Source organism: Leifsonia stereocauli (assembly GCF_038432415.1).
In the GTDB taxonomy this organism is placed as follows: domain Bacteria; phylum Actinomycetota; class Actinomycetes; order Actinomycetales; family Microbacteriaceae; genus Orlajensenia; species Orlajensenia stereocauli.
In genome coordinates this window covers 1,362,781-1,419,313 of the sequence record NZ_JBCAUN010000001.1, presented here as the reverse complement: position 1 = coordinate 1,419,313, position 56,533 = coordinate 1,362,781, and the positions used below count along the sequence as shown (strand labels likewise).

The 56,533-nt window shown below is 67.7% G+C and carries 56 protein-coding genes (1 of these 56 cut by a window edge); 36 read left to right on the top strand and 20 right to left on the bottom strand.

Annotated elements, in window-relative coordinates; translation table 11 throughout:
• The first annotated feature begins 66 nt into the window (after positions 1-66).
• Positions 67-1,293: a serine/threonine-protein kinase gene (locus tag AADV74_RS16910; protein ID WP_425287260.1), complete on the top strand. Its 1,227-nt coding sequence runs from the start codon at positions 67-69 to the stop codon at positions 1,291-1,293.
• Positions 1,294-1,435: 142 nt separating this feature from the next.
• Here AADV74_RS16910 and AADV74_RS06905 read toward each other — a convergent pair whose 3' ends face one another.
• From AADV74_RS06905 to AADV74_RS06895, 3 genes are all read right to left on the bottom strand, one after another.
• Complete coding sequence (locus AADV74_RS06905; protein ID WP_342112725.1) at positions 1,436-2,395, bottom strand: hypothetical protein; 960 nt, start codon at positions 2,393-2,395, stop codon at positions 1,436-1,438.
• Between the two features lie 291 nt (positions 2,396-2,686).
• Positions 2,687-4,093: a hypothetical protein gene (locus AADV74_RS06900; protein ID WP_342112724.1), complete on the bottom strand. Its 1,407-nt coding sequence runs from the start codon at positions 4,091-4,093 to the stop codon at positions 2,687-2,689.
• 86 nt (positions 4,094-4,179) lie between these two features.
• Positions 4,180-4,446, bottom strand: coding sequence for a hypothetical protein (locus AADV74_RS06895; protein WP_342112723.1), 267 nt, complete (start codon positions 4,444-4,446; stop codon positions 4,180-4,182).
• A gap of 11 nt (positions 4,447-4,457) precedes the next feature.
• Between AADV74_RS06895 and AADV74_RS06890 the strand changes: the two genes are divergently transcribed.
• The 3 genes from AADV74_RS06890 to AADV74_RS06880 all read left to right on the top strand — a co-directional run bounded on the left by AADV74_RS06890 (position 4,458) and on the right by AADV74_RS06880 (position 8,656).
• Positions 4,458-5,147, top strand: a complete 690-nt coding sequence (locus tag AADV74_RS06890; protein WP_342112722.1) for a hypothetical protein — start codon at positions 4,458-4,460, stop codon at positions 5,145-5,147.
• Between the two features lie 590 nt (positions 5,148-5,737).
• Positions 5,738-6,547, top strand: coding sequence for a class I SAM-dependent methyltransferase (locus tag AADV74_RS06885; RefSeq protein ID WP_342112721.1), 810 nt, complete (start codon positions 5,738-5,740; stop codon positions 6,545-6,547).
• A gap of 201 nt (positions 6,548-6,748) precedes the next feature.
• Positions 6,749-8,656: a potassium transporter Kup gene (locus AADV74_RS06880; RefSeq protein WP_342112720.1), complete on the top strand. Its 1,908-nt coding sequence runs from the start codon at positions 6,749-6,751 to the stop codon at positions 8,654-8,656.
• A gap of 66 nt (positions 8,657-8,722) precedes the next feature.
• Here AADV74_RS06880 and AADV74_RS06875 read toward each other — a convergent pair whose 3' ends face one another.
• Positions 8,723-9,124: a hypothetical protein gene (locus AADV74_RS06875; protein ID WP_342112719.1), complete on the bottom strand. Its 402-nt coding sequence runs from the start codon at positions 9,122-9,124 to the stop codon at positions 8,723-8,725.
• A gap of 157 nt (positions 9,125-9,281) precedes the next feature.
• Here AADV74_RS06875 and AADV74_RS06870 point away from each other — a divergent pair, with 157 nt between their 5' ends.
• The gene (locus AADV74_RS06870) at positions 9,282-9,497 is read left to right on the top strand and encodes a hypothetical protein (RefSeq protein ID WP_342112718.1); all 216 of its coding nucleotides are present in this window, start codon (positions 9,282-9,284) and stop codon (positions 9,495-9,497) included.
• 15 nt (positions 9,498-9,512) lie between these two features.
• Here AADV74_RS06870 and AADV74_RS06865 read toward each other — a convergent pair whose 3' ends face one another.
• Positions 9,513-10,073: a histidine phosphatase family protein gene (locus AADV74_RS06865; RefSeq protein ID WP_342112717.1), complete on the bottom strand. Its 561-nt coding sequence runs from the start codon at positions 10,071-10,073 to the stop codon at positions 9,513-9,515.
• A gap of 169 nt (positions 10,074-10,242) precedes the next feature.
• Between AADV74_RS06865 and AADV74_RS06860 the strand changes: the two genes are divergently transcribed.
• From AADV74_RS06860 to AADV74_RS06835, 6 genes are all read left to right on the top strand, one after another.
• Complete coding sequence (locus AADV74_RS06860) at positions 10,243-12,870, top strand: DUF4062 domain-containing protein (protein ID WP_342112716.1); 2,628 nt, start codon at positions 10,243-10,245, stop codon at positions 12,868-12,870.
• A gap of 153 nt (positions 12,871-13,023) precedes the next feature.
• Positions 13,024-13,917 carry a DUF808 domain-containing protein gene (locus tag AADV74_RS06855; RefSeq protein ID WP_342112715.1) on the top strand — a complete coding sequence of 298 codons (894 nt, stop codon included), beginning with the start codon at positions 13,024-13,026 and terminating at the stop codon, positions 13,915-13,917.
• A gap of 101 nt (positions 13,918-14,018) precedes the next feature.
• A complete protein-coding gene (locus AADV74_RS06850; protein ID WP_342112714.1) occupies positions 14,019-14,183 on the top strand; it encodes a hypothetical protein in 165 nt (54 codons plus the stop codon).
• Between the two features lie 126 nt (positions 14,184-14,309).
• Positions 14,310-15,761, top strand: coding sequence for an APC family permease (locus AADV74_RS06845; protein WP_342112713.1), 1,452 nt, complete (start codon positions 14,310-14,312; stop codon positions 15,759-15,761).
• A 127-nt stretch (positions 15,762-15,888) separates the two neighbouring features.
• A complete protein-coding gene (locus AADV74_RS06840; protein WP_342112712.1) occupies positions 15,889-16,224 on the top strand; it encodes a hypothetical protein in 336 nt (111 codons plus the stop codon).
• A gap of 111 nt (positions 16,225-16,335) precedes the next feature.
• Positions 16,336-16,470, top strand: coding sequence for a hypothetical protein (locus tag AADV74_RS06835; protein WP_342112711.1), 135 nt, complete (start codon positions 16,336-16,338; stop codon positions 16,468-16,470).
• A 22-nt stretch (positions 16,471-16,492) separates the two neighbouring features.
• Here the strand turns inward: AADV74_RS06835 and AADV74_RS06830 are convergent, their stop codons facing one another.
• From AADV74_RS06830 to fdhD, 3 genes are all read right to left on the bottom strand, one after another.
• The gene (locus AADV74_RS06830; RefSeq protein ID WP_342112710.1) at positions 16,493-17,209 is read right to left on the bottom strand and encodes a collagen-like triple helix repeat-containing protein; all 717 of its coding nucleotides are present in this window, start codon (positions 17,207-17,209) and stop codon (positions 16,493-16,495) included.
• A 333-nt stretch (positions 17,210-17,542) separates the two neighbouring features.
• Positions 17,543-19,843, bottom strand: coding sequence for an FdhF/YdeP family oxidoreductase (locus AADV74_RS06825; RefSeq protein ID WP_342112709.1), 2,301 nt, complete (start codon positions 19,841-19,843; stop codon positions 17,543-17,545).
• Positions 19,840-20,760, bottom strand: a complete 921-nt coding sequence (gene fdhD / locus AADV74_RS06820; RefSeq protein WP_342112708.1) for a formate dehydrogenase accessory sulfurtransferase FdhD — start codon at positions 20,758-20,760, stop codon at positions 19,840-19,842. The genes AADV74_RS06825 and fdhD overlap by 4 nt, the downstream gene beginning before the upstream one ends.
• Positions 20,761-20,955: 195 nt before the next feature.
• Between fdhD and AADV74_RS06815 the strand changes: the two genes are divergently transcribed.
• Positions 20,956-21,186: a PLDc N-terminal domain-containing protein gene (locus AADV74_RS06815; RefSeq protein ID WP_342112707.1), complete on the top strand. Its 231-nt coding sequence runs from the start codon at positions 20,956-20,958 to the stop codon at positions 21,184-21,186.
• Positions 21,187-21,199: 13 nt separating this feature from the next.
• On the opposite strand, the gene AADV74_RS06810 is transcribed toward AADV74_RS06815, so the two are convergent.
• Positions 21,200-23,188, bottom strand: a complete 1,989-nt coding sequence (locus AADV74_RS06810) for an ABC1 kinase family protein (protein WP_342112706.1) — start codon at positions 23,186-23,188, stop codon at positions 21,200-21,202.
• Between the two features lie 315 nt (positions 23,189-23,503).
• Here AADV74_RS06810 and AADV74_RS06805 point away from each other — a divergent pair, with 315 nt between their 5' ends.
• Genes AADV74_RS06805 through AADV74_RS06795 form a run of 3 tightly spaced genes read left to right on the top strand, consistent with a single transcriptional unit; the run spans position 23,504 to position 28,220 of the window.
• A complete protein-coding gene (locus AADV74_RS06805; protein WP_342112705.1) occupies positions 23,504-24,466 on the top strand; it encodes a 3-oxoacyl-ACP synthase III in 963 nt (320 codons plus the stop codon).
• A complete protein-coding gene (locus tag AADV74_RS06800) occupies positions 24,463-27,234 on the top strand; it encodes an alpha/beta fold hydrolase (RefSeq protein WP_342112704.1) in 2,772 nt (923 codons plus the stop codon). The genes AADV74_RS06805 and AADV74_RS06800 overlap by 4 nt, the downstream gene beginning before the upstream one ends.
• A complete protein-coding gene (locus AADV74_RS06795) occupies positions 27,231-28,220 on the top strand; it encodes an NAD-dependent epimerase/dehydratase family protein (protein WP_342112703.1) in 990 nt (329 codons plus the stop codon). The genes AADV74_RS06800 and AADV74_RS06795 overlap by 4 nt, the downstream gene beginning before the upstream one ends.
• 210 nt (positions 28,221-28,430) lie before the next feature.
• On the opposite strand, the gene AADV74_RS06790 is transcribed toward AADV74_RS06795, so the two are convergent.
• Positions 28,431-29,435 (bottom strand): aldo/keto reductase family protein, encoded by a 1,005-nt coding sequence (locus AADV74_RS06790; RefSeq protein WP_342112702.1) that lies wholly within the window; start codon positions 29,433-29,435, stop codon positions 28,431-28,433.
• Between the two features lie 144 nt (positions 29,436-29,579).
• On the opposite strand from AADV74_RS06790, the gene AADV74_RS06785 reads away from it, so the two are divergent.
• Positions 29,580-30,983 (top strand): FAD-binding oxidoreductase, encoded by a 1,404-nt coding sequence (locus AADV74_RS06785; RefSeq protein ID WP_342112701.1) that lies wholly within the window; start codon positions 29,580-29,582, stop codon positions 30,981-30,983.
• A 143-nt stretch (positions 30,984-31,126) separates the two neighbouring features.
• On the opposite strand, the gene AADV74_RS06780 is transcribed toward AADV74_RS06785, so the two are convergent.
• Positions 31,127-31,948 (bottom strand): alpha/beta fold hydrolase, encoded by an 822-nt coding sequence (locus AADV74_RS06780; protein WP_342112700.1) that lies wholly within the window; start codon positions 31,946-31,948, stop codon positions 31,127-31,129.
• A 217-nt stretch (positions 31,949-32,165) separates the two neighbouring features.
• Between AADV74_RS06780 and AADV74_RS06775 the strand changes: the two genes are divergently transcribed.
• Complete coding sequence (locus tag AADV74_RS06775; RefSeq protein WP_342112699.1) at positions 32,166-33,233, top strand: hypothetical protein; 1,068 nt, start codon at positions 32,166-32,168, stop codon at positions 33,231-33,233.
• Between the two features lie 31 nt (positions 33,234-33,264).
• Here AADV74_RS06775 and AADV74_RS06770 read toward each other — a convergent pair whose 3' ends face one another.
• Positions 33,265-34,287 (bottom strand): NADP-dependent oxidoreductase, encoded by a 1,023-nt coding sequence (locus tag AADV74_RS06770; protein ID WP_342112698.1) that lies wholly within the window; start codon positions 34,285-34,287, stop codon positions 33,265-33,267.
• Positions 34,288-34,473: 186 nt separating this feature from the next.
• On the opposite strand from AADV74_RS06770, the gene AADV74_RS06765 reads away from it, so the two are divergent.
• The 4 genes from AADV74_RS06765 (at position 34,474) to ligD (ending at position 38,221) form a co-directional block, all read left to right on the top strand.
• The gene (locus AADV74_RS06765) at positions 34,474-34,614 is read left to right on the top strand and encodes a hypothetical protein (RefSeq protein ID WP_167756826.1); all 141 of its coding nucleotides are present in this window, start codon (positions 34,474-34,476) and stop codon (positions 34,612-34,614) included.
• A 108-nt stretch (positions 34,615-34,722) separates the two neighbouring features.
• Positions 34,723-35,274: an MOSC domain-containing protein gene (locus AADV74_RS06760; RefSeq protein WP_342112697.1), complete on the top strand. Its 552-nt coding sequence runs from the start codon at positions 34,723-34,725 to the stop codon at positions 35,272-35,274.
• Positions 35,275-35,542: 268 nt separating this feature from the next.
• Complete coding sequence (locus AADV74_RS06755) at positions 35,543-37,189, top strand: Na+/H+ antiporter (RefSeq protein WP_342112696.1); 1,647 nt, start codon at positions 35,543-35,545, stop codon at positions 37,187-37,189.
• A 9-nt stretch (positions 37,190-37,198) separates the two neighbouring features.
• Positions 37,199-38,221, top strand: coding sequence for a non-homologous end-joining DNA ligase (gene ligD / locus AADV74_RS06750; RefSeq protein ID WP_342112695.1), 1,023 nt, complete (start codon positions 37,199-37,201; stop codon positions 38,219-38,221).
• A gap of 4 nt (positions 38,222-38,225) precedes the next feature.
• Here ligD and AADV74_RS06745 read toward each other — a convergent pair whose 3' ends face one another.
• Complete coding sequence (locus AADV74_RS06745) at positions 38,226-39,287, bottom strand: ATP-dependent DNA ligase (protein ID WP_342112694.1); 1,062 nt, start codon at positions 39,285-39,287, stop codon at positions 38,226-38,228.
• Positions 39,288-39,332: 45 nt separating this feature from the next.
• Between AADV74_RS06745 and AADV74_RS06740 the strand changes: the two genes are divergently transcribed.
• From AADV74_RS06740 to AADV74_RS06730, 3 genes are read left to right on the top strand one after another with little or no spacing between them, the layout of a single operon-like run.
• The gene (locus AADV74_RS06740; RefSeq protein ID WP_342112693.1) at positions 39,333-40,457 is read left to right on the top strand and encodes an epoxide hydrolase family protein; all 1,125 of its coding nucleotides are present in this window, start codon (positions 39,333-39,335) and stop codon (positions 40,455-40,457) included.
• The gene (locus AADV74_RS06735) at positions 40,454-41,296 is read left to right on the top strand and encodes a hypothetical protein (protein ID WP_342112692.1); all 843 of its coding nucleotides are present in this window, start codon (positions 40,454-40,456) and stop codon (positions 41,294-41,296) included. Before AADV74_RS06740 ends, AADV74_RS06735 begins: the two co-directional genes overlap by 4 nt.
• Before the next feature lie 42 nt (positions 41,297-41,338).
• Positions 41,339-42,133: a ferritin-like domain-containing protein gene (locus AADV74_RS06730; protein ID WP_342112691.1), complete on the top strand. Its 795-nt coding sequence runs from the start codon at positions 41,339-41,341 to the stop codon at positions 42,131-42,133.
• Between the two features lie 33 nt (positions 42,134-42,166).
• Here AADV74_RS06730 and AADV74_RS06725 read toward each other — a convergent pair whose 3' ends face one another.
• The gene (locus tag AADV74_RS06725) at positions 42,167-42,571 is read right to left on the bottom strand and encodes a YchJ family protein (RefSeq protein ID WP_342112690.1); all 405 of its coding nucleotides are present in this window, start codon (positions 42,569-42,571) and stop codon (positions 42,167-42,169) included.
• A gap of 176 nt (positions 42,572-42,747) precedes the next feature.
• Positions 42,748-43,764, bottom strand: a complete 1,017-nt coding sequence (locus AADV74_RS06720; protein WP_342112689.1) for an LLM class flavin-dependent oxidoreductase — start codon at positions 43,762-43,764, stop codon at positions 42,748-42,750.
• 72 nt (positions 43,765-43,836) lie between these two features.
• On the opposite strand from AADV74_RS06720, the gene AADV74_RS06715 reads away from it, so the two are divergent.
• Entirely contained in the window at positions 43,837-44,352 is a 516-nt protein-coding gene (locus tag AADV74_RS06715) for a PaaI family thioesterase (RefSeq protein WP_342112688.1), read from the top strand.
• A gap of 42 nt (positions 44,353-44,394) precedes the next feature.
• Here AADV74_RS06715 and AADV74_RS06710 read toward each other — a convergent pair whose 3' ends face one another.
• Positions 44,395-45,369: an SDR family oxidoreductase gene (locus AADV74_RS06710; protein ID WP_342112687.1), complete on the bottom strand. Its 975-nt coding sequence runs from the start codon at positions 45,367-45,369 to the stop codon at positions 44,395-44,397.
• 141 nt (positions 45,370-45,510) lie between these two features.
• On the opposite strand from AADV74_RS06710, the gene AADV74_RS06705 reads away from it, so the two are divergent.
• Together AADV74_RS06705 and AADV74_RS06700 are read left to right on the top strand one after the other, a co-directional pair.
• Positions 45,511-46,500 (top strand): LLM class F420-dependent oxidoreductase, encoded by a 990-nt coding sequence (locus AADV74_RS06705; RefSeq protein ID WP_342112686.1) that lies wholly within the window; start codon positions 45,511-45,513, stop codon positions 46,498-46,500.
• Between the two features lie 92 nt (positions 46,501-46,592).
• Positions 46,593-47,642: an LLM class flavin-dependent oxidoreductase gene (locus tag AADV74_RS06700; RefSeq protein WP_342112685.1), complete on the top strand. Its 1,050-nt coding sequence runs from the start codon at positions 46,593-46,595 to the stop codon at positions 47,640-47,642.
• 12 nt (positions 47,643-47,654) lie between these two features.
• Here the strand turns inward: AADV74_RS06700 and fliW are convergent, their stop codons facing one another.
• Genes fliW through flgN form a run of 4 tightly spaced genes read right to left on the bottom strand, consistent with a single transcriptional unit; the run spans position 47,655 to position 50,834 of the window.
• Positions 47,655-48,035 carry a flagellar assembly protein FliW gene (gene fliW, locus AADV74_RS06695; protein WP_342112684.1) on the bottom strand — a complete coding sequence of 127 codons (381 nt, stop codon included), beginning with the start codon at positions 48,033-48,035 and terminating at the stop codon, positions 47,655-47,657.
• Positions 48,032-48,916, bottom strand: a complete 885-nt coding sequence (gene flgL, locus AADV74_RS06690) for a flagellar hook-associated protein FlgL (RefSeq protein WP_342112683.1) — start codon at positions 48,914-48,916, stop codon at positions 48,032-48,034. Before flgL ends, fliW begins: the two co-directional genes overlap by 4 nt.
• Before the next feature lie 3 nt (positions 48,917-48,919).
• Complete coding sequence (gene flgK, locus AADV74_RS06685; protein ID WP_342112682.1) at positions 48,920-50,341, bottom strand: flagellar hook-associated protein FlgK; 1,422 nt, start codon at positions 50,339-50,341, stop codon at positions 48,920-48,922.
• 7 nt (positions 50,342-50,348) lie between these two features.
• Positions 50,349-50,834, bottom strand: coding sequence for a flagellar export chaperone FlgN (gene flgN / locus AADV74_RS06680; protein ID WP_342112681.1), 486 nt, complete (start codon positions 50,832-50,834; stop codon positions 50,349-50,351).
• Between the two features lie 384 nt (positions 50,835-51,218).
• Here flgN and AADV74_RS06675 point away from each other — a divergent pair, with 384 nt between their 5' ends.
• From AADV74_RS06675 to fliF, 9 genes are all read left to right on the top strand, one after another.
• Entirely contained in the window at positions 51,219-52,031 is an 813-nt protein-coding gene (locus tag AADV74_RS06675) for a sigma-70 family RNA polymerase sigma factor (RefSeq protein ID WP_342112680.1), read from the top strand.
• A gap of 117 nt (positions 52,032-52,148) precedes the next feature.
• On the top strand, positions 52,149-52,997 hold the full coding sequence (locus AADV74_RS06670) for a flagellin N-terminal helical domain-containing protein (RefSeq protein WP_342112679.1): 849 nt from the start codon (positions 52,149-52,151) through the stop codon (positions 52,995-52,997).
• Between the two features lie 116 nt (positions 52,998-53,113).
• Positions 53,114-54,481 carry a flagellar filament capping protein FliD gene (fliD, locus tag AADV74_RS06665; RefSeq protein ID WP_342112678.1) on the top strand — a complete coding sequence of 456 codons (1,368 nt, stop codon included), beginning with the start codon at positions 53,114-53,116 and terminating at the stop codon, positions 54,479-54,481.
• A complete protein-coding gene (gene fliS / locus AADV74_RS06660) occupies positions 54,478-54,924 on the top strand; it encodes a flagellar export chaperone FliS (RefSeq protein WP_342112677.1) in 447 nt (148 codons plus the stop codon). The genes fliD and fliS overlap by 4 nt, the downstream gene beginning before the upstream one ends.
• Positions 54,911-55,252 carry a hypothetical protein gene (locus tag AADV74_RS06655; protein WP_342112676.1) on the top strand — a complete coding sequence of 114 codons (342 nt, stop codon included), beginning with the start codon at positions 54,911-54,913 and terminating at the stop codon, positions 55,250-55,252. Before fliS ends, AADV74_RS06655 begins: the two co-directional genes overlap by 14 nt.
• A gap of 144 nt (positions 55,253-55,396) precedes the next feature.
• Positions 55,397-55,738 (top strand): flagellar basal body rod protein FlgB, encoded by a 342-nt coding sequence (locus AADV74_RS06650; protein WP_056163724.1) that lies wholly within the window; start codon positions 55,397-55,399, stop codon positions 55,736-55,738.
• The gene (locus tag AADV74_RS06645) at positions 55,738-56,130 is read left to right on the top strand and encodes a flagellar basal body rod protein FlgC (RefSeq protein ID WP_342112675.1); all 393 of its coding nucleotides are present in this window, start codon (positions 55,738-55,740) and stop codon (positions 56,128-56,130) included. Before AADV74_RS06650 ends, AADV74_RS06645 begins: the two co-directional genes overlap by 1 nt.
• Positions 56,130-56,444 carry a flagellar hook-basal body complex protein FliE gene (gene fliE / locus AADV74_RS06640; RefSeq protein WP_342112674.1) on the top strand — a complete coding sequence of 105 codons (315 nt, stop codon included), beginning with the start codon at positions 56,130-56,132 and terminating at the stop codon, positions 56,442-56,444. Before AADV74_RS06645 ends, fliE begins: the two co-directional genes overlap by 1 nt.
• Positions 56,444-56,533, top strand: the 5' end (the start) of a protein-coding gene (gene fliF, locus AADV74_RS06635) for a flagellar basal-body MS-ring/collar protein FliF (protein WP_342112673.1). The gene runs 1,509 nt beyond the window's last position; the window shows 90 of its 1,599 coding nt (coding positions 1-90); its start codon is at positions 56,444-56,446; the stop codon falls past the right edge of the window. Before fliE ends, fliF begins: the two co-directional genes overlap by 1 nt.

Below are 56,533 nucleotides of genomic sequence, written 5' to 3'. Positions count from 1 at the left end.
ACAGGAGATGCTCCAGCGACTCTAAGAGCGACGCCGTCGAAACCTCCGCCCGCGACCTTGGGCTCCATGTGTCGGGCAAGGTCAACTGCTTGCTCTGAGTGGTTTGTCGACGCGGTGCGCAGTTCAAAGGTGTCGGCGACCCGGGGCGCTTCCAGATTTCCTTCAAGCACGACAGTCTGCACACGCGGACTTTTCCCAGTGACGACGACTACACCGAGAACACTCATGTTCGCCAGTATGGTTGCTCGCGTGAGCAAACCAGCTGTGCCACCCGGGACGTCGGTGAATGACCGATACGTGCTGAACAATAAGCTCGGTTCTGACGGCGAGGTGTACGAGGCGCATGAAAAGCACCTCAACCGGACAGTGGCCCTGAAGGTGCTCCGCCCCGACGGTGGCTCGCCTCAGTCATGGGACGAAGCGAGGCACCTCGAACAACTCCGCAGCAATTTCATTGTCCCGATCTTGGACGCTGACGTAGTTCTCACGAGCGATGTCCGCTACATTGCCACCGGCCTCCTCCCGGATGGCGACCTTGAAGCAGATGCGCGGCCGCACGGGCTTTCCGTTGCTCTCGCAGTGCGGTTTGGTCATCAGATCGCCGCTGGAGTCGACACTATTCATGCTGCCGGGATGATCCATCGCGACGTCAAGCCTGCCAATGCTCTGCGGCGCGGCGATAGCGTTCTGCTTTCTGACGTGGCCAAGTGCATTCTGCTCGACGCTGATGGGTACGCCCCGCGGGATGGGAGCTGGTGCACACTCGCACCCGAGGCGGCGCCCGATGATGGGGCCTGCTCCGTCTCGTCAGATGTCTACTCCCTCGCAGCAACAGTGTTCTATCTTCTCTGCGGCGAGTACCCCGTCGATCATCGGCTGTCCCCAGCCCGTCAACAGGTGCACCTTTCGAATGGAGTACTTCGGGACATTTCTGACCTCGCGCCGCACGTTCCGCGCGCCGTCGCCACAGTAGTCCGACGCGGAATGAGCGTAGACCCAAGTGTGCGCCAGGCGGGCGCGAATGCCTTCGGCAACGCTTTGGTCACGGCAATGGGGCAACGTCGCGACTGGCGTCGCGTTGTTCACTCAGGGCATGCTTACTGTGCCGAGAGCCCGGCGTCTGGTGGACGGACGGCGGTCGGTATGTGCGCGGTGAGTTCGGCCACTGGAAGTATCAAGATGCGGGCGTTCCACCTCGAATCCGGCCGAGCGTTGGCTGGTGTCCCGGAGAACAGCGTTAGCTCTTCAAGAGGCGCAGGCGCGTTGCGCGCATACTTCGCGAAACTCGGGTAGCCCAGTGTCCGTAGGCTGATCCGATTGCGGGACGGGAGTTGTCACGGTCGACGACCGGATACCTGAGGCCCCTCAACCCGTGCGCTCTCGACTGCAAGGACACCAGTGAGAACGTCGAGCGGTAACGGTCCACCCCATCCGGTTATTTGGACACATTCGCGTCGATTTCGGACGCAAGCGCCGCGAGAGCCGCGTCACAACTGGCCAACGCCTCCGCCTCATCGGCGAGAGCCATGATCGGAACTCCAAAAGTCCAGAAGGCTTCTGCTACGTCGAACTCAGAAATCGAATCCTTCTGCTCGATAACCGCATCTTGGAGTAGCCTCACACCCGCCGCGAATGCCCGCAATGGATCGATGAAGAGCGCCTCGTCAATTGAGTCGAGTATCGACTTAATGGTTGCCGCTTCAGCTTTGTGCGCAACCCGTCGGCTGCGCATGCATTCGATGATTGAAGCCTCGGTAGCTTCGTACGACACGCTGACGCGAGCGGCCGCCTGCAAGACCCGTTGTTGAATTTCTGCGTCTGAATCGGCGAGTGCAGCAGCAGCACGCTGAAGCTCCGCGACGCATCCAGAGATCAGACGTTGTCGCGCCCGACGCTTGGTCGGGGCTGAGAAGGTCCCGGCCGCCAGCGCTAGCACGCAGAGGTGCAGAATCGCGGTGCTCGCCGGCTTCGTCTTGGTGGCCTTGGCGTAGCCTTCGCGAAGCATTGCTTCTTGTGCAAGTGCCTCATCGCGGAGTACGAGCAGTTCCGATGTCGTGTCCGCTTGGTGTCGCTCGACATCCACCGCCTTACTGGTGTCGCGAATCTGACCGATGGTAGCGAGATACGTGCCGACACTGAATGACAGGCCCGTGCTCAGCTGGGCAGATGCTGTGTGAGCCTCGCGCCGTCGCTCCATCAATTCCACTACACCGACGAGGACAACGCTGATGAAGAGGTAGCCCGTGGCGTCCTGCCACACTCTCGCCCACTCCCACGGCAACCCGAAGGCGAGCGCAATTCCCTGTTGAATGAAGCTAGTCAGTAGTGCCAGCATCACCGCCACGGTTATGGGAACGAAACGGCGCAAGTACCACGGAGAGTTTGAGTTGATCATCGGACCTCGCTCAACGGACGAGCCAAGAGTTGCCTAATGGCATCGTGAGTATTGAAATGCAATGCCAGCGGCCACGGCTCGTTTGGTCGGGTCGGCAGCTAAGGGGAGGGTATTGACTCGTCACGGGTCGCCGCTACAGGCATGCTCACATTGGTGAACGCCACACCGGCCACAGACGGTCGCCATCCGGGGCGTGGACACTGAGCGGCCCGCAGCACATCGATGACGGACTGTGCGCACGCTCATTGCTCGACGCACCCGTGCGGGCTTTGTGGCTCGTCGTCCTCGCGGCTAACTGAGCCATTCGCCGATACTATGGACGACCCACTCTTGAGCTGCCTTGTACGCGGATTGTTCGATCCGCGCTGCATTGCGGAGCAGGAAGTTCTTCAATGCCTGACGTGCGCGCAGTCGAGCTGCGGGTGGCGCCTCAGTGTCAGCCAGCTCGCGCGCATTGGCTTCGAGGGCTTCTGCTGAGGTGTCACCGAACTGGCGGATGAGCTCGATGAGCTGTGCCGCTGGGGTGCCCACGGTGACGGGGCCGTTGACGTTCTGCGCGACGATGCCCTCGACTCGTTCGATGATCTGGACGTTGAGGATCGGGGACCCTCCCGCGGGACCAGGCGCCAGGCGCCTCGTCACCTCGCTCGCGGCGAACGGCGACTCGGGCACCAGCTGCGCGATGAGGTCACCCAGATCAGCAGCTGACGCGCCAGGCAGCTCGTCAACCAGCTCAGACTCCAGCTGCTGCTGGATGCTCAAGATGAGCCGCTCCCGTTCGTGCTTCGTATCAACCAGCACGCGGCGTGCGGCCTTGGCGTACTTCGCCACCAACTCGCGCGCGCGCCCGGAAGTCAGTCCAAGGCTCTGAAGCATCTCCTGAGCCGTCGGAGAGTCCTCAACAACGCTCAGGAACTGAGCGAACTCCTGCAATTCGTCGCTCACGACCTCCGCGCTCATGCCCGGCTCGCCGAAGAACTCAATGACGCGGCCGCTGGGCGTGCGGTAGCCGGACTGCCTGACCGTCTGACCCTTCACGGAGCCGAGCCAATCGTGGAACAACTCGATCACTCGGGCGAGCTCTTCCTCATACAACCGCCCCGCCGGCACATAAAGCCGGAACAGGAGGTTGTTCAGGGTGTCCTCGACGAATGCAGTGGCGAAGATGGACGCTTCGGCGTTTCGTTTGTATGTCGTAATCGTCAGGCTGTGATCTGCGAGCCTCCGCTTAACGTTGTCCCGAATCTCCTGTGGAAGAGTTCCGAAGTAATCACGGGCGATGTGGTCGTTCCAGTCATCGTTTTGCCAACCGGAATCGTCCATCCAGTCATCATCGTCACCCCGATCGGGCCCTCCTGCACTACCTGGATTGCCTGATTCGAGCTCCGGATCCTGTGGAGTGACGATCTCCTCGTGAACGAGCAGCAAGTGCCGCTTCTTCGAGAGTGCTCCGAAAAGCGCGTCTGCGGCTTCACCGTATTTGTCACTGGCGATCCGCCTGAAGTCGTTAGCCGTCAGCTTCACGATTGCTCCGGTGAGGTCGTCGCGTTCGACGACCTCGGCGATACGCTCCCAGTTCTCCGGTCGCGAATTGAGCATTCTTATGACAAATGAGCTGCCTGCGGTTTTGATCTTGCTCGTGACCGACTCGGTCATCACCCTGCCGACACCGAGATAGAAGCCTGGATTCGTAGTCACCGGCTCATTGTGGCAGCGACCGGTAGCGAAGTCTTGGAACCGCGGCCGACCACGGCCGCTCGATGGTCAGCGAGTGGTCAGCTCTGTCAGCGCGCCGCCCACTCCTTCACCGCTCGCTCCGCTTCGTCGTAGACCTTCGGGTGAGCGGGCGACTTGCCCATGATCTTTAGCAGGTGTTCCCCCGAGCGCGCGATCCCGTGTTCCCTACTATCGACGCCGGCCCGATAGTCGTACGCCAGCCGCTCGCGCGAGGCGAATACTCCCTCATGGCCCGAGGGGTCCATCTGGGCGATCTGCAGGACCTTCCTCGTGAAAGGGCGAATGTCGTCGTGGTCCGCAGCTGGTGACGGCATATTGTCGACTTGTGTCTCCTGAGTTGCTCACTGTCGTGGTCGCCGGCAGCTTCGGTGTGATCGGCACGATTGTGGGCGGGCTGATGACCACGTGGTTAGGGCGGTCTGCGGAACGGCGACGCCTTGCCGCCGAGGATGATCGTCGCTGGCTCGCCGATCGGCGCAAGGTGTATGCAGCGTTTCTGGTGCTCAGCCAATCGATGCTTCGAGAAATCGACGGTGTCGCACTATTCCTTCCGTATCAGGGGGATGAGGAAGTTGGCGACGAAGACGAAGCTGTCCTCGCGGAGGGACTCACGGACTTCTTCATTCGCTGGGACGAGAAGCTGCAACCTGCACTGAGCGACGTTCAACTTGTGGCGGGTGCTGAAGTGGCTGACCTTGCTGATCGGGTCTCCGGTGCCTTAATGGAGATCACCGTAGTGCTCGAGAAGCGCGGCTCGTTCATCAACTACTACCCGGGCTGGTTCCGCGCGCAAGACCTCTTGGGTGTTCTCCGAAATGCCATGCGGACTGAACTGGGTCTTAAGGACGCCGTGCTTTCGGACTATCCGCGCGACGACGAATGGCCGTGGTTGTCCGACCGACCCTCCGAAAGCGAATACATACGTCGCCAGACGGATATACCGGGACGTCCACCGCTCACTGATTCCGAGACGGCCCGGCTTCCGAACCGGGCAGATGGCGATCTGTCCCATTGACGGATCGTCTTACGGGCACTTGTTACGCCACGGGTGACCGGCTGGCCTGGCCTTGGCTAGTGCCGGTTCTCGGGGCGACGACACGGCCGGTGATCATCCCATCATTTACCCATCAGATTGACCCGTGAGGGACCCCCGACGACCGGGTAGAATCAGAGCTAGCGAACCGCTCGGTTCCCTGTAAACACAAGGGAATCCGCGAGTTTTCGGAGACGTTCGGCGAAAACCGAGTTAAGGCTACAGCCTTCAAGGTGTCGCAGGTTCAAATCCTGTCAGCCCGACCGCAAAGTCCCGGAAACTCAAGGGTTTCCGGGACTTTTTTGGTTGTACACGATGATCCACTCATCAAGAACCCGTCACTGTGCCCAGGCAGCGGCCACTTTCTCGAACCGGCTCCTCCTGGCCGAACGGCGCGAGCAAGCGTGACCGCGCCGACGCCCAGCCGGTGAACTGACTTGGCACGGCCGTTGCAGTCCTCCCGGCGCACCGGAAGGGTGTGGTCCCTGGCGCCGGCTCTCCAATGACGCGCATACTGTGCGTACCGGCACCGGTCGGCACCGAGCCGTACCTGCCTTGCACGAGGAGTGATCATGCCGAGGTCTGATGCCGCCTTCGAAGGCTCCATCCCGGTCCTGTACGAGCGCTATCTCTCGCCATTGCTCTTCGAGCCCTACGCGGTTGACATCGCGCAACGCATCGAACCGCTCGCCCCGCGGCGGCTGCTCGAGACTGCCGCCGGTACCGGGGTCGTCACCCGCGAGCTGGAACGGATCCTCGGCGAGGACACCGCCATCACGGCCACGGATCTGAATCAGGCGATGATCGACGTCGCCACCACGACGCGGGGAGCCAGTCACGCCACCTGGACTCAGTGCGACGCGATGGCGCTGCCCTTCGAAGGAAACAGCTTCGATCTCGTCGCCTGCCAGTTCGGGGTGATGTTCTTTCCCGAGCGAACTCGGGCATACAAAGAAACCGCCCGAGTATTGGCAAGCAACGGCGCCTTCATATTCACGGTTTGGGACAGCCTCGCGGTCAACGACGTCACACGCATCATCGCGGAAGCGTTGACGGCACGGTATCCCGACGATCCTCCGTCCTTCATCGAACGCGTGCCGTTCGGGTACTTCGACGTCGACCTGATCCGTTCAGAACTGATCGAATCCGGCTTCTCTGAGGTCGCCGCCGAGACGGTGACCCTGCCCAGTCGAGCAGACGCAGCGCTCGATGCGGCGATCGGAGTGTGTCAAGGCAGCCCGGTGCGGGCGGAGATCGAGTCGCGCGAAGCCGACGGTCTGCAGGCAGCGACGGCAGACGCGGCGCAGGCCTTGGTCGCGAGGTTCGGCTCAGGTCGCCTTGAGAGCACCATGCAGGCGATCACCATAACTGCGCGGCTGTGATTCCTCATTCGGTCCGAACCGTCGCGAGGTAGGGGTCTGTCGAGGCCCATCCTTGATCTTCTGGCGCAGCATCAGTCCGGATGGTGAGGCGCTCGGACTCGAATGCAACGCGATGTTCGCCCAATTCATTGGACAACAATTCCGAACCGTTGAGCCGGGTGTCTGGTGGACTGGGTGATGGCGGCAGTACATACTGATGCGATGGCTGCTGCCGAATCTCGCTTCGCGAAGACGGCAATCGTCGTGGGAGCTCTCGGTGTTGTTTTCGGGGACATCGGCACGAGCCCGATCTATACGATCCAGACCGCGTTCAATCCGGCCGACCCGCATCCCGTTCCCGTCTCGATCGACAGCGTGTACGGCATCGTTTCGTTGATCTTCTGGTCGGTCACGGTGATCGTCACGATCGCCTATGTCGGGCTGATCCTGCGCGCCGACAATGAAGGGGAAGGCGGCATCATGGCGCTGCTGACCCTCATCGGGCAGAAGATGGTCGGCGGTCGGCGCCGCACGAAGATGATCCTCGTGGGCCTCGGCATCTTCGGAGCGTCGCTGTTCTTCGGGGACAGCATGATCACCCCAGCCATCTCGGTGCTCTCCGCCGTCGAAGGACTCAAGGTGGCAGCTCCACAACTCGCCGACTTCGTCATCCCAATCACGCTGGTCATCATCTTCATACTGTTCTTCTTCCAACGATTCGGAACTGCAGCGGTGAGTCGCCTGTTCGGGCCGGTCATGGTCGTGTGGTTCCTGACGATCGGAGCCTTCGGGATTCTGGGCATCGCCCGCGAGCCGGAGATCCTGCTCGCGTTGTCGCCCACCTACGCGGTCGGGTTCGCGGTGGCGCATCCATCCATCGCGTTCTTCGCCCTGGCCGCGGTCGTACTCGCCATCACGGGCGCTGAAGCGCTGTATGCCGATCTCGGCCATTTCGGGCGTCTGCCGATCGCCCGTGCCTGGCTGATCCTCGTGTTCCCGACCTGCATCCTCAGCTACTTCGGCCAAGGTGCCCTCATCCTCAACGACCGGTCCGCCCTGTCCAGCCCGTTCTTCCTCCTCATCCCGGGCCCACTGCAGATTCCGATGGTGATACTGGCCACGCTCGCGACCGTCATCGCGTCGCAGGCGGTCATCACCGGTGCCTTCTCCGTGGCGCGTCAACTGGTACAACTGGGCTACCTGCCGAGGCTGCGCATCGAGCACACGTCGGCAAGCACCATCGGTCAGGTCTACGTGCCGATCATCAACTGGATCCTTCTCATCGCAGTCGGCGTGCTCGTCCTCACCTTCCGCGAGTCGGCCGCGCTGGCCTACGCGTTCGGGATGGCCGTCACAGGCACCATCACCATCACCACGACCTTGTTCCTCTACTACGCTCGCAAGACCTGGCGCGCGCCGCTGTGGCTCATCATCGGCGGCGGCGGGCTGCTGCTCGCCCTCGAGCTGCTGTTCTTCGCTGCGAACCTCACGAAGCTCGTCAGCGGAGCCTGGCTGCCCTTGGTGATCGCCGTGGTGGCCTACCTCATCCTGATGACGTGGTACCGGGGACGCCAGATCGTCACAGCTCAACGGGAGCGTGAGGAGGGTTCGCTGGACGACTTCCTCGCAGGGCTTCACGACGGCACGATCGCCGTCGTTCGGGTGCCCGGCACCGCCATCTACCTCAACCGCGGGAGAGTCACGACGCCGCTGGCGATGCGTTCCACCGTCGAGCATCTCGGGTCACTTCATCAGCACGTGGTCATCCTCGCCATCGAGACCGCGCAGACCCCGACGGTCCCGCCCGAGGAGCGGTTCACGACGGACCCACTCAACTTCAGTGACGATGGCATCGAGCTCGTCCAAGCACGATTCGGCTACATGGAACGACCCGATATCCCCGAGGCGCTTCGCGCGCTGAGCTCAGACCGCCTCGAGATGCCGCTCGAGTTGGACGACGCGACCTACTTCCTCTCGACCATCGACCTGCATCGCGGAAATGTGCCGGGCCTCGCCCGCTGGCGCAAACCCCTCTTCCTCGCGACGGCTCGCGGGGCGGCCGACGCCGCACAATACTTCGACCTGCCGCGAGACCACACCATCTTGATGGGATCGCGCGTCGAGATCTGACCAGTGACGACCGGGCTGTCGAGCACGCTGCCAACCGGCTCCTCCATCGCGTCGGCGCGCCCGTTGTCATCCTGTCAAGAACGGAAGGAGCACTGAGACCACGAAGGCGACGACGCCGAGTGTGAGGAAGATCAGGGACAAAGTCCACATCGCCTGGGACGCCGCGTTGTGCCGGTTGAAGCGCAGGCGCCCGCGGTTGTCCGCGTACCCTGTGGCGGCGTCCAAGTCAGGGATGCTTGCGCCCTCGGTCGGCGCCAGTGCGCGTTCGTGCAACCGGTCGTCGGCGAACCAGCGCGCCGCCAGAGGCCCGTCGCCTCCGACGGGTCCCACGATCTCGACGTCGACCCTCCGCCAGCTCCAGGAGCCAGAACGCCAGATCAAGGCACTGACGAACAGTGGGATACCGATTCCCAAGCCGATCCATGAGAACACCTCGACCGTGATCGCCAGGACGTCGGAATTGCTCACCGGCCCGAGCCTACCGCCCCTGGTGCGGAGCCGTTCGTCGTCCCGTCTGCAAGCGACCCCTGGTGCCCCTGGCTCGTTCGCAGATCGAACTCTGCGGTGACGCTCGAGTTGGAGAACGTCCGCAAGCGGGTCCGATTGCGGGCTTGGTTCGTGGTGGATGATGAACGGATGGAAGAGCGCCGTCGAGGAGGCGGAACAGCGCCACGGGCTCCGCATCGGCTACGGCGTCTACGACAGAGCCGGCAGGTTTCACGAGATCGTGGATCTCGGAGTCTTCGACTGGGTGGCGCAGCTGACCAGCAACCGACGTCATCGATTCGTCGCAAGCGCGATCGGTCTGCAACTCCTTCCGGTGCTCTTCAGTGGATCATGAACACGATCGGAGCCGTCAGAGATGGTCCACGGAGTTGAAGAGTGTCAGAGTGCGCTCCCCGTGACTGTTGCTGGCGACGATCGATAGCCCCGCGTTCAGGACCGGCATCAGTCGCAACCACGCTTCCGCGGGAGCGCCCAGCACCTCCCTGACGAACCACCCCACGACGAATGCGTGGGTGACGAGCAGCACGGCCCCCTCCGGGCCCGGCGCCGAGAGCTGGTTCCAGGCACTCGTCATCCAGTGCCCGTCGATGTCTTGCTCGACTTCGGGCACCTCCGCGAGCCAGGCATGGCGATGAGGCGGGTACTCGCGAAGGCGGGAGGCAGACGGCACTGCCGTCCGATCGTCCAGAAGGTCGGTGGCTTCCACATGGGCAGACGGCAGGTGGGCCGCCACTGTGAGCGCCGTCTGCGCAGCGCGGGCCTTCGGGCTGTGAAGCACGGTGCGAATCGGCTCGACCGCAAGCCGACGCCCCAATGCCCGCGCCTGTTCCCGACCCGCCGCTGACAGGCCGGGATCAGTTGCTTCACCGGGCTCCGCTTCAGCGTGCCGCACAAGGTAGATCGTGTGCATCGCCCGAGCCTAACCCGGGAGCGGTGGCGACTCTCCGAGAGCGGACCAGCATTCGGGCAGGGCAGGTGTCAGTGCAGGGCGCGGAGGTGTTGAGCATGGCGAGTGCGTGATCGCACCAATTCACGCCAAACCGTGGCGCTACAACCGCTGGTCGCGCCATGATATGCACATGACAGGGCCCGTCAGGCCCGCGATCCGCACACCCGATCAGCGGATCCGGGTGTTCGTGAGCTCGACACTTCGAGAGCTCGCGGACGAGCGGCACGCGGTGCGTGCGGCGATCGAGCGGCTACGCCTCGCGCCCGTGATGTTCGAGTTGGGCGCGCGTCCTCACCCACCACGAGCCCTGTACCGCGCCTATCTGGCGCAATCAGACGTGTTCATCGGCATCTACGGCGACAGCTACGGCTGGGTCGCGCCCGACGAGAACGTCTCCGGCCTCGAGGACGAGTACAACCTCGCGCCGAAGTCGATGCCGAAGCTGATCTACATCAAGGCGTCGACGCAGCGCGATGCGCGGCTCGACGGTCTGATCGACCGCATCCGATCCGACGACACCGCCGCGTACCTCCCGTTCGAGAGCGCGGCCGACCTCGAAGACCAGGTCGCCGGCGACCTCGCGGCGCTGCTCGCTGAGAGGTTCGATGACTCCCGGGTCGCCGGTGACACCGAGCTGTCGGCGGCGACGCCCTCGGCGATCGAGAAGATCCCGGTTGCGTACACCGCGACGATCGGCCGTGAGGGCGACCTCGAGCGACTGCGCGACCTGCTGCGCCACGGCGAGAGCCGAGTCGTCAGCATGATCGGGCCAGGCGGGATAGGCAAGAGTCGACTGGCGATCGAGACGGCGCGTGCCGTCGAGGACCTCTTCCCCGACGGCATCTACTTCGCACTGCTCGAGGGCGTGCTCGAGCCGGGCCTGCTGGTTCCCACGATCGCCTACACCCTCGGCATACGCGACAACGGCGAAGCCGCCCTCGAAGAGCGCATCGCGCACGCGCTGGCGGGGCGCCATGTGCTCATCGTGCTCGACAACTTCGAGCAGATCGTGGATGCCGCACCGGTGCTGGTGCGCCTCTACGCGGCGGCACCGCTCGCCACGTTCCTGGTGACGAGCCGCATCGTGCTGCGGATCCGCGGGGAACAGGTCTACGAGGTCGGCGCGCTGTCGACGCCCGAAGGCGTCGGCGCTGCCACCCTCGACCGCACACTGCGTTCCGCGGCCTGCATGCTCTTCGTCGACCGAGCGACGGCCGTGAAACCCGGTTTCGCGATCACTGAGGAGAACGCACCGGACATCGCCGACATCTGCCGACGCCTCGAGGGCCTGCCGCTGGCCATCGAACTGGCGGCGGCGAAGGTCAGGCTGCTGACACCGCGCGGCATCGCCGAGCGTCTCGAGCGGAGCCTGCCGCTGCTCACAGCCACGGTGCGCGACATGCCCGAGCGGCACAGCACCATGCGGGCGACGATCGACTGGGGCGTGAGCCTGCTGCCCGAAGCCCACCGCGCGCTGCTGGAGGACCTCGGAGTCTTCGCCACACGCTTCACGCTCGAGGCCGTCGAGGCGCTGGGCGCCGGCCGCCGGTGGGACGGGATGGCGCTGGACAGTCTGGAGTCACTCGTCGACGCCTCACTCGTGAAGCAGAGCGAGATCGACGGCCGGGTGGTCTTCTCGCTGCTCGCCCTCGTGCGCGAGTACGCCCTCGGTCGTCTGAAGGTCGCCGGAGACGCTGATGCCATGCGCGCGGCGCACGCCGACTACTACCGCGACTTCGTCGCCCGCACCGCTCCGCAGCTGCGTGGTCTCGGGCAGGCCGATGCCGTCGCGCAGCTGGGACTGGAGCTGCCCAACCTGCGCGCGGCGGTGCGCCACCTGATCTACACCGACCGCCTCGATGACGCCGGTGATTTCGCCTGGAACCTGCTCATCTACTGGTGGATCGCGGGATTCTTCGCCGAGGTGCGAGTCTGGATGCTCGAGCTGCTGGGCAAGGAGCTGCCGATCACGCAGCACACCAGAGCGGTCGCCTGGTTCCTGGCCCTGTGGGGAGAGATGTGGCAGAGGCCCTCGGAGGGCGTGGTGGCCGGCCTGGCCGAATGCCTGCGACTGTTCACCGAGAGCGGCGATGAGGATGCGGCGTCGATGGCGCTCGCCGCACGCGCGACGGCGCGACTTCAGCTGCCGACACCCGACGTGAAGACGGCGGGGCGGGAGCTCGCCGACGCTGCCGAGCGCCAACACGCTGTCGGCAACACCTGGGCCGAGGCGATCACCGAGGTCTCGCGCGGGCGCCTGGCATGGTTGCTCGGCTCGCCGGACGACGCACTCACACGCTTCAACCGCGCCGCGGAGGTCGCAGAGGCGAGCGGGGACCTCTTCACACTCTCCGTGGCCGGCAACCATCAGGCGCGACTGCTGCTGATTCGGGGCGATGTGGATGCCGCCGAGGACGCGTGCGTGCGAACGCTGTTGATCTCGATCCGCCTGCACCACGAGGAAGGCATCGCCTACGGGCTCGAGGGACTCTGCGCCGTGGCGGCCGCTCGTGGTGATGGAGAGCGTGCCGGCGCGCTCTCGGCCGCGGCAGCCGTTATCCGTCATCGCATCGGCGTCTTCGATGCAGAGGCGTTCCGGGTGCATACCCCTCAGCTGGACGCGGCGCGCGAGGCCGATCCGGCGGCGGTCGCGGCCGGCGAAAGCCAGGGCGCAGACCTCACTGTCGGCGAGGCGATCGCGCTCGCACTTCCCGACTCCGACATGGTCACACTGCGGCGGGCACTCGCTGAGTGGTGACCGGTGTCACCGCGTCCGCTCGCTGACAATGGGCACTGCATTCCAGCGTGCGGCCGGGATGGCCAGTGGAATCCCGCGCCCGCCACGATACTGTGGGCACCGTTGTCGACGCCCTGACAGCAGGTCAGCGCTCTCGCCCAAGGAGAAACACACATGTCGGTCGGCTTGCTCGCGATCGTGGACGATGTCCTCACCGCCGCCCTCAAAGCGAGTGCGAAGACCGCCGGCGTCGTCATCGATGATGCCGCCGTCACACCGCAGTACGTCCAGGGCCTCACGCCAGCGCGCGAACTACCGGTCGTCTGGCGCATCGCGCTCGGCAGCCTCTTCAACAAGTTCGTCATCATCATCCCGGTCGCACTGCTGCTCTCGGCCTTCGCGCCCTGGGTGCTGCCCTTCCTCCTCATCATCGGCGGCACGTACCTGTGCTTCGAGGGTGCGGAGAAGGTCACCGAATGGTTCGGCGCCCATCACACCAGTGAGGCGGCAGAGCCGCGCGACGAGCGCAAACTCGTGTTCGGCGCCATCCGCACCGACCTCATTCTCAGTACAGAGATCATGCTCATCGCGCTCGACAGCCTCGATCCCGATTTCGGGATCTGGATGACACTCGCAGCGCTGGCCGCCATCGGACTCGGCATGACTGTGCTCGTCTACGGCACAGTCGGGCTGCTGGTCAAGATCGATGACATCGGACTGAGACTGATGAAGAGTCCCGCGAAGGGCGTGCGACGCAGCGGTGCCCGCATCGTGGCGTCGATGCCTGCCGTGTTCCGCGTGATCAGCATCGTCGGCACCGTCGCCATGCTGTGGGTGGGCGGGCACCTGGTGATCGCGAACCTGGGCGAGACGTTCTGGACCGCGCCCCACGACATCCTCGAGTCGGCGACGCACGCGATCGAGGCTGCCGGGCCCGTCGTCGTCTGGCTGGCTGACACTGCAGTGTCGGCCGTCTTCGGGCTCGTTCTCGGTCTGATCATCGTCGCGATCGTGGCCGGGGTGTCACGGCTGGTCAGACGGAACCAACCGGCCAACGTCGCTCACTGAGACCTGCAGAACGACCGGCTCTTCGCGAATGACGCCGGGCGCTCCGTGGCTCTGGCCGGAGGCAGTGCGGTTCGTCAGGACCGGTCGTTAGACTGCCCGCCATGCTCAACTGGTTGATGCGGACGTGGTTCTCCTGTGTGGAGTGGGGTCGTGTGGCGATCCAGACGCTGGGCGGCGGGAACGGTGACCCTGAAGCGTTGCGCACCCTCGACGAGGCGAACAAGAAGGCCTGGCCCGCTGGCACGCGTCGCCGCCGCCAGCGGTGATGGGGCGGGATTCGTCCTCGCTGCCTATTCCGATCTGATCCCGCATCCGTAGAGCCCAACAGTCCCCGCGGGGCTTGCCGTCGCGGGCCAGATGTGGTCGGGTGGGTCCAAGGCAAGGGGGCCACCATGAGCGATCCGTCCTGGACACAAGTCGTCAAGACAGTCGAGCCCGAGAAGCCTGAGCTGAAACGGGTCTTGGGGCCCGGCCTGCTTCTCCTCTTCATCGTCGGTGACATCCTCGGCACCGGCATCTACGCCCTCACCGGCCAGGTTGCGGCTGAGGTCGGGGGTGCCGCCTGGCTGCCCTTCCTCCTCGCGTTCGGAGTGGCCACGGTCACGGCCTTCTCCTACTTGGAGCTGGTGACGAAGTATCCCCAGGCAGCCGGCGCGGCGCTGTACACGCACAAGGCCTTCGGCATCCACTTCTTCACGTTCATCGTGTGCTTCGTGGTCATGACCTCCGGTATCACCTCGGCGTCGACGGCATCACGAGCGTTCGCGGCGAACCTTCTCGTGGCCTTCAAGATCCCGGATGACACAGTCACGACGATGCTCATCGCGCTGGCGTTCATCGTGCTCATCATGCTTGTCAACCTGCGCGGCGTGAGCGAGAGCGTCTGGCTCAACGTCGTGTTGACCCTCGTGGAGCTCTCCGGTCTGCTGTTGGTCATCCTCATCGGCATGTGGGCGATCGCCGGGGGCAATGCGGACTGGTCGCAAGTGGTGGCCTTCGACACCCCGGAGGACAAGAACGTGCTGCTCGCAGTGAGTACCGCGACCTCGTTGGCGTTCTTCGCGATGGTCGGTTTCGAGGACTCGGTCAACATGGCCGAGGAGACGAAGGACCCGAGCCGTATCTTCCCGAAGATGATGCTGAGCGGACTCGGCATCGCGGCGATCATCTACGTACTGGTGTCGATCACCGTGGTCGCGCTGGTTCCCATCGGGGAGCTGGTCGGCAGTGAGACTCCCCTCGTGACGGCCGTCGAGGCCGCTGCCCCGGGCTTCCCGATCAACGACCTGCTGCCGTTCATCTCCATGTTCGCCGTGGCGAACACCGCGCTGATCAACATGATGATGGCGAGCCGCCTTCTCTACGGCATGAGCAGGCAGAACGTGCTGCCTCCCTTCCTCGGCAAGGTCGCTCCGAAGCGCCAGACGCCGTGGGCGGCGATCCTGTTCACGACTGCACTCGCCGTGGGCCTGGTCGCCTACGTCTCCCTCGACGCAGAGGGCTCGATCGTCGCCCTGCTGGGAGGCACCACATCGCTCCTGCTGCTCACCGTGTTCGCCGTCGTCAACGTGACGGTGCTGGTGCTGCGGCGCCAGCCCGTCGACCACAAGCACTTCCGCACTCCGCGCGTGCTGCCGATCATCGGCGCGATCACCTGTCTGTACCTGGTGTTCCCGTGGACATCGGGCCGGCCGGCCGGCCAGTACGCCATCGCGCTCGTCCTGTTGGGCATCGGCATCCTGCTCTGGATCGTCGAGCGCATCTACACCGCGTCGAAGCGCCGCCGCAACCCCGAGCGTCAGCCCGAGAGCCAGCCCGAGGCGCGACGCACCGAAGGGCCGTGACGGACAGATACCCGCACCATTCCGCCACAGCGCGACCGCTGCAGTGACACCGTGTCGTGGACTGGGTTGACTGGACGCCGCGGCCCGTCGCACTTCGAGCGTCGACGGGCTGGGATTGGAGGTCATCTTGACTGCCGAATCGACTGTGCTGAGGAGCTGGACCGGCTGGATCCGAACCGTGGATCGCGAGCCGTACCGCGACTATCTGGAGGGGACCGGGCTGCGCGAATACCGCGAGACGCCCGGCAATCTGGGCGCTGTGCTGCTCTACCGCGATGACGAGGACGAGCGAACCGAGGTGAGGACTCTCTCGCTGTGGCGTTCTCGCAATGACATCGTCGCCTTCGCCGGTGCGGACATCGCGGCCGCTGTGTTCTACCCGGAGGACGGCCGCTACCTGATCGACCGGGACACGACAGTCGAGCACTTCGACGTGCCGTGGGTAGAGCTGGCCGAGCGTTGACCGGTCGGGAGTCTGTCCGGATTCAGTGTCCACATGGGCAGCCGGGCGAACGGCGTGCCGTCTGCACGCCGAGGGCGGCTACTCTGGCGGCATGACCGAGGACGCGAACTGATGCCCGAATTCCTGATGTGGGGAGTGGCGATCGTGATACTCGGCGGATCGCTGGTGGTCGCGGTGATCGCCGCCGTGCGGGTCTGGCGACGTGACGACGACCCCACCGACGGTGGTCCCACGGACCGCGACTGACCGGCAGGGCCGTCGCTCGGCCTCACTCGCCGTCGGTCGTCGGTTCCGGGCTCGGCGTCGGTGCGACAGCATCAGTCGGACCGAAGAGGGCCCATTCGCCCTCGCTGCACTCGTAGAACTCCACAGTCTCGGTGTCGATGTACACGTCGCCGTCGGTCGTGCACTTGTCGTCGACCGGTGCACCGAGGCCCAGTGTCAGCTGGGTTCCGGGCGCACCGGGAGCTCCGGTCTCGCCTGTGGCCCCTGTCTCGCCTGTGGCCCCTGTCTCGCCCGTGGCACCGGTCTCGCCAGTGGCACCCGTCGCCCCTGTCTCGCCGGTTGCGCCGGTGAGGTTCTCGGCCGCCGAGGTGCGGATGTTGCCCACGAGTGTCCACGCGCCGTCCTTGAACAGGTAGACATTCGAGGTGGCGATGTCGATGTACACGTCGCCCTCGTAGCCCTTGCCCGCTTCCGGAACCCCGGTGCCGGCACGAACGGCGGATCCGGCGGGGAGGATCTCGGCGATCGCCTCCTCGTAGGCGACGTCGTCGACGGCCGGGGCGGTCGTTGCCGTGGCTGTCGCCTCCGTCGCGTCGGCGGATCGAGCGAACCATGCTCCGAGGAATGACGCGCAGAAGGTGAGTACGACGACGGCGGCACCGATCCAGAACAGAGCCGCCCTGCTGACCCCCGCCGCGGGCTTCGGCTGCGGCTGCGGCAGGTCGGTCTGGCCAGTCTGCGGAATCTGGGCGTCGCTCATGGGTGCTCACTCCATTCCTCGCGCTCCGCGTAGACCGATCGATGCACGGCTCGAGGCGCGTCGCGCTCATCGTAGTGGCCCACATGCTTCGGCCGACAGAGCGAGAATGCCGCCCCATCTGGTCATCGACAGTCGCTGATCGGCAGACCCGTTGACCATTGCGCGGCCATGCGGCCGTGCGCCATATCGCGGGGCGGTGCGCCAACAGAGGTGGTGCGCAACCCCGGGAAAGGGCGCGGCGCGTCGGTGGGGGCGGATTGCGCTTCGGCCGCGACTTCGTCGGGCCTCTGCGGGCGGGACGGGGTCGCGAGCGGGCGGACTCAGCGGGGCGCTTCAGCCCGCAGCCACCACCCGAACCAGCACCGCCTTCGACACCGGGGTGTTGCTGCCGACGGCGGTGCTGGCGAGCGGAACGAGCACGTTCGCCTCGGGGAAGTACGCGGCCGCACATCCGCGCGCGGTCGGATAGGAGACTGCGCGGTAGCCGCGCAGCGAGCGCTCCACGGCGTCGTCCCACTCGGTGATGACGTCGACGCGTTGACCATCGACCAGGCCGAGCTCGGCGAGGTCGAGCGGGTTGATGAAGACCACCTCGCGGCCCTTCTTGATACCGCGGTAGCGGTCGTTCAGGCTGTAGATGGTGGTGTTGTACTGGTCGTGGGAGCGCAGGGTCTGCAGCAACAGGCATCCGTCTGGCCTCTGCACGTGCTCGAGGGTGTTGACGGTGAGCATGGCCCTGCCCGTCGCCGTGGCGAAGGTGCGGGAGTCGCGCGGACCGTTGGGCAGGACGAAGCCGTCGCGCGTGCGGATGCGCTCGTTGTAGTTCTCGAAGCCCGGAACCACGTGGCTGATGTGCTCGCGGATCACGTCGTAGTCCTGCTCGAACGCTGCCCAGTCGATGGGAACGTCCGCGGCACGGTTGCCCAGGGTGGCCTGCGCGAGTCGGGCCACGATCGCCACCTCGCTGAGCAGTCCTGCGGCGACCGGCGGCACCTGGCCGTGGCTGCCGTGCACGGCGCAGACGGTGTCTTCGACGGAGACGAACTGGGGTCCGGATGCCTGGATGTCGATCTCGGTGCGGCCGAGCGTCGGCAGGATGAGCGCCTCGGTGCCGATCACGGCGTGCGAGCGGTTGAGCTTGGTCGACACCTGCACTGTCATCTCCGTGCCGCGCATGGCAGCCTCGGCGAGATTGGTATCGGAGATGGCGGCGACCAGGTTGCCGCCCATCCCCATCCAGAACTTGATCTCCCCGCGCTGCATGGCGGCGATGCCGTTGACGGAGTCGACCCCGTGGCGCCGGGGCGGCTCGAAGTGGAACTCGTCGCGGAGAGCGTCGAGGAAGCGATCCGGCATCTGCTCCCAGATGCCCATCGTGCGGTCGCCCTGCACGTTGCTGTGTCCGCGGATGGGGGAGGCGCCGGCTCCGAGGCGCCCGATGTTGCCGCGCAACAGCAGCAGGTTCACGATCTCCTTGATCGTCTCGACTGCCTTGCGGTGCTGCGTGATCCCCATCGCCCACGTGATGATCACGCGGTCCGCCCTGATGTAGGCATCCGCCAGCTCGTCGATCTGCTGGAGCGAGAGACCGGTGGCGAGGAGCACCTCATCCTCGTCGACCTCGGCCATGGCTGCGGCGAAGGCGTCGAAGCCGCTGCAGTGCTCGGCGATGAACTGGTGGTCGAGCACTGTCCCTGGGGCGGATGCCTCAGCGAGGAGCACGCGCTTCGACACAGCCTGCAGCAGCGCCATGTCGCCGCCCAGCCTGATCTGCAGGAACTGGTCGGCGATGTCGGTGCCGCGCCCCACCAGCCCGCGAGCGGTCTGCGGGTTCTTGTAGCGCCGGAGCCCGGCCTCGGGCAGGGGGTTCACCGCGACGATGCGAGCGCCGTTCTTCTTCGCGTCCTCCAGCGCGGTGAGCATGCGCGGATGGTTGGTGCCCGGGTTCTGCCCGAGCACGATCACGAGGTCGGCATGCTCGAAGTCGTCGTAGGCGATGGTGGACTTGCCGATGCCGAGAGTCTCGCCCATGGCCGTGCCCGTTGACTCGTGGCACATGTTCGAACAGTCGGGCAGGTTGTTGGTGCCGTAGGCGCGCACGAACAGCTGGTACAGGAAGGCCGCCTCGTTCGAGGTGCGGCCAGACGTGTAGAACGACGCCTCGTCGGGGGAGCCGAGTGAGGTGAGCTTCGCGGCGATGATCTCGAAGGCGCGGTCCCACGTGACGGGCTCGTAGTGGTCGGAGCCGCTCGGCTTGTAGACCGGCTCGGTGAGACGACCCTGCATGCCCAGCCAGTACTCGCTCTTGTCGAGCAGGTCGTCGATGGAGTGCTCGGCCCAGAACGCGCTCGGCACGAGCACCGGCGTCGCCTCCCATACAACGGCCTTGGCCCCGTTCTCACAGAACTCGGCGACCTTGCGGTGGTCGGGGTCCGGCCAGGCGCAGCTCATGCAGTCGAAGCCGCCCTTCTGGTTGAGGGTCGCGAGCAGCTTCATGGTGCGGGTGATGCCCAGTTGCTGCACCGCCGGTTCCATCGCGTGCAGGATGCCGGGCACGCCGGCCGCCCAGCTGCTCGGTGCTCCGACCTCGAGGTCGGCATCCGTCACGTCATCGACGGGAGGACGGCGGCTCATGATGCGACCACCGCGCTCACGAGTGCGGCGGCGCTCGCCGCAGGGGCTGCACCGGGAGCTGCGGCAGGAGCGGCATCCGTCGCCGCATCCGTCGCGATGCGATCCGCCCGCGAGTACACCACCATGCTCTCGCCGCGGAGGAACCCGACGATGGTGATGCCGAGTTCTGAGGCGAGGTCGACGGCCAGCGACGACGGGGCCGATACTGCCGCGAGAACAGGGATGCCGGCCATCGACGCCTTCTGAGTGAGCTCGAAGCTGGCTCGACCCGACACCATGAGCACCGTGCCGGTCAGGGGGAGCAGGTCCTCCTTCACTGCCCAGCCGATTACCTTGTCGACGGCGTTGTGGCGGCCGACGTCTTCGCGCAGCGCCAGCATCCGTCCGGTGCGTCCGTCGAAGAGGGCTGCTGCGTGCAGTCCGCCGGTCTTCTCGAACACCGCCTGGGCGGCGCGCAGCTGCTCGGGGAGGCTCACGAGCACCGCCGGATCGACGACGAGGTCGTCATGGGAGACGGCATGCTGCGAACTCGTGCGCACGGCGTCGATGCTCGACTTGCCGCAGAGCCCGCACGAGCTGGTCGTGTAGAACGCCCGCTCGAGACTCGGATGCGGCGCCGCAACGCCCGGCGCGAGGGTCACGTCGAGCACGTTGTAGGTGTTGAGGCCCTCGTCCGTGGCGCCGGCGCAGTAGCGCGCCGCCGCGAATTCGTCGCCGCGCGAGATCACGCCCTCCGACACGAGAAAGCCGGCCGCGAGGTCGAAGTCGGCACCCGGCGTGCGCATGGTGATGGCCAGCGCCGTGCCTCCGACGCGGATCTCCAGGGGCTCCTCCACGGCGAGGAGATCGTCGCGGACCGTGCGCGGTGACCCGAGCGTCACCCTGGTCACCCGCTTGCGAGACGTGATGCGGTTCATGGTTCATGCCTACACCCGCGTTCCACGACATCTGCCGATTCGGTGCACATTCGCACGGGGCGCTGCGGTGGGGGTTCGATGACGGATGCCGCAGGTCGGATGCCGCGGTCAGGACGGATGCCGAGCAGCGACGCCGCGACGCTCGATACGCCGGGGGACTGGTGGCGACGACGGTGGAGCCGACAGGATGGCCTGATGGACAATCTCACCGGCTGGCACCTGCTCATCCTCCTGCCCATGATCGCCCTGGTGGTGGTGTGGGCGGTCGCGCTCGTGCAGATCGGCAGGTCGGGCCTCGACGCCACGGCGAAGGCGCTCTGGGCGCTCATCGTGATCGTCGCCCCGTTCCTCGGCGTGATCGCCTGGTGGCTGATCGGCAAGCCGAGCGACAGGTCGGCCACCGGACTCAGCGGTCCGCGGCTCTAGCGGGCTAGCGCCGCTAGCGCGGCTTCCGCACGAACAGGCGCCGAAGCGACCGGAGGATGAGCACGAATCCGGCCAGGGCCACGCTCGCGCCGAGGAACGAGTACAGGTGGACGTTCGGGGTGATCAGAGGCCCGGCGTCTGCCACCACCAGCACGATCCCCAGCGCGACCAGGGCGATCGCGATCAACGCGCCGACGCTCTCCGTCACGATCTCGCCCACCCAGCCGTGGTCCTGAGGGCCGGCCAAGGCGCGCACAGTCTTCTCGACGTCGGTCGTCAGCGAGTCGAGGCGGCGGGGGAGCCTGCGCGCCGTGGCGACCAGGATGGCCGCCTGCGCCTCGAGAGAGCCGATCACTGCGCGCGGAGCGAGGAGTCTGCCCAGGAAGTGCGGCACGCGATCGAGAGCGCGTTCGGCCATGTCGAACCGGGGATCGAGGATGCGCAGGCAGCTCTGCAGGGTGATGATCGACCTGAAGGCGATGCCGAGGGGCACCGGGACGCCGAGGCGGTGTTCGCGCACGACGTCGAGCAGCTGGGAGAAGATCGAACTGCTTCCGTCGCTGTGCTTCATGAGGGTGAGCACCCGGCCGATGTCAGCCCGCAACGCCGAGAGGTCTGCACCGTCCGGGGCCTCGACGAGGAGGAGCAGGGCATCCGTCGTCGCGATGTCGTCTTCGGAGGCGGCGGCGACCAGGAGCGTCGCGAGCCCCTCGCGCATGCTCCGCTCCAGCACGCCGACGGCACCGAAGTCGATCATTCCCAGTCGTCCGTCGTCTCCGAGTACGAGGTTTCCCGGGTGCAGGTCGGCGTGGAAGACGCCCTGTACGACGATCTGCTCGAGGACCGCGTCGAGAAGGCCGGCCGCGAGCTCCTCCCGCTGGGCGGGTGGCAGTGATGCGAGGTGGCGCTGAGAGGCGTTGAGTGGGGTCCCGTCGATGCGGTCCATCGTGAGCAGTCGGCGCGTGCTCGCCTCGTCGTAGACCTGGGGGACGATCAGCAGGTTGTCGCGAGACGCCGCGACTGCGCTCCTCACCTGCTTGGTGTTCCGGAACTCGATGCGGTAGTCGAGTTCCTCGCTGAGTGAGCGGGCGAAACCTGTCGCGAGGGTCACGGCGCCGAAGTCGCGGCCCCAGCTCGTGCGATCCTCCAGCCGGGTGGCGAGGCGCACGATGATGTCGACGTCGGCAGCCACTTGGGCGGCGGCCCCCGGTCGCTGCACCTTGAGCACGACGGGCGTGCCGTCGTGCAGCCTCCCCGCATGCACCTGGGCGACGGATGCGGCGGCCAGTGGCGTCTCGGAGACCTCCGCGAAGACCGAGTGGATCGGTGCGCCGAGCTCGGTCTCGATGACGTGGCGGATGGACTCCCATGGCAGAGTCGACGCCGACGTCTGCAGGGTGGCGAGTGCCTCGATGTACGGCGCGGGGAGGAGATCCCGGCGTGTGGCGAGCACCTGGCCCAGCTTCACGAAGGTGACGCCGGCGTCGTTGAGCGCATTGACGAGCGCTTGCGGCGTCGACGTGCGCTGCGGCCGAACGGGATTGCGCGCCGCGGATCGTCGGCGACCCTGGATGACCCAGCCGATTCCGTGACGGGAGAGGATCGAGAGGATCTCGAGGTAGCGCTGGGTCCGTCGGCGCCTGTGCATCAGGTCGCGGAACGAGGTGATCGGGTTCGGCAGGGCCTGGGTGGGGAACAGGGCCTCGCTGACCACGAGGATGGCGACTCCGAAGGCGAAGACCCAGCCGAACGAGAGGGCTATGAACAGTGCGGCCACCAGCCAGGGCACCGCGAGGTCGCCCGCGGCATCGACGACCCCGGCCTGCGCTGCCGTGGATGCCGCAAACGGCCAGCTCGCTGCATAGACCAACAGCCCGACGACGTACGTGCGCGGCCAGCCGACGGGCGCGCTCATGAGGGAGCGCGTCGCGAAGCCGACGCCGATGGCGTAGATCAATCCGACGATCGCGAAGAGCGCCCAGAACAGGAATGAATCGAACACGCTGCGCCCTCCCGCGCCCTCAAGCGGCTATCGCCAGCGTAGCCGGACACGTGCTGTCCCCTATAGCGATCCGGCTCGCATCCGTCGTGACCGTTCCGAGGTGACGTCCCGATGGGCCGAGCACAAGCCCCCTGCACTCGTTGGATATACGTGACTGAATGCGCATATGAACGGAACTAGGCTGGGGCGATGGCCTCGACGGCGTCTTCGCCGATGATCCGAGAGCCAGTCGACGTGAAAAGGGATGGGAACTCGTTGGACGGAAATGCGACGACAACGCACCGGAACGTAGCGCTGCTGTCGGTCGCGAGCACCATGGCTGAGCGGGTCACCACCTCTGAGGAGATCGACTCGCGGCTCGCTCCAGTGCTCAAGCGACTGAAGCTCCCGACCGGTCTGCTGCAGCGCGTCGCCGGCGTGCGCGAACGCCGCAACTGGGAGGAGGGCGCGACATTCGACGACGCCGCCATCTCAGCAGGCCAGCGCGCACTGGCCGAGGCCGGCATCCGTCCCGACCAGGTCGGCCTGCTCATCAACACCTCGGTCACCCGTCCCCACCTCGAGCCGTCCGTCGCCGTGCGCATCCACCACGGCCTGGGCCTGCCGACGTCGGCCATCAACTTCGACATCACGAACGCCTGCCTCGGCTTCGTCAACGGAATGTCGCTCGCCGCCGGCCTCATCGACTCGGGTCAGATCGACTACGCGATCATCGTCGACGGCGAGGACGCCGACCAGATCCAGGTCAACACCATCGAGCGCCTCGGCCGCGACGGCATCAACCGCAAGCAGTTCATGAGCGAGTTCGCCAGCCTGACCCTCGGCTCCGGTGCAGCAGCGGCCGTCCTGGGCCGCGCTGACCAGCACCCCGAGTCACCCCGCATCCTCGGTGGCATCACCCGAGCCGCCACGCAGTTCAACGAACTCTGCGTCGGCAGCGTCGATGGCATGTTCACCGACGCGAAGGCCCTGTTGCGCGGCGGCATGGAGCTGGTGACCTCGGCGTGGAAGGACGCGCTGAAGCACTGGGACTGGAAGACCATGGACCGCTACATCATGCACCAGGTCTCCGACGTGCACACCGACGCGATCGTCAAGGCAGTCGGTCTCGATCGCACCCGTGTTCCCCTCACCTATCCGCTGCTCGGCAACATCGGCCCCGCGTCGATCCCGATCACCCTCGCCAGCCAGGCATCGACCCTCAAGCGCGGTGACCGCGTACTGCTCATGGGCGTCGGCTCCGGTCTCAACACCTCGATGATGGAACTGGCCTGGTGAGTCGGGTTCGGTCGGCTTCCCTGCCGCCTGCCGGGCTTCCCGGAATCGACCCGTCGTGGTCGCGTCTCGTGGATGTGCCCGAGCGTGCGATCGGTTCTGCGCCGGATGCCCCGGCTGCGGCATCCGGAACCCGCACGAACCGCTGGCACATCCTCGACAACGCCGCCGACCTCGCCGAGCTCGGAGCGACGCCCGTCGGCACCATCCTCTGCGTGCACGGCAACCCCACCTGGTCGTACCTGTGGCGGAAGACCGTGGCTGCGGCGACGGATGCCGCTGCGGCAGGGCGCCCCGCGTGGCGCGTCATCGCCGTCGACCAGCTCGAGATGGGCTTCTCCGAGCGCACGGGCCTCGCACGACCGCTCGCCCGACGGGTGCAGGATCTGGCCGACCTCACGGACGCCCTCGCCGTGGACGGCCCCGTCGTCACCTTCGGCCACGACTGGGGCGGAGTCATCTCCCTCGGGTGGGCTGTCGACCATCCCGACCAGCTCGCCGGCGTGATGCTGCTGAACACCGCCGTGCACCAGCCCGACGACGTGCCCATTCCCGCAGCCCTCCGCCTGGCCCTGTCGGTGCTGCGCACCGGAACCGTCACGACGACGGCGTTCCTCGACACGACGCTGGCCATCGCGCACCCTCGCCTGCCGTCGGACGTGCGTCGGGCCTTCCGCTCTCCGTACCTCGAGGCCGACCGCCGCGAGGGCATCGGCGCCTTCGTCGCCGACATCCCCGTCGACGCCTCGCACGAGAGCGCCGCCGAACTCGAGCGCATCGCTGGCGCCGTAGCCAGGCTCACCGTGCCCGCCCTCATGATGTGGGGACCCCGCGACCCCGTCTTCAGCGACCGCTACCTCGACGACCTGCAGCGACGGATGCCGCACGCCGACGTGCACCGCTTCGAGACCGCCGGCCACCTCATCGCCGAGGACGTGGAGTACGCCGGGCCTGCGCTCGACTGGCTCGGTGACCGATTCGGATCCGCCCCGGGGCCAGCCGTTCCTGCGGCATCCGCAGACGCTGCCTCCGAGACTTCGGCTGCGCTTGATGACATCGTCGCATCGGAGACGGTTCCGCCCATGTGGCACCACCTCGAGACCCTCGCGCACAGCCCCGAACCCGCCGTCGTCGACATGGTGGCCGGCCCAGGCGGCTCGCCGCGCATCGTGAGCTGGGCGCTGCTGTCGACCCGCGTGCACCAGATCGCCCGCGGACTCGTCGCCCTCGGCGTGAAGCCCGGCGACAGGGTCTCGCTCCTCGTTCCGCCGAGCGCCGACCTCACCGCCGTCGTCTACGCGTGCCTGCGCATCGGAGCGATCGTCGTCGTCGCCGACGCCGGCCTCGGCCTCCGCGGCCTCAGCCGGGCTGTACGCGGCGCCCGCCCAGACCACATCATCAGCGAGGTGCCCGGCCTCACCGTCGCGCGCGCCTTCGGCTGGCCGGGCCAGCGCATCTCGGTGGCGACACTGCCCGCTGTCTCGGCGCGGGCGCTCAACGTGACGACCTCGCTGGCCGGCGTCATCAGGGCCGGCAAAGCCGCGCACGAGCTCGAGCTGCCGCATCCGCCGGCCCCATCCGCCGTCGCCGCCGTGCTGTTCACCTCGGGATCCACCGGGCCGGCCAAGGGCGTCGTCTACACCCACGGCCAGCTCACGGCCCTGCGGGATGCCCTCTCCGCCCAGTACGACGTGGGCGTCGGCACCGGCCTCGTCGCCGGATTCGCCCCGTTCGCGCTGCTGGGTCCGGCGCTCGGCGCTCGGTCGGTCACACCCGACATGAACGTGACGTCGCCGCGCACCCTCACGGCTCGGGCCGTGGCGGATGCCGCAGCCGAGGCCGACGCCACCGTGGTGTTCCTCTCGCCGGCCGCCATCGCCAACGTCGTGGCTACAGCCGACGAACTCTCCACCGACCAGCGCGCCGCCCTCGCAGGCGTGCGCACCTTCCTCTCCGCCGGGGCGCCGGTCTCCGAGGCGTTACTGACCGCAGCGTCCGAGCTCATGCCGAACGCCGAGCCGCACACCCCGTACGGCATGACCGAGGGGCTGCTCATGGCCGACATCTCGTTGGACGGCATCCGTTCATCGACGGCGTCGCTCGCTGCGGACACTCCAACGGATGCCGCTGCCGGCAGCGCTGTCGGGGGAGTTCCCGTCGGCCGCCCCACCGCCACCACGCGCGTGCGCATAGCTCCACTCGATCCTGCTGGGGCTGTCGGCGCCGACCTCACCGACGCCGCCGGCGTGACCGGGGAGATCGTGGTCTCGGCCCCGCACCTCAAGTCGCACTACGACAGGCTCTGGATCACCAACAGGCTCGCCGACGCGCACTCGACGCAGGGGGAGCGCTGGCACCACACGGGTGACGTCGGTCACCTCGACGGCGAGGGTCGCCTCTGGGTCGAGGGCCGTCTGCAGCACATCATCGTGACGGCCGACGGCGTCGTCACTCCCGTCGGCATCGAGCAGGCGGTGGAGCGAGTCGACGGCGTTCGCCGCGCCGCCGCCGTGGGCGTCGGCCCGCGCGGGGCGCAGCAGATCGTCGTCGTGGTCGAGCTCTCGGTGCGGCAGCGTCGCTCGCGTCTGGCCGAGCCCGCTCTGGCCGCGGCCGTGCGTGAGGCCGCCGCATCCGGTGGTCACGAGGTCGCCGCTGTGCTCGTGGCGGCCACGCTGCCGACCGACATCCGTCACAACTCGAAGATCGACCGGGCCGCTCTGGCGCGTTGGGCCGACGGCATCCTGCGTGGCGGACGAATGGTGTCGCCGTGAGAGTGCTCGTCACCGGTGCCAGCGGGTTCCTCGGGGGAGCCGTCGTGCGCGACCTCGTGTCCGCCGGGCACGAGGTGCGCACCTTCCAGCGCCGTCCGTCCGGGCTGGCGGGAGAACCAGGCATCTCTGACGCGCCGGGTTCGGTGACGGATGCCGCAGCAGTGACGTCGGCCCTCGACGGCATCGATGCCGTCGTTCACCTCGCCGCGAAGGTCTCCCTCGCCGGCGACCCCGCCGAGTTCGAGGCCGTGAACGTCGGCGGAACGCGCACGGTGCTGGAGGCCATGAGCGCAGCCGGCGTCGGCCGGCTCGTGTTCGTGTCGTCACCGTCGGTGGCGCACTCCGGCTCGTCGATCGTGGGCGACGGAGCATTGCCGGCCGATCCGGCGGCTGCTCGCGGCGACTACGCGCGCACCAAGGCCGAAGCCGAGCTGCTCGCCCTGGCCGCGGACTCCGCTGGGCTGCGCGTCGTGGCCGTGCGCCCCCACCTCGTGTGGGGACCCGGCGACACCCAGCTGGTCGGACGCATCGTGGAGCGCGCCCGCGCCGGGCGGCTGCCGCTGCTCGGCCACGGAGCCGCGCTCATCGACACCACCTACGTCGACAATGCGGCATCCGCCATGACTGCGGCTCTCACCCGAATCGACGAGGTCCACGGTCGGTCGTATGTCGTCACCAACGGCGAGCCGCGGCCCGTGGCCGAGATGCTCGCTGGAATCTGCGCGGCAGCCGGTGTTGCGGCGCCACGCTGGAGTGTTCCGGCATCCGTCGCCCGTACTGCCGGAGGACTGGTCGAGGCAGCGTGGCGCGTGCGGCCGGGCATCGACGAGCCGCCCATGACGCGTTTCCTCGCGGAGCAGCTCTCGACGGCGCACTGGTTCGATCAGCGCGCCACTCGCGCCGAGCTCCAGTGGACCCCGTCGGTCACCCTCGACGAGGGCCTCGCGCGGCTGGCGGCGCACTACGCCGCCGACGCCGCTCGCTGACCCAGCGCGCTTCGGGCGGTCGCTTCGCTCGGCCCTCAGCGAGCGGCACAAGGTCCGCTCGCTGAGGCCCGGACGAAGTCCGCGGTCGAAGCGTCTCATCCGCCGCTCGCTGACCCAGCGCGCTTCGGGCGGTCGCTGCGCTCGGCCCTCAGCGAGCGGCACTAGGTCCACTCGCTGAGGGCCGGACGAAGTCTGCGGCCGAAGTGCCGCTCAGCTCGGCCGCGACTCCGGCGAGACAGTCTTCGCGGGGTCGCGCTCGGCCAATGAACCGATGGCGTCGTCGATGGCCGACAGCACCGATGCGTCGAGCTTCACGCCGGCAGCCTTCACGTTGTCGCTGACCTGTTCGGGCCGCGATGCGCCGATGATCGCCGACGCCACGTTGCTGTTCTGCAGCACCCACGCCAGCGCCAGCTGCGCCATCGAGAGTCCCAGGCCGTCGGCAACGGGCTGCAGCTTCTGCACGCCTGTGAGGACCTCGTCGTTCAGGAAGCTCTTGATGGTGTTGGCGCCACCCTTCTCATCCGTCGCCCGGGAACCAGCGGGCAGCTCGGCTCCAGGCTTGTACTTGCCCGTGAGCACGCCCTGCGCCACCGGCGACCAGACGATCTGCGAGATGCCGAGCTCCTCGGACGCCGGAACCACCTTGTCCTCGATGACGCGCCACAGCATCGAGTACTGCGGCTGGTTCGAGATGATCCTGAAGCCCAGCTCCGACGCCAGCTTCTGGCCGGCTCGCAACTGGTCGGCATCCCACTCCGAGACGCCGATGTAGAGGGCCTTGCCCGAGCGCACGACGTCGGCGAACGCCTGCATGGTCTCTTCGAGCGGGGTCTCGTGGTCGTAACGGTGGGCCTGGTAGAGGTCGACGTAGTCCGTCTTCAGGCGCGACAGTGATCCGTCGATCGACTCGAGGATGTGCTTGCGCGAGAGCCCGGAGTCGTTCGGACCCTTCGGGCCCGTCGGCCAGTAGACCTTGGTGAAGATCTCGAGTGATGCGCGTCGCTCGCCGGCGAGGGCATCGCCCAGGACGGTCTCGGCGGCGGTGTTCGCGTAGGCGTCGGCTGTGTCGAAGGTCGTGATGCCGGAGTCGAGTGCAGCCTGCACGCACTGGGCCGCGGTGTCGTTCTCCACCTGCGAGCCGTGGGTGAGCCAGTTGCCGTAGGTGATCTCCGAGATCTTGAGTCCGCTGTTTCCGAGGTATCTGAATTCCATCTCTCCACACTACGTCCGTGCAGCGCGCATGCGAGAGACACCCAGTCCACGCACAGGCCACGCCTCGCGAAGACGTCGAGGACCGGCGTCGGATGCCGCAGAATCGTTCATGGCGCAGCAGCGCGCCGGCCAGGGAGAGTGATCGTGAGCACCATCGTCGAAGCAGACGTCGTCACCGCAGTGTCGGCCATCGTGCGGGGGGACCAGGTGCTGACGGATGCCGCCTCTCTGGCCGCGTACAGCCACGACGATGCGGAGTGGGCCGCCTACGCCCGCCCGCTCGCCGTCGTGCTCGCCGAGACCACGCACGACGTGGCTGCCATCGTGGGCTGGTGCGCCGCCAACCGCGTCGCCGTCGTCCCGCGCGGCTCTGGTACCGGACTCTCCGGTGGCGCGAACGCCGTCGCCGACTCCATCGTGCTCTCCCTCGAACGGATGACCGCAGTGCTCGAGATCGATGCCGATGAGCGCTACGTCGTCGCGCAGGCCGGAGTGATCAACGACAGGCTGCGCGCATCCGTCGCCGAGAAGGGCCTCTGGTATCCGCCCGACCCGGCGAGCTCGGCCATCTCGACCATCGGCGGCAATGCCGCAACCAACGCCGGCGGCATCTGCTGCGTGAAGTACGGCGTGACGCGCGACTACGTGCTCGGCATGACCGTCGTGCTGGCCGATGGAGCCGTCGTGCAGCTGGGACGCCGCACGGCCAAGGGGGTCGCCGGCTGCGACCTCACAGCACTGATGGTCGGCTCGGAGGGCACCCTCGGCATCATCACCGAACTCACGCTCAAGCTGCTGCCGCTGGCCGGCCGGGAGGAGCGCGCGGTGGTCGGGTACTTCCCGTCTCTGCACGCGGCAGGAGTCGCCGTCGCCGCGATCGCCCACGCCGGCATCATCCCGGCGGCGCTCGAGCTCATCGACAGAACCTGCCTGCGCGCCGTCGACGACTGGCAGCAGTGGGGCCTCCCGCGCGACGTCGACACCCTGCTGCTCGCGAAGGTCGACGACACCGGTGCCTCAGGCGACGCCCTCGCAGATCGGGTCGCCGAGGCCATGACCGCCGCCGGGGGAGTGAACGTGGAGCGCGCCAGTGAGCAGTCCGAGGTCGATCGCCTCTTCCTCGCGCGCAGGCTCGCCTATCCGGCGCTGGAGAGGCTCGGGCCGGTGCTCACTGAAGACGTCTGCGTTCCCCGGGGTGCGGTGCCCGAGATGCTGGCGCGCATCCAGGCGATCGCGGAGGCGAACGACGTCGTCATCGCGAACATCGCCCACGCCGGCGACGGCAACCTGCATCCGCTGATCATCGCTCCGGAGGGCGACGACGCGGCCAAGGCGCGGGCCAAGGTCGCGTTCGACGCCATCATCGCCGAGTGCCTGGCGCTCGGCGGCACGGTCACGGGCGAGCACGGGGTCGGCTTGCTCAAGCTGCCCGGGCTGCCGGATGAACTGGGCGAGCGGGTGATCGAGCTGCACCGTTCGATCAAGCTCGCGCTCGACCCGCTGAACACGCTGAATCCGGGCAAGGCGTTCCCGGCGGTACCTCGCTGAGACGCTTCGACCGCGGACTCCGTCCGGGCCTCAGCGAGCGGCTGGCCGATGACCCGCTCGCTGAGGGCCGAGCGAAGCGACCGCCCGAAGCGCTTGCGGGGAACGGCCGTTGTGGCGCTTCGACCGCGGACTCCGTCCGGGCCTCAGCGGGCGGTGCCCGCCAGGAACCCCAGCAGCGCCTCGTTGAACTTCACAGGCTGCTCGATGTTCGCCGCGTGGCCGTCCTTCTCGATGATGACGGATGCCGCCAGAGGGTTCAGTGCCGCAGCCGCCGGCGCGTGCTCGCTCGGCCAGAACTCGCTCTCGCGCCCGGCCACGAAGAGCACCGGCACGTCGACCGCAGCCACCGCATCACGCCAGTCCTGTCGGGCGTGATCATCGAGCAGGGCCAGCTCGCCGGCGCTGAACGAGACCTTCAGGCCGGTTCGGCGCACGTCCATGGCACGTACGAGGCGCCCGATGCGCACGACCCCCTTGGATCGAGCGGTGGCGCGGCCGGTGTCGGGAACCCCCGTGGCGAACATCGACTCGATCGTCGCCGTGTCGTAGTCGTAGAAGCCATAGGGCCAGTCGTCGGTGTTCAGCATCGTCGGCGTCTGGTCGACGATGACGATGGCACCCACCCGATCCGTGCCGAACTGAGACGTGAGCGACCAGATGGCGTTGCCGCCCATCGAGCCGCCGACGAGGACGGCGTCATGAAGATCGAGGCTCTCGAGCAACTCGCGCACATCGGCTCCGTGGCGCTGCATGGTGTGACCGGCATCCGGAGTCTCCGACTCGCCATGGCCTCGCCGGTCGAACGCGATGACCCTGTAGCCGGCCTTCGCGAGTGCCTTGCGCTGGTAGACCCAGCTCGTGGCCGCCGCCTTGAAGCCGGCGATCAGCACCACCGGTCGGCCATCGGGGGAGCCCGACTCCGTGTAGTGCAGCTTGACGTCATCCGTGGTCGTGATGGTCGGCACCGGTGCCTGCTTCCTCGAGTCGAACGAACTATCGTCGGGCGCAGTGTCCGCCGCGCACGCAGACAACCGTAAAACAGATGCGTACGCATTCACAGTGTCGTGCAGCTGAGCGACTCGACCAAATCCCTGCATGTCGCACCCATGCGCTCGCTGCCCAGCGCACCTAAACTGCCGCTCGGGCCGACCCTGCACGGCCGACGGAATGGAGGACGGCGCGGTGACCCTGTTCTCGTCCGATCCCCGAGAGCCGTACGACTCTCCGTACGACGCCCCGTTCGAAGCCGAACTGTCGCGCCGCCCGAGTCGCGGTCGCCGCACCGTGGTCTGGCTGCTGGTCGCCCTCGTCGCCGTCGCCGCAGCCTGGGCCCTCGCGAATCCCGTTCGAATCACCGACCAGATCGTGGTGTGGACGCATCAGCCGCAGCCCGCGGCCGTGCAGTTCGCCCAGCGCGCCGGAATGACCGACGAGGCGCGCTTCACCTTCTACGCCAGTGTTCCGGCTATCGAGGACCGTGCCGCGTTCAATACGTCGTGCAGCCAGCTCCTGGAGCAGGGAGTGACCCTCGGATGCTACGTACCGGTGGGTCGTGCGATCCACCTGTTCGACATCACCGACGAGCGGCTCGACGGCATGCAGGTCGTCACCGCCGCCCACGAGATGTTGCACGCGGTGTGGGCACGCATGAGCTCCGGTGAGCAGAGGGAGCTCTCGTCGCTACTGGAGGACGAGGCCGCGCGACTCGATGACGATCCGGCCTTCGTCGACAAGCTGGCGCTCTACGCGGGCATCGACGATGCCGGGCGCGCGACCGAGCTGCACTCCATCCTCGGAACCGAGTTCACCGGGTTGTCTCCGGCCCTCGAGAAGCACTACGCCCGGTACTTCGATGATCGGGGTGCGCTGGTCGCATTGCACGCCACCAGCGAGGCCGTCTTCTCCGTGCTGCAGGCCCAGTCGGAGGCTCTCGTCGCCGAACTCGACACCCTGCGCGGCGACATCGAGGTCGACTCGCAGGACTACACCGAGGAGTCGGACCAGCTGAGCGCAGACATCGACGACTTCAACGCCCGCTGGGACGCCCCGGATGCCGGAACCCAGGAGCAGTTCGACACCGAGCGCGCGGTGCTGCTCGATCGACAGGCGACACTCGACGCGCTCTACGACTCCATCGCCACTCGTCGCGCGCAGTTCGACGAGAAAGCGGAGAAGCTGGAGCAGATGAACGTGCAGGTCGACGCATTGAACGCCGCAATCGACTCGCGGATGCCGCCCGTCGGCGAGTGACGACGGGCGGCATCCGGCAGCAGAGGAACCGTCAGGCCGCCGAGCCCACCCGGACGACCATCTTCCCGGTGTTCTCGCCGCGCATGAGCCCGAAGAAGGCCTCGACGGCGTTGTCGATGCCATCGACGACGGTCTCGTCGAACACGATCCTCCCGTCGCGGAACCAGCCCGTCATCTCCTCGGTGAAGGCACGGTAGTGCTGGAAATGGTTGCCGACAGTGAACCCCTGCAGTGTGAGGCCGCGGGTGACGATGTTCGACATGTTCGAGGGGCCGGCGACGCGCTCGGTGGCGTTGTAGTCCTGGATGGCGCCACAGAGTGCTGCGCGTCCGCCGTCGTTGAAGGAGCTGAGGGCGGCCTCGAGGTGGTCGCCGCCAACGTTGTCGAAGTACACGTCGATGCCGTCTGGCGCAGCCGCCTTCAGCTGCTTCCGCACCGGGGCGTCCTTGTAGTTGAACGCTGCGTCGTAGCCGTACTTCTCCGTGAGCAGGGCGACCTTCGCGGGCGTTCCGGCCGAGCCGATCACGCGCGAGGCGCCCTTCAGCCGGGCGATCTGTCCCGCGGCCGTTCCGACGGCACCGGCCGCACCCGAGATGAAGACGATGTCGCCCTCCTTCATCTTCGCGATCTCGAGCAGTCCGAGGTAGGCGGTGAACCCGGTCAGGCCCAGCATGCCGAGGTAGGCGGACAGGGGAACGCCCGGCAGCTCCGGAACGACCCTGTAGCCGGATGCCGCACCCTGGCTGACATCGCGCCAGCCCTCCTGGTGCAGCACGACGTCGCCCACCGAGTGAGCGTCGGACGTCGACTCGACGACGCGTCCGATGGCGCCGCCGGTCATGGTCTCGCCCAGGGCGTAGGGCGGGGTGTAGCTGCGCACGTCGTTCATACGGCCGCGCATGTACGGGTCGACCGAGATGAACTCGTTCGCGACCCTCACCTCGCCGGGAGCCAGCCCGGGCAGCTCGACGGTGACACTGCGGAAGTCGTCGTGGGTCGGCCAGCCGACGGGCCGGGCGACGAGCTGGATCTGCGTGCTGGTGTTCGTTGTCATGATCCCATCCTCCGTCAGTCGATGGCGGCGATCCACTTGCTGAGAATGTGTTCAGCGTCTGCGACCTCGCCGGGGGAGAGCGCGATCCGTTTCCGCGAATGCACCCCATGCTCCCGGCGGGCGGGCGGCGGACGCGTAAGGTTGCCGCACGGGGCCGTCCAGGCTTCCCGATCAAAGGGCGTCACAGTGTCAGACAAGTCACCGAAGAAATCGTCCAGCAAGACCGCCGCGAGCAAGACCCTCAAGGAGAAGCGCGCGGACAAGAAGGCCAAGGTCGAAGGCCGTTCCGGGAGCGACGCCGTCAGCGGCGCCACCCACAAGAAGTAGGCGCATCGGCCCGGTCGTTCAGGCGCCCGGGCCGCCGAGCTCTCCACGCAGGGAGCCGCCGCTCGCGCACTGCGCGATCGGTGGTGGAGCTCCTCCTAGGATTGCCTCATGCCTGAACTCCTCGCCGCCTGCGTCGTCCGCGAACTCCGCCCCGACCGGGGCAACGGGGTCACCGCCATCGACAAGGTGGCCGTCAGGTCACGTGCGAAGATCGGCCCGTACGGGCTGCGTTCCGACGTGCAGGTCGACCGCAAGCACCATGGCGGCTTCGACAAGGCGGTCTACGCCTACGCCCAGGAGGACGCCGAGTTCTGGGAGAACGAGCTCGGACGGGAGCTTCCTGCCGGCTGGTTCGGTGAGAACCTGCGGGTGTCGGGAATCGACGTGAATGCCGCGCGCATCGGCGAGCAGTGGCGGATCGGCACGGATGAGGCATCCGTCGTGCTCGAGGTCACCATGCCCCGTACTCCCTGCGGAACGTTCGCGCGCTGGGTGGGTGGCGACGATGAGCGTGGCTGGGTCAAGCGCTTCGGCGCTGCGGGCCGGTTGGGAGCCTACCTGCGCGTCGTGAAGCGCGGGTCGGTGGGAGCCGGGGACCCGATCGAGGTCGTGCACAGCCCGGACACGGAGCTCACCGTGCTGGAGATGTTCCGCGCCTGAGCGTGGCGCGTCGGCGTCAGCCCTGGTAGCCCGACCTCACCATGGCGACGATGGCCGCGACGAGTCCGACTCCGCCGACGAGGCCGATCAGTCCGACAACGGACCAGAGGATCACTTCAGCCGACATCAGGCTCTCCATTTCATGCGGTGAGACTCCATTCTGGCCTGTCTCGGACAGCAGCACCAACCGGGGCATCGCTGTCGCTATCGTTGTCGGATGACTGCAACCGGCGCCTGCAGAGCCATCCCGTCGGAACGGCACGCCTAGATGGATCCCGTGACGACAGTGGTCTGGGTCGTCGCCTTCGTGCTGGTCACGGTGACAGTGACGGGCTTCACCGGGCGCATCGGCTGGTCGGCTCCTGTCGCTCTGGTGGCCGTCGGCGCCGTGGCCTCCTTCATCCCCGCGGTTCCCCGGGTCGAGATCGAGCCCGAACTGGTGCTCTACGCCGTCATCCCACCGCTGCTGTTCGCCGCGGCGATCCGCACGTCGTTCATCGACATCCGTGCCCGCGACGACAGCATCCTGGCGCTCTCGGTCGGCCTGGTGGCCTTCACGGTGGTCGTGGTCGGCTTCGCCACGTGGATGCTGGTTCCCGCCATCACGTTGGCCGCGGCGTTCGCCTTCGGTGCCGTCGTGGCCCCGACGGATGCGGTGGCCGTGTCGGCCGTTGCGGGTCGCCTGAAGCTTCCCCGACGACTGGTGACGATCCTCGAGGGCGAGAGCCTGCTGAACGACGCCACGGCCCTCGTCGCCTTGAACGCCGCGATCGTGGCGATCACGAGCGTCGCCGTGCTGAACCCGTGGTCGATCGCCGGCAACTTCGCGCTCGCCGTCATCGGCGGCGTGGGTGTCGGCCTCGGCATCGGCTGGGTGCTCTCCGAGGTGCGGAAGCGACTGCGTGCTCCTGTGCTGGACACCAGCCTGTCGCTCATCACCCCGTACCTCGCGTTCATCATCGCGCAGGCGATCGGAGGCTCCGGCGTCCTGGCGGTCGTCGTCGCCGGCATCCTGCTCGGCTATCGCTCGCCCACGGTCCAGTCGGCCGAGGCGCGCATCGCGGAACGGCTCAACTGGAAGACCATCCAGTTCCTTCTCGAGAACGCCGTGTTCCTGTTCATCGGGCTCAACCTCGCGGGGATCGTCGAGGGGGCGTCATCGTCGGGTCCCGGCCTCTGGCCCACCGTTGCGATCTGTCTCGGCATCCTGGTGACGCTCATCGTGTCTCGATTCGCGTGGGTCTTCGCCCTCACCTGGCTCTACCGGCACGGTCCGCAGTTCCTGCGCGCGCGCCAGTGGAGCTGGCGCAATGCGACCGCGGTGTCCGCGGCCGGCATCCGGGGCGTCGTCACCCTGATCGCGGTCTTCCTGCTGCCACCCGAGACGCCGCAGCGCGAGTTCCTGCAGTTCCTCGCCTTCGTCGTGGTGGTCGGAACGTTGCTCGAGGGACTGGCGCTGCCGAGGATCCTCAAGCTGTTGAAGCTCCCCACGCCCGACTACAGCCAGGAGCATTCGGAGCGGATGCTGCTCATGGCCGAGGCCGAGGATGCCGGCGTGGCAAGGCTCGAGCAGGAGCGCACCGACGATGACGAGCTCGAGGTCATCGACCGGCTGCGCGCCAACGCGGCGTTCCTCGCGGAGGCGCTGCAGAACCCGCCGTCGACCGGTGGCGAGCCGCGGCCGGTCGCATACACGCGACTGCGTCGCGTGATGATCGAGGCGCAGCGCGAGGCCGTGCTCGCCGCACGCCGGGAGGGGCGGTACCAGGAGGCGGCCGTGCTCTCGGTGCTCGCTGCGATCGACGCCGAGGAGACGGCGCTGCGCACCGCGGGCCCCAAGGTCAAGCCGGCGGCACTGCCCGTGACGCCTCCGAGGCGGCTGCCCTCGAAGCGCCGCCGCCCAGCCCCCGAGTAGGTTGGTGCCATGGCGAGCGAAGCGACGATGCTGACCGTACCCGGGCCCCACGGCGACAGGGAGGTGCGCATCTCCAGTCCGAGCAGGGTGGTCTTCCCCGAGCCCGGCATCACCAAGCTCGATCTCGCGCAGTACATCGTGGCGGTCGGCGACGCGTTCGTGGCGGCGAACGGTGACAGGCCCGTGTCGCTGCAGCGTTTCGGCGACGGCATCGACGGCGACCAGTTCTTCTCGAAGAACCCGCCCAAAGGTGCTCCCGACTACGTGCGCTCGGTGCCCGTCGTCTATCCGAGTGCCCGGTCCCATCCTCAGCTCGTCATCGACGAACCGGCCGTCGCCGTCTGGGCCGTGCAGATGAACACCATCGTGTTCCACCCCTGGGCATCGCGCGCCGGGGACTCCGACAACCCCGACGAGTTGCGCATCGACCTCGACCCGCAGCCCGGAACCGACTTCGCCGACGCCAAGGCTGCGGCCGTCGAGCTGCGCTCGGTGCTCGCCGACGCCGGGCTCACGGCCTACATCAAGACCTCGGGCAATCGTGGCCTGCACGTCTTCGCCCCCATCGAGCCCACGCGCGAGTTCCTCGAGGTGCGGCACGCGGTGATCGCCGCCGCGCGGGAACTCGAGCGACGCATGCCGGATGCCGTGACGACGGCGTGGTGGAAGGAGGAGCGCGGCGAGCGCATCTTCGTGGACTTCAACCAGGCCAACCGCGACCGCACCATGGCCGGCGCGTACAGCCCGCGAGCCCTCGCCCACGCTCCGGTCTCCTGCCCGATCACGTGGGACGAGCTGGCTGATGCCGATCCGCACGACTTCACGGTGCTGACGGTTCCGGAGCGCCTGCGGACCATCGGCGACCCCTGGGCGACTCTGCACGACGAGCCCGGCCGAATCGACACGCTGCTCGAGTGGTGGGACCGTGACCTGGCGAACGGTCTCGGCGAGCTGCCGTTCCCGCCCGACTTCCCGAAGATGCCTGGGGAGCCGCCGCGCGTGCAGCCGAGCCGCGCCAAGAAGCCGGAGTGACCTCCTACTCCAGCACGCGACTCAGGTCATACGCCGCCGGGATCTCGAGCTGCCCGAAGGTGCACGACCTCGCGTCCCGGTCGGGTCGCCAGCGGGCGAACTGCACGGTGTGACGGAAGCGCGAGCCCTCCATCTGGTCGTAGCGTACCTCCATCACTCGACTCGGCTCGAGCTTGACGAACGACACGTCCTTGCTGCCGGAGAACCGACTGCGGTCGGTCTCACCCGTCACGGCGGCTCCGTCCTCATCGCGCACGACGAGAGGCGCGAGCTCCTCCACCAGCTCGAGCCTCCGAACATCGGAGAACGCCGACGCCCCGCCCACTCCTCGCAGCTCGCCGCTCTCGTCGTAGAGACCGAGCAGCAGTGATCCGACTCCGTTTCCGCTCTTGTGCACGCGATACCCGAGCACCACGACATCGGCAGTGCGGTGGTGCTTGATCTTCAGCATCACGCGCTTGCCCGGCGCATAGGCTGCCGCCAACGGCTTCGCCACGACACCGTCGAGGCCGGCTCCCTCGAACTCGATGAGCCACTCGCGGGCGAGGGCGGCATCCGTCGTCGTCCTCGTGATGGTCACAGGCGCCGCGAACCCCTGCGCCAACGCCTCCAGAGCTGCCCGACGCTCCGAGAAAGGCCGCTCGAGAAGCGATTCGTCGCCGAGAGCCAGCACGTCGAATGCGACGAACATCGCCGGCGTCTCGACCGACAGCTTCGCGACCCTGCTCGCGGCTGGATGGATGCGCTGCGACAGCGCCTCCCAGTCGAGCCTCTCGCCGCCGGTGGACCCGCGCGATCCGGTGCGCACCACGATCTCACCGTCGAGCACGGTCGGCTGCGTCAACTGGGCAGCGAACGCCTCGACCAGCTCGGGGAAGTAGCGCGTGAGCATCTTCGAACCGCGACTGCCGATCTCCACGGTCTCGCCGTCGAAGTAGATCACGGCCCGGAAGCCGTCCCACTTCGGTTCGTAGAGCAGGCCTCCGGCGACGCTGTCGGCATCGGGCACGCTGTCGAGCGCCTTCGCGAGCATGGGGGAGATGGGCGACGTCGCCGAGGGTTCCATGCGTCGATCCTGCCCGACCCGGCGGGTTTCTGCGACAGTGGAGGGATGACTTCCACCCCGTTCACGATCGCCGTGCCAGACGACACGCTCGACGACCTGCGGATGCGGCTGCGCAACACCCGCTTCACGACACCGAGCCGTTCGGAGTTCTGGGGTGCCGGCGTCGACCCCGGCTACCTCGCCTCACTCGTCGGAGCGTGGGCAGACTGGCTCGATTCCGACTGGCGCTCCGTCGAGAGCCGCCTCAACGGACTCGACCACCGCCTCGTCGAAGTGGACGGCACGAGCATCCACGTCGTGCGGGCGAGCTCCGGGCCCGTCGATGGCGAACGGATGCCGCTCCTCCTGATGCACGGCTGGCCGAGCAGCTTCATCGAGATGCTCGCGCTGGTCGAGGAATTCCAGGCGGTTGGCGCCCCGTTCGAGATCGTTGTTCCCTCGATGCCGGGCTTCCTCTTCAGCGAGCTGCCCGATGGGCCGCTCACCCGGGAGGCCATGGCCGACGTCATGCACACGCTCATGACCGAAGAGCTCGGCTTCGAGCGCTACGGGGTGTTCGGGGGAGACATCGGCGGCACTGTCGCGGCCTGGCTCGCTGCGAAGCATCCGGAGTCCGTCACCGGCCTCTACATGATCCACCCGCCGTTCCCGGCCGAGTTCGAGGCGCCGCTCACGGACGAGGAGCACGAGTTCCTCGAGTCCGAGGCGGAGTTCGACGCATCGGACGGCGGCTACAGCGCCATCATGATCACGCGTCCGGACACCATCGGAGCCGCCGTCGCCGACTCGCCGGCCGGTCTGCTGGCCTGGATCATCGACAAGTACCGCGACTGGAGCGACCGCGGCGGCGATCTCGAGACGCGCTTCGACCGCGAGACCCTGTTCACCATCGGGACCCTGTACTGGGTCACGGAGTCCATCGGCACCTCGTTCCGCCAGTACGTCGACTACGACGCGAACCGGCCGCGGCCCGCAATCGCCGTACCGGCGGGCTTCACGGTGAGCGCCGAGGTCGGCATCCGCGAGATGCCGCGCAGCATCGCCGACAGGTCGTGCTCCGACATCCGCGTCTGGCACGAACCGTCGGTCGGCGGTCACTTCCTCGCCCACGAGGAACCACAGCTGCTCGCGGGGCATCTCACAGCCTTCTTCGCCAAGATTCGAGGATGACGCCGGATGCTGCTGGACTCATGACAGGCTCCCAACGCTTCGACGTGCGCGAGTTCACCCGCACTGCCGTCGGCACGCACCGCGATCGCCTCGACCTCGCGGCGCTCGCCGCCCGACCCCTTCCGGTCGACGCCGCGCGAGCCGTGCGCGTGCTGCGCGATCTCGAGGCCGCCACGATGGATCGCCTGCGCAACGTGCTCGTCACCGCGACCCACAAGGACGCCCGGGTGACGGCGTTCCTGGTGAGCTGGGCTTTCGAGAAGTTCTGGATCGCCGACGCCCTGACCGCCATCGCCGAAGCCCAACCCGAGGCGCAGCACGCAGCCGTGGAGGCGAGCCCGGTGACGGATGCCGCGACCTCGCGCGGCCGGGCAGAACGGCGTGCCCGCCGCGGGCCCGTGCGGCGATCCCTCTCGGGCTTCCTCGCCGGCGAGTCGATCGTGGCCGTGCACGTGGCGAGTGGTCTCGTCGACGATGGGATGCTGCGGGCAACCTACGAGCGCGTGATCGAGCTGAGCGACAACCCCGAGATCGCCCGCGCCCTGGGCGAGGTGATCGACCTCAAGGCCCGGCACTCGCGATTCTTCGAGGAGGAGGCCGTGCACCGGCTGCTCGAGAGTCCGCGCGCCGTGCGTCTCACCCGCCGGGAGCTGCGCCGTGATGTGCTGCCCATCGGAGCCATCGCACTCGCTCCCTCCGACCGGGTCTTCTTCACCGGGTTCACGTTCGCCGGCGATAGCGGGGTGGAGCGAGCGCGGCGGGTGGCGGCATCCGTCGCCGATCTACCCGGCATGGACGATGGCACGGTGCATGCCGTGCAGCTGCGGCTCGCAGCCTGAGCACACGCGTGCTTGGATGATCAGCGGAACGAGGGGAGCAGAGTGGCATTCGACATCGACACCTACACGGCGACGAGCGTGAGCGTGAACTGGGACGACCTCGATCTCGAGGTCTTCCGCGAGCATCCGCTGCCCGAGGACTCGCTGCGCACCCTGCGCTACATGGCCGACGTCGAGTACCACACCGTCTGCTACACCCGGGATCTGCTCACCACCCCCTCGCACCGCGAGGCCGACGTGAGTTCGTTCATGACCATGTGGAACCGCGAGGAGTTCTGGCACGGTGAGGCCCTCGCCGCCGTGCTCGCGATGCACGACATCACCGTCGACTTCGACCAGCTGAAGGCCAACCGGCTGAAGCTCGGCTGGAAGGACCGCCTCGACCCCATCAAGCAGTCGGTGCTCGGCTCGCTCGTCGGCGAGGACTTCGTGGCAGTGCACATGTCGTGGGGCGCGGCCAACGAGTGGTCCGCCATCACCGCCTACAACCGCATGGCCGAGCTCGAGCAGGATCCCGTGCTCGCCGAGTTGCTGCGCCGTATTGCCAAGCAGGAGGCGCGACACGTCGCCTTCTACACCTCGCAGGCGCGCGAGCGACTGGCCAGGAGCACCAAGGCGCAGAAGATCACCCGATTCGCGCTCAGCAGGTTCTGGGCGCCTGTCGGCTCCAGCATCATGGAGCGTTCGGACGTGCAGCACGTCATGAACCACCTCATGAGCGGGCCCGACGGACGGAAGGCCGCCAGGAAGGTCGACGATTCGATCAGCGGGATGCCGGGTCTCGGCGGTCTGACCATCGTGCAGGACGCGCTCGACGAGCTGGGCGTCCCGGCCTGAGCCGAACTCCGCCTCGGGCCTGGGCGCCGCTTCTCAGAGCGCGTCGACGTAGAGCCAGGCTCCGCGCTCGCGAACGAAGCTGCTGTTCTCGTGCTGGGCATGAGCGACGCCGTCGTGCTTGGAGCGGGCGGTGAACTCGACGGTGCCCGTCGTGTCGAACGGACCACCGCCGGTGGTCGCGGCGATCTCGAGGCGGAACCAGCGCACGGACGGATCGAGCTCCAGCTCGGACGGACGGGTCGACGGATGCCACGTGCTCAGCAGGTAGGCCACGTCACCGACCACGTAGCCCGAGTACCGCGAGCGCATGAGCTGGACCGCGGTGGGCGCGAGGGTCGCGCCGCTGTGGAACCGCCCGCAACAGGAACCGTAGGTCTCGCCGCTCAGGCAGGGGCAGCGGCTGTCGTCGCTCGGGACGGGAAAGGCTGGCTCGGTCACGAGTCGATCCTGTCATCTGCTGCGCTTCGGCCGCGGACTCCGTCCGGGCCTCTGCGAGCGGGTACCCGACGATCCGCTCGCTGAGCGAGCGGGTACCCGACGATCCGCTCGCTGAGCGAGCGGGTACTCGACGATCCGCTCGCTGAGGGCCGAGCGAAGCGACCGCCCGAAGCGCATCAGCCCAGTGCCGGACTGATGTCACGCACGATCGACTCCAGGATGCGCGCGTTGAAGTCGACGCCGAGCTGGTTGGGCACCGTGACCAGCACGGTGTCCGCGGCCTGCACGGCGGCATCCTGAGCCAGCTCGGCCGCGATCACGTCGGGCTCGCCGATATAGCTGCGCCCGAAGCGGGCGAGCCCGCCGTCGAGGTGGCCCACCTGGTCCTTCGCGTCGGCCTGCGCGCGCAGCCCGAAGTAGCGTCGGGACTCGTCGTCGATGAGCGGCAGGATGCTGCGGCTCACCGACACCCGTGGCTCGAAGTCGTGGCCGGCTTCGGCCCACGCCGCCCGGAACATCGCGATCTGCTCGGCCTGCAGCTGGTCGAACGGCACCCCGGTGTCTTCGGTGAGCAGCGTCGAGCTCATCAGGTTCATGCCCTGCTCCGCCGTCCACACGGCGGTCTTGCGCGTGCCTGCACCCCACCAGATGCGCTGGGGCAGCGTCGGAGACAGCGGTTCGATGGCGAGCGGATGCGTCGAGCCGGTCATCTGCGGGTTGGCGTGGGCCAGCCCGGCTCCGGCGATCGCGGCGCGGAAGAGTTCGGTGTGAGCACGCGCCATGTCGGCATCCGTCTGACCGTCGGAGGGGACGTAGCCGAACGACTCGTAGCCGGCCAGCGCCGTCTCGGGTGATCCCCGGCTGATGCCGAGCTGCAGTCTCTCGCCCGCGATCAGGTCGGCCGCGGCAGCGGACTCCGCCATGTAGAGCGGGTTCTCGTAGCGCATGTCGATGACGCCGGTGCCGATCTCGATGGTCTTCGTGCGGGCGCCGACGGCGGCGAGCAGGGGGAACGGCGACGCGAGCTGGCGGGCGAAGTGGTGCACCCGGAAGTAGGCGCCGTCGACGCCGACCTCCTCGGCCGCAACAGCCAGGTCGATCGACTGCTGCAGTACGTCGGCGGCCGTGCGGGTCAACGACCCGGGTACGGCCTGGTAGTGGCCGAAGGAGAGGAATCCGATGCGCTTCACCATGACCACAGCGTAGGCACGCGCAAGGGTATTCCGCCCGTCGGATGTTGAAAGCCCGGTGTTATCGTGACGATCGTGACGAACACCGAGCTTCCGACCTCCTCAGCCACCTACACCTGGGTCGATCCCGCCGTCGGGCTCGCGCAGTTGCCGCAGCTCAGCGGCCTCGAGTACCTGACCGGCATCCTCGAGGGGCGCATCCCCGAGCCTCCGATCGCCGTGCTGATGAACATGGACATCGTCGCGGTGTCCGAGGGCGAGGTGATCTTCGAGTCGCGACCGACCCAGGCGCACTACAACCCCCTCGGCACGATCCACGGCGGGCTGGCGTGCACCGTGCTCGACACCGTGCTCGGGTGCGCGGCCCACAGCACCCTGCCCGCCGGCACCGGCTACACCTCGATCGACATCACCGTGAGCTACGTACGCCCGATCCAGCCGTCGGCAGCACCGCTGCGGGCCACCGGGCGCGTGCGCAAGAGCGGCACCAGGGTGATCTTCGCCGAGGCCGAGCTCACCGACAGCGCCGGAAACCTTCTCGCCACCGCGACGAGCAGCCTGCTGGTGTTCGCCCACCGCCCGCAGGGCTGAGGCCGCCCGCAGGGCTGAGGCGTCACCGTCCGCGCGGAGCGATCAGCCCACGAGTCGATCGAAGGCGGCGTCGAGCTCGGCATCCACGACCTGGGACTCCGGATGCGCATCGTGCCAGGCGATCATCTCGGCGGCGCCCTCCCAGAACGGCACCGTGGTCGCGAACTCGGGAACCAGCGCCTTCACCTTCGAGTTGTCGAAGACCATGGAGTGCGCCTTATCGCCGATGAGGCCGGGTCCGAGCTCCGGATGCGCGGCCGCGATCGTCTCGGATGAGACGTGCGCGAGCACGGGCTCGACGCCCGCGGCCTCGCCCAGCCAGCCGTAGATCTGGTTCCATGTAGGAGCGTGGTCTCCGGTGATGTGGAAGGTGTCGCCCACGGCGTACGGGTTGCCGAGCAGCCCTGCGAATCCGACCGCGAAGTCGCGCGTGTGGGTGATGGTCCAGAGGCTGGTTCCGTCGCCGTGCACGATGACGGGCTTGCCGACCCGCATCCGTGCGATGTCCGTCCATCCGCCCGAGGTGGGCAGCAGCGTGCGGTCGTAGGTGTGCGATGGCCGCACGATCGTGGCCGGGAAGCCGCGGTCGCGGTAGGCGCCCACGAGCAGGTCCTCGCAGGCGATCTTGTCGCGGGAGTACTGCCAGAACGGGTTGCGCAGCGGCGTCGACTCGGTCACCGGAAGTCGCGAGGGAGGGGTCTGGTACGCGGAGGCCGAGCTGATGAACACGTACTGGCCCACCCGGCCCTCGAACAGGTCGACGTCGGCCTGCACGTGCTCGGGAGTGAACGCGAGGAACTCGGCGACGACGTCGAACTCGGCGTCGCCGACGGCCTCGCGCACGCTCGCGGGATCGCGGAGATCGGCGGTCAGCCTGCGGACGGCATCCGGCAGCGGACGCACTCTCGATTCACCCCGGTTCAGCACTGTCACGTCGTGGCCGAGTTCGATGGCACGGGAGACGGATGCCGCGCTGATGACGCCGGTACCGCCGAGGAACAGGATGCTCTTCGTCATCAGTCGATCATTGCAGCCTCGCTCGCCGAAGGCACGTGGGTGCAGCCAGCGCGTCCGGTCGCCGAAGGCACGTGAGCGAAGCGAGTGCGTCGAGGTGTCGCTACCTTCGACGAGCTGGAGTGGCCGCCTAGGCTGGCGATCATGGACTTCGGACTCTTCATTCCCCAGGGCTGGCGGCACGACCTTCTCGGCATCGACCCGGCCGATCAGTGGGACACGATGAACTCGCTCGCACAGCACGCAGACGCCGGGCCGTGGGACTCGCTCTGGGTGTACGACCACTTCCACACCGTGCCCGTGCCTTCCGAGGAGGCCACGCACGAGGCGTGGACGCTGATGGCGGCATTCGCCGCGAGCACGTCGCGCGTGAAGCTCGGCCAGATGTGCACGTGCATGAGCTACCGCAACCCTGCCCACCTCGCCAAGATCGCCGCGACGGTCGACATCATCTCGGGCGGCCGCACGCAGATGGGCATCGGCGGCGGCTGGTACGAGCACGAGTGGCGCGCCTACGGCTACGGCTTCCCGCCCGTCGCGGAGAGGCTCGCCCGTCTGCGTGAGGGAGTCGAGATCTTCTCCCAGGCCTGGACGACGGGCAGCGCGACCCTCGACGGGAAGCACTATCAGGTCGACGGGGCCATCGTTCGGCCCCTCCCGCTGCAGGAGGGCGGCATCCCCATGTGGATCGCGGGCGGCGGTGAGAAGGTCACTCTGAAGATCGCCGCGCAGTACGCCAGCTACACCAACTTCGCCGGAACCCTCGAGGAGTTCGACCACAAGAGCGCCGTGCTCCGTGGCCACTGCGAGGCGATCGGCCGCGACTTCGCCTCCATCACCCGGTCGTCGAACTTCAACACCATCGTCGCCGCGACCGAGTCCGAGGTCGCCGACCGCATCGACGCGCTGCACGCCAGGGTGCTGCCGTTCCTCGGCGAGACCAAGGCGGGGGAGTTCGTGGCCGAGTATCGCAACGGCACTCCGGCGGTCGGCACGCCGGAGCAGATCGTGGAGCGCCTGCGCGAGCGACGCGAGCACGGGCTGGGATACGCCATCCACGACTTCCCGGAGGCGGCCTACGACAGGTCGGGCATCGAGTTGTTCGAGCGCGAGGTACTGCCGGCGCTGGCCTGATGGCGGCATCCGTCGCCTCGGGAATAGCCGGATGCGACCTGCCGTTCCGTTTTATGCAAACGTATGAAGTGATCGAGTAGTCAGGAGCCCTCATGGCACAGCAGGTCGAGTTCGGAGTCGACACCTTCGGCGACGTCACGGTCGACGCGAACGGAGACAGGCTGTCGCAGGCCGAGGTGCTGCGGAACGTCGTCGCCCAGGGCGTGCTGGCCGATCAGGTGGGCCTCGACTTCTTCGGCGTCGGCGAACACCACCGCGACGACTTCGCCGTCTCGGCGCCCGAGGTCGTGCTCGCGGCGATCGGCGCGAAGACCGAGACCATCCACCTCGGCTCCGCCGTGACAGTGCTGAGCTCCGACGACCCCGTGCGCGTGTTCCAGCGCTTCGCCACCCTCGACGGCATCTCGAACGGACGCGCCGAGGTGATCCTCGGGCGCGGTTCGTTCACCGAGTCGTTCCCGCTGTTCGGCTACCAGCTGAGCGAGTACGAGGACCTCTTCGAGGAGAAGCTCGAGCTGTTCGCCGAGCTCGTCAAGGAGACCCCCGTCACGTGGGAGGGCCGCAAGCGTGCGGCCCTCGTGAACCAGGAGGTCTACCCGAAGACGGCATCCGGCGCCCTCAAGGCGTGGATCGGCGTCGGCGGTTCTCCCGAATCCGTCGTGCGAGCCGCGACCTACGGCTACCCGCTGATGCTCGCGATCATCGGGGGAGCACCCGCGCGCTTCCGACCGTTCGTCGACCTGTATCACCGCGCCCTGGCTCAGCTCGGCCAGCCGATGCTGCCCGTCGGCGTGCACTCGCCCGGGCACATCGCCGACACCGACGCGCAGGCCCGCGAGGAGCTGTGGCCGCATCACCAGGCGATGATCACCCGCATCGGCCGGGAGCGCGGCTGGGGTCCGATCACCCGCGACACCTTCGAGAACGAGGCAGACGAGGGGGCCTTGAACGTCGGTTCCCCCGAGACCGTCGCCCGCAAGATCGCCGCGACGGTGCGGGACCTCGGTGTGCAGCGCTTCGACCTCAAGTACTCCAACGGAACGCTCTCGCACGAGAAGCTCATGCACAGCATCGAGCTCTACGGCACCGTCGTGGTGCCTCGGGTGCGGGAGCTGCTCGCGGCCGACGACACGTCGGCCTAGGGGGAGCTCCGGCTAGGCCGAGGCGGCGGTCAGTGGATGCCGCAGCGGCCAGTCCTGGCCGTCGAGGATGACCTGCAGGGCGTCGCCGGTCCGCGGGTTGACCACGATCGGCGCCGCCAGGTTCACCGTGGGGCCGCCCTCGGTCAGCGAAGAGACCACGAGGATGAGCGGCTCGACGTCACCGAGGTTCACTGCGTCGCGCTGCTCGGCTCCCAGTCCCGGCCTGTAGTCGGAGAGGTAGGTGGGTGCGTCGAGCACGAAGAGTCTGAGGCCCGGGTCGTCGACCGACCGCAGCGCGAAGACGCCGACGGCGCCCTCGATGGCGTGCAGGGTGAAGCGCGTGGCCGGCTCGAGTCCGGGGGGAGGACTGAGGAAGGTCAGCTCGCCGATCATCGCAGGTAGTCCATGAGCGTCGCGGGGAGCACCTTGGCCGAGACGGCGATCGCCGACTGGTAGGCCAGCTCCTGCATCTTCAGCTCGAGCGAGATCTGCCCGATATCGACGTCCTCGATGGCGGCCCGCCGGGTCTCGAGTGATCCGGTCTGTGCCACGAGCATCTCCTCTGCGCGTTCGATCTGCGCCTGTCTCTGTCCGACCTCGGCATGCGTGCTGACCATCTTCGTGGCGCGGTCGTCGATCTCTCCGAGCCGCGCCGTCACGTTCCGGCCCGACCTCAGGTCGGCGGCGATGGTGCTCAGAAGTTGGAAGACCGAAGCCGCTCCGCTGCCGAACGCTGCATCGCCATCGGCATCCACCCGTACGGTCTGGTCGGCCGCGACCCGTCGCTGCACAGTGCTGCCCGCAGCGCCCGTGAAGGAGAAGTCGGGCTGGAAGGCGACGCCGGCGTCGGAATTGCCGGCGAAGACGTTGCGACCCAGGTAGGCGGTGTTCGCGATGCCGAGCAGATCGTCGCGCAGCGATTCCAACTCCACCGCGATGGCCTCCTTCGCCGTGGGGGAGAGAGCTCCGTCATTGGCGCCCTGGACGGTCAGGTCGCGCGCACGGCGCAGCACGTTCGAGGCTGTCGACAGGGCACTGTCGGCCGTCGTGAGCCAGCCGATGCCGTTGTCGGCGTTGCGGGTGTACTGGTCGACCGACCGCTGCTCCGCCCGCGTGCGCAGGGCGTCGGCCGTGCCCGTCGGGTCATCGGACGGCCGCGAGATGGCGCGCAGCGATGCCGCCTTCTCCTGGGTCGCGGCCAGTCGTGCTGCGCTGGCCTGCAGGTTCTGCTGGGCAGAGCGCATCATCATGGTCTGCGTCACACGGGTGATCATGCGCTATCTCCCCACGAGTCCGGTGCGGTTGATGAGAGTGTCCAGTGCCTCGTCGATGGCTGTCATCACACGCGCAGCCCCCTGGTAGGCGCGCTGGAACGCCAGCATGTTCATGTTCTCCTCGTCGAGGTCGACCGCCGAGTTCGACTGCTGTGCGGCGACGGCGCTCGAGGAGGCGAGGTCGGCGAGGGCCGAGTTGCGGATCTCGGTCTGCGCGGCCACGGCGACACGGGTCACCAGGCCCGACCACAGCTCGTCGGGGGAACCGTCGGCCTTCGCGATGCCCGAGATGGCATCGGCGACCGATCCGTCGGTACCGCCGGCACCCGGAGTGCCCGTCGCGATGCCGGAACCGTCGGTGGGGACGACACGCAGACCCTGGGCGGCCGAGACTCCGGCGTCGACGACGAAGAAGTCGTGCCCGGTGGTTCCGTCCGCGGTGGCTCCGGTGCGGTGGATGGCGTTCACCTGGGTTGCGAGCGCGATGGCGAGGGCGTCGTAGGATGCCGCGGTCTCGGCGAGGGCGCCTCCGGTTCCACCGGCCTCGGCAGGCGCGAGGACTGTCAGGGCGCCGCCGAGCGAGCCGCCGTCGAGCTCGACGGCGATGCCGGGATGGTGAGCCCATTCCAGTCGCACCGGGTCCGTCGCCGACGTGGCCATGCTGCCGCCGCCGAGGACTGTGACGGGCCGGAGCGAGTCGCCCGTCACGAGAGCGTTACCGCCGAGGAACACAGTGACGGTTCCGTCGGACTGCGGCTCGACGCGTCCGCCGGCGATCCCGGCGATGGTGGTGAGCACGCGGCTGCGCTGGTCCTGCAGTTCGTTCGCAGATCCTCCCGAGGCCAGCGTCGACCTGATTCGGGCGTTGAGCTCGGCGACCTCGGCCCCAGCTGCGTTGAGCTGCGCGGCCTGATCGTCGACGCTGCCGCGGATCTCCGACCACTGGGTCTGGGTCGCCCGGGATCCTGAGGCGATGCGATTGACGAGCACTGAGGCCTGCTGGAGCAGGACGCTCTCGGATGCCGGCTCACCGGCGCGGTTCGACAGCTCGCCCCACGCCGACCAGAACTCGCCGAGCTGCGCCGAGATGCCGGTGGCGCCGGGCTCGTTGAGCGACTTCTCGAGCGTGCCGAGGGCCGTGGCCCTGGCATCCGAGAATCCGGCGATCGACAGGGCGCCGCGCACGCGGGCGTCGAGCCTGGCGTCGGCGAGCCTGGCGATGCCGTCGATCGAGACGCCCTGCCCGACGTGGACGCCGGTGCTGAACCGACCGGCGGTCACGGCTCCGATCCCCGAGGATGAGACCCGTTGGCGGGTGTAGCCGTCGGTGTTCGCGTTGGTGATGTTCTGACCGACGACGTCGAGACCGAGTCGCGCGGCGACGAGCCCGGTGTAGGCGGTGTTCAGGGCGCCGAAGGTGCTCATTCCGTTGTCACAGCTCCCGGTCGATGATGCGTGCGCCACGTGCCGTGGCACCGGTGGTGCCACTGGCGTCGTAGGTGCCCGAGTTGCCGTCGATGCCGGCCGCGACCTCCTGGGTGGAGCGCAGGGCGGAACGCAGGAGCGCGTCGTTCAGGTCGCGCACCGACGTGATCTGGGCGGTGAGTTCGAGCATCGCCTGCAGGTGGTCGCGCAGGATGTCGCCCCAGGGCCCGGCCGGAGCGGCCTCGGCGAGTTCGCGGAGCGGCAGCTCGGCGTCGACGCCCCACTCGGCGGCGATGGCGTCGAGCTCGACCGACCGGCCGAGTCCGCTCTCGCGGAGGCGCTCGGCCACCTGTTCGATCTCGCGGGTCGCGAACGGGATCCACCGGGTCTTCCCGGCGGTGAGCAGGAGTTGCTGCTCCTCGAGCTTGAAGAGCAGCAGCTCGAGGAGCTCGCGCTCATGCCAGAGCACTGCTGACAATTCGGTGGCCCCCACGTGTTTCTCCATTCGCATCGGGTTGCATGATGACGATCCATCGTCGCTCTCCGACGCTTTTCCGTTCGTGAAAGCAACTGTCGGTCGCATCGCGGTCAATGTTAGTGAGCGCGCATGTCCGCGTTTCCCAGAGGGGTACATAGCACGCTCCGAGCCGGTGACTACGGGGTACATGGCGTTGTCGGCCAACGTGCCGACACTCGGACTGGGGCGCGTTCCGGGGCGAGATTCCGGGGCCCCGACGGATAGCTTGGACACGCGTCGAAAGCCTGTTCCACCGTCGGATCGGAGTATGGAATCCGGCGTGAAGTGATGACCACACCCATACCCGAAGTGAGTGAGGACAGGCACCTTTTCGGGTGCCCGGACAACGGGGGATGGACAGTGAATCGGATCGAGCGCAACGCATTGGTGGTCGAGAACCTGCCGCTCGTGGGCTACCTGGTCTCCGAGCTGTGCGGCAGGGCGACGCACCTGTCCCGCGACGACCTGGCCTCGGTGGGCGCCATCGCACTCATCACCTCTGCCGAGTCCTTCGACCCGACTCTCGGGATCCCGTTCGGCGCGTACGCGCGGCGCCGCATCGTCGGCGCGTTCGCCGATGACATGCGCTCGGCCGACTGGGCACCGCGCTCGGCGCGCAAGCGCATCAAGGAGACCCTCGCGGTGCAGGAGACCCTGACCACCGCACTCGGACGCACCCCCGACGTCGACGAGATCGCCAACGCCATGGGCATCGACCGGGAGACGGCTCGCGCCGCCCTCTCCGACGCGGGGCGTTCGGTCACATCGCTCGATGACACCGTCGCCGACTCGCTGGCCGCCGAGATCGTCTCGCCGGAGGAGAGTCTGCTCCTGGGTGAGGAGCTGCGCTACCTGCGGGCATCCGTCGACGCCCTCCCGGAGCGGATGCGCGCGATCATCGTCGCCGTCTACTTCGAGGACCGCACCGTCACCGAGATCGCCGCCGAGCTGGGCATCACCCACTCCGCCGTCTCGCAGCAGCGCTCGGAGGCGATCCGCCTGCTCCGCGACGGGCTCGGCACCCACTACTCCGACGGTGACGAGCCTCACGTTCCCGTCTCGAGGGTCGCCACGGCCAGCCGCAGTGCCTATCTCGCGCGGGTCGCCGAGCAGGCCGTGCTCGAGGTCTCGCGCCGGGCGGCGCTGCGCGGCCGGGTCTCCACGGTCTCCTGAGGCCTCTGCCGATCAACCCGAGGATTCGTCTAACGGGTTCTCCGGGTGTGCCGATAGCTCTGGATGCGGGCCCACGGATGGGCCCGTGACGACACCCAGATCACGGAGGAACACACCATGGGTATGCAGATCAACACCAACACCGCGGCGAACAACGCCTACCGCAACCTCAACAACACGCAGAACGCGCTGTCGAAGTCGCTCGAGAAGCTCTCGAGCGGACTGCGCATCAACCGTGCTGCCGATGACGCGGCCGGCCTGTCGATCTCGGAGGGCCTGCGCTCGCAGATCTCCGGCAACAAGGTCGCCGCACGCAACGCCCAGGACGGCATCAGCGTCATCCAGACGTCGGAAGGCGCCCTGACCGAGGTTCACAACATCCTGCACCGCATGCGCGACCTGGCTGTCCAGGGAGGCAACGACTCGAACAACGCCGACTCGCGCGCAGCGATCAAGGGTGAGGCCGATGCTCTGGGCGAGGAACTCACCCGCATCATCGACAACACGAACTTCAACGGCATCAAGCTGCTCGACGGTTCGACGAAGAGCTTCCAGGTCGGCACGGGAGACAACACCTCCTCGAGCGACGTGATCGACGTCAAGCTCTCCGGCACTGCGGCGTCCGTCGGAGGCCTCGCAACCGCCGCCGGCACCGCGTCGGCCGACTTCGTCGTCACGGACAGCGCAACGGCGAGCGGAACGATCACCAAGATCGACGCAGCCATCACGGCGATCTCGACGGACCGGGCGACCCTCGGTGCGGCGCAGAACCGCTTCGAGTCGACGATCAACAGCCTGAGCGTCGCCGGTGAGAACCTGGCGGCGGCGGAGTCGCGCATCCGCGACACCGACATGGCATCGGAGATGGTCAACTACACCCGGGCGAGCATCCTCTCGCAGGCGGGCACGTCCATGCTGGCGCAGGCCAACCAGTCGAACCAGAGCGTTCTCAAGCTCCTCGGCTAGATCGGCATCGCCTGGCGGTCGGCCCGGCGAGCGCGGGTGGGTGTAGGGCCTACCACGTGCGCGCCGGGCCCGGCCGGCACCGACATCAGCAACCCCGACGCAGAGGAAGGACGATCGTGGGCATCTCCCTCGGCGGTCTCGCCAGCGGTCTCGACACCGCGGCACTCATCACGAAGCTCATGGCGATCGAAGCCGCCCCGCAGACGCTGCTCAGCGCACGAGTCGCCTCCACGAGCTCGACCATCAGCGACCTCCAGGCCCTCAACCTCAAGTTCTCCTCACTTGCCACGATGGCCGCATCGAACCGCACGGCATCGTCGCTGAACGGCTTCACCGCCTCAGCATCGTCGAGCACAGTCACGGCGAAGGCCGGGGCGAACGCCGTGGCCGGAAGCGTCGACATCGTCATTCGGTCGGTCGCCCAGGGCCAGACGTCGGTCACCGCGCCGATGACCGCCTGGCCCGACGATCCGGCCACCCTCACCCTCGTCGCGCATGACGGCACGCGCACCGAGGTCACGGCCGCGAGCACGTCGCTCGAGGACGTCGCCTCGGCGATCAACAAGTCCGGCGCACCTGTCACGGCCACGCGGGTGCGTGCCGGCCTCGACGTCGACGGCAACCAGCAGTACCGCCTGCAGCTCAGTTCGACCGCCACGGGGACGGATGCCGCCTTCGGCGTTCTCCGCGGAGGCACCGACCTGCTCGCCGAACCCGGGGCGGCCGCGATCCGCACCGCCCAGGACGCCGAGGTCGCGCTCTGGTCGGGGACGGCCGCCGAGCAGGTCGTTCGCTCGTCGACCAACACCTTCACGGGTCTCATCGGCGACGTCGACGTCACGGTGTCCGCAGCATCCGTCGACCCGGTCACCGTCACCGTCGCGCGGGATCCCGCCGTGGCCTCCACGGCCGCGAAGGCCCTGACCGATGCGATCAAGTCGATCTTCGGGACGATCGACGCGAAGTCGGCGAGCTCGACGACGACCAACGCCGACGGCAGCACGACGACGAAGCTGGGTTCGTTCACGGGCGACTCGACTGTGCGCTCGGCGCGACTCGCCCTGGCCTCGGCCGTCTCGATGCCGATCGGCGGGGCGTCCCCCTCGCAGATCGGCATCAGCTTCCTGAAGGACGGCAGCCTGGTCTTCGATCCCGAGGCCTTCTCCGCCGCACTGGCGGCGGACCCGGCAGCGGCACAGGGCATGCTCGCCACGATCGCCGGTCGGGTCGCCGACGCGGCCACCACGGTCTCGGACAAGTACACCGGCCGGCTGACGACCAGCATCAACGGACAGGAGACAGTCGTGAAGTCGATGAACGAGCAGATCGAGAGCTGGACCCGGCGGCTCGACGATCGTCGTGCCCATCTCGAACGCACGTACTCCGCCCTCGAGGTGCGCATGAGCGCTCTCAACTCGCAGTCGGCATGGCTCACCTCGCAGATCGCCGCACTGCCCACCACCAGCGGATCGAGTTCCAAGTGACGACCCTCCTGCAGGCCCAGGCCCAGGCCCAGTACGGCCGCGAAGCCGTGCTCTCGGCCACACCGGCACGACTGCTCACCATGCTCTACGACAGGCTGCTGCTCGACCTGCACCGTGCCGAGCAGGCGCAGCGGGCCGGGTCGTGGAACGACGCCTCCACGGCGCTGCTGCACGCCCAGGACATCGTCGCCGAGCTCTCCAGTTCGCTCCGGGTCGACCTCTGGGACGGCGCCGAGGGACTGCTCGCCGTGTACGCGTTCGTCACCACCACCCTGCGCAACGCGAACGTGCAGCGCGATGCCGCCCTCACGAGGCAGGCCATCGACCTGATGGAGCCCCTCGCGGCAGCCTGGCACGAGGCAGCTGCCCTGCCGACGGCCGCCGACTCCCTGACCTCCGCCGCACCCGTCGGCGGGGGAGGCCTGCACCTTGGCTTCGCCTGATCGCACCCGTCGCACGTGGACCGAGGTGCTCGACGCGCTCGAGGCCGACGCCCTCTTCGCGGTGTCCGACCCTGATCCCGAACCGGACCGCGGTGACGCGGCGCACCTCCCTGCGCACCGCAGCGAGGAGCACTGGCGCCCCGATCCGGAACTCGGGGCACTGCCCGATGAACTGCACGAGCGCGCGGCAGAGGTCCTGGCGCTCCAGCGCGAGATGCTCGAGCTCCTGATCGAGGAGCGCCGGTCCGTGAGGCGCCACCTGGAGGCCGTTCGCACAGTTCCGGATGTCGCTGCATCGGGCGCCGTCTACCTCGACGTGCAGGGCTGATGCCGACAGGCGGCATCCGTCTCGGAAATCTCCTGGCCCCTGCCTAACGTCGCGAGCCGATCTGCCGATAGCTGTCTTCGAGCACGGATCGCTCACGAACGGGCCATGGATCGGCCTTCTTCCCCTGAATCACGAAGAGGTCTCGTGTTCGATTCCGTGAGCATCTCGGCGCTCTCCAGCGCCCTCGATGGCCTGGCGATGCGCCAGCGCGCCATCGCCGACAACATCGCCAACGTCAACACGCCGAACTACACGGCCCAGCGCGTGGCGTTCGAGGACGCCCTCGCCGCTTCAGTGCGGTCAGGTGACGGGAACGTCGCCCCCACCATCGCGCGGTCGCTCGAGCCCACCCAGCTCAACGGCAACAACGTGAACCTCGACACCGAGACGTTGTCGAACGTCGACACCGTGCTGCGGTACCAGTTCGCCTCCCGTGCCGTCGACGGCGCCTTCAGCAGCGTGCGCGCAGCGATGAGGACGAGCTGATGACGTTCGACGCGATCGGCATCGCCGGAACCGGCCTCACCCTGCACCGCAAATGGCTCGACGCCGTCTCCGACAACCTGGCGAACCTCAACACGGCGACCTCGGGCGACGACGAGGCCTTCCGGGCCCGTTATGTGCTCGCCCAGGCAGGCGAGGGTACGACCGGCGTGTACGTCGCCGGTGCAGCCTATGGCGATGCTGAGGGCCGACTCGTCTACGAGCCCGACCACCCCCTCGCCAACGCCGAGGGCTACGTGCGCTACCCCGAGATCGACATGGCCTCGCAGATGGGTCAGCTCATCCTCGCCCAGCGCGGCTACCAGGCGAACGCCGCCGTCGTCGACCGCGCCCGGGAGACCTACACCGCCGCCATCCAGATCGGACGTGCCTGATGACCATTCCCGCGATCGGTGCCGTCGGCACCGCCACCCCCGTCGCCCTCGTCCAGCCCCCGACCACGGTCGACGCAGCAGACAGCGCCGCGAACTCGGCCTTCCCGGCCTCCATGACGGGTGCCGTCGACGAGCTGCAGAAGCTGCAGGGCACGTCGGACAGCCTCGCCGTCGCCGCGGTGACCGGTGACCTCAGCGACATCCACACGGCCACGATCGCCGCCACCCGCGCCCAGGTCACCATGGAGCTCGTCGCAGCAGTGCGCAACAAGGGCGTCGACGCCTTCAACGAGATCATGCGGATGCAGGCCTGATGCCCGCCGCCCTCCGCTCCGGCTTCGGCAGCCTGCTCGCCGGCATCCGGCAGTTCACCCTTGCCCAGCGAACCGTGGCCATCATCGGC

Bases quoted from the DNA above. Each gene is read 5' to 3' on its own strand.
- AADV74_RS16910 (WP_425287260.1), top strand. From the start codon at position 67: ATGTGTCGGGCAAGGTCAACTGCTTGCTCTGAGTGGTTTGTCGACGCG.
- AADV74_RS06905 (WP_342112725.1), bottom strand. From the start codon at position 2,395: ATGATCAACTCAAACTCTCCGTGGTACTTGCGCCGTTTCGTTCCCATA.
- AADV74_RS06895 (WP_342112723.1), bottom strand. From the start codon at position 4,446: ATGCCGTCACCAGCTGCGGACCACGACGACATTCGCCCTTTCACGAGG.
- AADV74_RS06885 (WP_342112721.1), top strand. From the start codon at position 5,738: ATGCCGAGGTCTGATGCCGCCTTCGAAGGCTCCATCCCGGTCCTGTAC.
- AADV74_RS06880 (WP_342112720.1), top strand. From the start codon at position 6,749: ATGGCTGCTGCCGAATCTCGCTTCGCGAAGACGGCAATCGTCGTGGGA.
- AADV74_RS06870 (WP_342112718.1), top strand. From the start codon at position 9,282: ATGATGAACGGATGGAAGAGCGCCGTCGAGGAGGCGGAACAGCGCCAC.
- AADV74_RS06865 (WP_342112717.1), bottom strand. From the start codon at position 10,073: ATGCACACGATCTACCTTGTGCGGCACGCTGAAGCGGAGCCCGGTGAA.
- AADV74_RS06860 (WP_342112716.1), top strand. From the start codon at position 10,243: ATGACAGGGCCCGTCAGGCCCGCGATCCGCACACCCGATCAGCGGATC.
- AADV74_RS06855 (WP_342112715.1), top strand. From the start codon at position 13,024: ATGTCGGTCGGCTTGCTCGCGATCGTGGACGATGTCCTCACCGCCGCC.
- AADV74_RS06850 (WP_342112714.1), top strand. From the start codon at position 14,019: ATGCTCAACTGGTTGATGCGGACGTGGTTCTCCTGTGTGGAGTGGGGT.
- AADV74_RS06845 (WP_342112713.1), top strand. From the start codon at position 14,310: ATGAGCGATCCGTCCTGGACACAAGTCGTCAAGACAGTCGAGCCCGAG.
- AADV74_RS06835 (WP_342112711.1), top strand. From the start codon at position 16,336: ATGCCCGAATTCCTGATGTGGGGAGTGGCGATCGTGATACTCGGCGGA.
- AADV74_RS06830 (WP_342112710.1), bottom strand. From the start codon at position 17,209: ATGAGCGACGCCCAGATTCCGCAGACTGGCCAGACCGACCTGCCGCAG.
- AADV74_RS06825 (WP_342112709.1), bottom strand. From the start codon at position 19,843: ATGAGCCGCCGTCCTCCCGTCGATGACGTGACGGATGCCGACCTCGAG.
- fdhD (WP_342112708.1), bottom strand. From the start codon at position 20,760: ATGAACCGCATCACGTCTCGCAAGCGGGTGACCAGGGTGACGCTCGGG.
- AADV74_RS06815 (WP_342112707.1), top strand. From the start codon at position 20,956: ATGGACAATCTCACCGGCTGGCACCTGCTCATCCTCCTGCCCATGATC.
- AADV74_RS06805 (WP_342112705.1), top strand. From the start codon at position 23,504: ATGGCTGAGCGGGTCACCACCTCTGAGGAGATCGACTCGCGGCTCGCT.
- AADV74_RS06790 (WP_342112702.1), bottom strand. From the start codon at position 29,435: ATGGAATTCAGATACCTCGGAAACAGCGGACTCAAGATCTCGGAGATC.
- AADV74_RS06770 (WP_342112698.1), bottom strand. From the start codon at position 34,287: ATGACAACGAACACCAGCACGCAGATCCAGCTCGTCGCCCGGCCCGTC.
- AADV74_RS06760 (WP_342112697.1), top strand. From the start codon at position 34,723: ATGCCTGAACTCCTCGCCGCCTGCGTCGTCCGCGAACTCCGCCCCGAC.
- AADV74_RS06755 (WP_342112696.1), top strand. From the start codon at position 35,543: ATGGATCCCGTGACGACAGTGGTCTGGGTCGTCGCCTTCGTGCTGGTC.
- ligD (WP_342112695.1), top strand. From the start codon at position 37,199: ATGGCGAGCGAAGCGACGATGCTGACCGTACCCGGGCCCCACGGCGAC.
- AADV74_RS06745 (WP_342112694.1), bottom strand. From the start codon at position 39,287: ATGGAACCCTCGGCGACGTCGCCCATCTCCCCCATGCTCGCGAAGGCG.
- AADV74_RS06740 (WP_342112693.1), top strand. From the start codon at position 39,333: ATGACTTCCACCCCGTTCACGATCGCCGTGCCAGACGACACGCTCGAC.
- AADV74_RS06735 (WP_342112692.1), top strand. From the start codon at position 40,454: ATGACGCCGGATGCTGCTGGACTCATGACAGGCTCCCAACGCTTCGAC.
- AADV74_RS06720 (WP_342112689.1), bottom strand. From the start codon at position 43,764: ATGGTGAAGCGCATCGGATTCCTCTCCTTCGGCCACTACCAGGCCGTA.
- AADV74_RS06710 (WP_342112687.1), bottom strand. From the start codon at position 45,369: ATGACGAAGAGCATCCTGTTCCTCGGCGGTACCGGCGTCATCAGCGCG.
- AADV74_RS06705 (WP_342112686.1), top strand. From the start codon at position 45,511: ATGGACTTCGGACTCTTCATTCCCCAGGGCTGGCGGCACGACCTTCTC.
- AADV74_RS06700 (WP_342112685.1), top strand. From the start codon at position 46,593: ATGGCACAGCAGGTCGAGTTCGGAGTCGACACCTTCGGCGACGTCACG.
- fliW (WP_342112684.1), bottom strand. From the start codon at position 48,035: ATGATCGGCGAGCTGACCTTCCTCAGTCCTCCCCCCGGACTCGAGCCG.
- flgL (WP_342112683.1), bottom strand. From the start codon at position 48,916: ATGATCACCCGTGTGACGCAGACCATGATGATGCGCTCTGCCCAGCAG.
- flgK (WP_342112682.1), bottom strand. From the start codon at position 50,341: ATGAGCACCTTCGGCGCCCTGAACACCGCCTACACCGGGCTCGTCGCC.
- AADV74_RS06670 (WP_342112679.1), top strand. From the start codon at position 52,149: ATGGGTATGCAGATCAACACCAACACCGCGGCGAACAACGCCTACCGC.
- AADV74_RS06645 (WP_342112675.1), top strand. From the start codon at position 55,738: ATGACGTTCGACGCGATCGGCATCGCCGGAACCGGCCTCACCCTGCAC.
- fliE (WP_342112674.1), top strand. From the start codon at position 56,130: ATGACCATTCCCGCGATCGGTGCCGTCGGCACCGCCACCCCCGTCGCC.